The following is a 54,993-nucleotide window of genomic DNA, read 5'->3' on the forward strand; positions in this document are numbered from 1 at the left end:
CTCTGGCTTTCTATCAATATCTTTTTTCATTTCTTCGCGTTTAAATAAAAGCCCGGGTTCTTCTTTCGGTAATTTCGGTGAGGGCTCTTCTGTTTGATCGGAATCAGTCGGCTTGAATGCTACTTCTTCCTTCTTATCAACTACTACTTGTTGTACATCCACCCGTTCCTCATCAATTGCAGCTGGCAATTCTTCTTTTCCCTCTGGCTTTCTATCAATATCTTTTTTCATTTCTTCGCGTTTAAATAAAAGCCCGGGTTCTTCTTTCGGTAATTTCGACGAGGGCTCTTCTGCTTGAACAGAATCAGTCGGCTTGAATGCTATCTCTTCTTTCTTATCAATCACGACCTGTTGTACATCCACCTGTTCCTCGTCAATCGCAGCTGGCAATTCTTCTCTTTCCTCCCGCTTTGTCACTGTTTCATTTTTACTTACAGGCCGTTTATGAAACCCATATACGGGAGAAGGGATTTCTGTTGGTTTGAAAGGACCGGGAGACGGACGGTACGTCGTAGATGCCTTGACAGGCTGCTTGGAAGGAGCGGGCTCTTCTTGATGATAAGTATATTCCTGCTCCCGCCTATTATCTGAGAAATTCTGTTTTTCTAATTGCAATCGCCTCTCTCGTCGCGGCCGCTGTTGTACCTTCTCCTTTCTGGAAGGATACAACTCTCTGGAAGGATAGCGGTAAGCTATTTTGGTTTTCATCTCTTGTGTTTCTTGAGGACGTTCATGAAAAACAGGAGGGACCGGCAGCTCATCGGCTCGTTGTGAAGGCGTCTCCTCATATTTAGGCAGCTCAACCGGCTGTTCAAATTCTTCATCTATTTCTTCACGAAATAATCCCATTATTCTTTTGAAAAAACTCATTAAAATCACCTTTTCTTTTTAGAAAATCACTTCTTATTTTAACAGCTTTTACCGCTATGACGATAGCAAATAACAACATTTGAGACTTTTGCACCGAAAAGCCCAAAAAAGCTTGGAAACAGGTAGATGCTTCCAAGCTTTTTGGGGCTTTATTTATCTTTTTTTTCAACTGTCCGGTTTTTGGCCATAATGAAAATCGGCTCCAATTTTCCCTCTTCATAAATAAAAGAAAGTGCAGTGATTGGTACATGCCCCCCTGTAAAAAAGCTCATGGTCATCTGAGCAAGTACATCGTAACCCGTTTCATTGCGAATGTCTCCTATAATAAGTACATCCCCATGAGGAACAGATACTGTCATTTCTCCTTGTGCCTTTTCAGCCATATCTTTCAAAAACTTATCATTCAAAATTCGGCTGGCATCATAGCCGTCATTTGTATTTAGAAAATAAAATATATTGCCGGCGACCTTATCTTGTTTGGTGTCCGTTCGCAAAGATCGTAAATTAAAGCGTGCCATCTCACGAATGCGTTCTTTCGTCCAGCCTTCTTTTTTCATGAGCTGTTCGTCGATCAAACGATAAGTCTTTCCCAGGTCTAGGGCATAATAAATATTTGTTTCTGCCGTATGTTCATCAATAAAAAACGGGTTGCCTTCTGTTGCTTCCTTCGGAAAAGAAGTAGAGCGGATAACAGGAAAAATATTTTTTTCCTGATCAGACAAAGAATGCTCCGTTCCCATAACTGCCAATGCTTCCTCTGCGTAATATACCACTTCATCGATGGCTTGCTCCTTTTTCTCATGCCATTTGGCTACAATTCCTGGCAGAGAAACGGTAATTCCTTTTCCTGATTCTTTGTTCTCGATTCGCAGCTCATCTTTTTCGCGATCAAATGTAAACGAACGGTTTTCCTTTTGCAGACGTTCTTCAAGAATGCGCCTTAATTTTTTTGAGTCCACACTCTCTCCCCTTTCTCAATAAAGACGTCTGGCTGCCCGGCTGCCAAAAAAATTGGCGTTGGCCGATAAACCAGACGTTTGCTCTTTATAATCCTTCGATAAACTGTTCAATTTCTTCCTTCGTTTTTCGGTCCTTGCTTACGAAACGGCCAAGCTCTTTGCCGCTATCAAAAGCAACGAAGCTCGGTATTCCAAAAATGTCCATATTGATACATAAATCAAGAAAATCATCACGATCTACATATACAAATTGATATTCGCTGTATTTTGCTTCGATTTCCGGCAGCACAGGTTCAATTACCCGGCAATCCGGACACCAATCAGCTGAAAATAAAAAAATACGCTTTCCTGATTCCTTCAACTGTTGAAATTCTTCCATTGATGCTAATTTCTTCACCCTTATTTCCTCCTGTCGAGATAATCATCTAGCTGGCTTAAACCAGTCTTTCGTCACATCTTTTAATATGAGTAAGCTTATCACAAGATGTCCGGCAAAATGAAGCAGAAAGACTTGCATGCGCTCATCACATCGGAACTAGCTACAGTTAGAGCGGATGCCCTATAGTCACTGATACATAAAGAATAAACCTACACTCATTTTTTATTATTTAGCAAAAATTGCCCTAACAATAATTTTGCTACGTGAAAGAACATTTCATCCCTCGTTACCAGACCATTCGTAAAAACACCAATAGCTCCTTCGTGCTGGCGAATCTCTTCACGAGCCGTAAATTGATCCATTACTGGGCCAAGCTCTTCACCACCACGAAGTGACTCCGCTACCTCTTCAGGCAGCAAGATTCTCGCTCCACCGGCTGTAATAATTGGATGCTCCTTAACAGCAAGAGCTCCCCAATTACATAAAAACAGCCCCTCTGCGGTTTCCATGACCCCTCCTTCAAGACCAATACCCATATGAGCTTTCGTTTCCTTAAGAACAGCCATCGCCCGATTAACTGCGCCTTGTCTCGTTTCTTCATCAGAAAACGGCTGTTCCCTAACCCCGGAAGGAACAGACAAAGTAACAACGTCTGCTTCTAAGTTAGCTGCTTCTACCGCCTTTTCTACAGCCAGCTTCTTCGCTTGATTGGATGAGCCAATTGCTATTTTCATTTTATTTCCTTCTTTCTCTGTTAAATTCTTGACCCTTTCATATGGCTTTGTCAAAACAAAAACAGGCGCCTTTTGTAACAAGCGCCTGGCTGTTTATCAGCTTCCTGCCTTCAAAGAATCGACCGTTGCTCTGTCGCTTGCTTTCACGAGGCGAATGAGCAATTCCTTCGCTGCTGCGTAATCATCCACATGGATAATGGAGGCATGTGTATGGATATAGCGCGAACAGATGCCGATAACCGCACTCGGCACTCCCTTATTGGACGTATGAACACGGCCAGCATCTGTGCCCCCTTGCGAGATAAAATATTGATAAGGAATATTATGACTCTCAGCTGTATCAAGAATAAACTCTCTCATCCCTCGGTGAGTAACCATTGTCCGATCGAAAATACGGAGGAGAGCACCTTTTCCTAACTGGCCAAATTCCTTTTTGTCACCGGATGCATCATTTGCCGGACTTGCATCTAGTGCATAGAAGATGTCCGGATTAATCATCTCAGCGGCTGTCTGGGCACCACGCAGACCGACTTCCTCTTGTACAGTCGCACCAGAGTAAAGATGATTCGGTACTGTTTCATCTTGAAGCTCTTTTAACAGCTCAATGGCAAGTCCGCATCCATAGCGATTATCCCAGGCCTTAGCAAGAATTTTTTTCTCATTAGCCATTGGAGTAAAAGAGGAAACTGGCAAAATGGACTGGCCTGGTTTGATACCGATCTTCTTTGCATCCTCTTTATCGTCCGCCCCAATATCAATAAGCATATTTTTTATTTCCATCGGTCTCTTGCGCTGCTCCTCATTAAGTAAATGAGGAGGTACTGAGCCAATAATACCGATAATGGGACCGTTGTTCGTCATAATTTGCACACGCTGGGCGAGCAGCACCTGCCCCCACCAGCCGCCAAGCGGCTGAAACCGGATCATGCCATTATCTGTAATTTGCGTTACCATAAAGCCCACTTCATCCATATGACCGGCAACCATAACGATGGGGTCATTGCTTGCTCCCTTTTTCACCCCAAAAATACTTCCAAGGCCATCTTGCACAATCTCATCGGCATACATTTCCAACTGCGTACGCATGAATCGGCGCACATCATGCTCGTTTCCAGGAGCCCCCGGGAGTTCCGTTAACGTCTTAAAGAGTTCCATTGTTTCTTTATTCATGCTCTACTCTCCTTTTAAAGTCTGAATTGCCTTCATTCTACAGAAAGATGGACTAAACTTCCAGTTTAGACTATGGCAATTTTCTGAACATGGATGACAGAAGTTTCAGCATTTTTTAAATTAAGGTATACTTATATCAGTCTATTAAAAACAGGGGTGAAAAATATGAGTATGAATTGGGGAACTTTTATTTTGGGAGCAGCTGCTGGAGCAGCCAGTGCTGTATTTGTACAGCAAAGCTTAACGAAGACTACATATGTCTCAGCGGAAAAAGCATTGAAAGAAGTCAAGGAAGCATTTAAATCAGAGGGCGCTATTGACGGTTCTTGGATCAAAATGAAACCGGAACCATTGAAGAAAGTGGGCATGGACAAAATGGTTTATAAAGGCGGGATTTCCCGTACCATTGGTCAGGAGAGAGAACAATTCGAGTTTATCGCTGACTCTAGAACAGGCGCCATTATGGATGTATACAGAACCTATTAATGAACAGACTGCTCAATGACCATGAAGGTCATGACTACTGTAGGCGAACGAACAATAATGGCTGGTTTGCAGCTTAAGGGCTGTCCAAGTGGACAGCCCTTTTCATTATTCATTTTTAGTTTCCGATCATAGCTTTTTCTCGCTTCACCGCTGCTATCATTTCTCCAGCTTCATTCCACTTTATCGCTCGGTAGACAGCATCATGATAAAAGAAAAACCAGGCGTTTTTTTTCATTCCTTCTGGCAGCCATTTCTGCTTCGCAGCAATAGAATCCATTGGATAATCGTCATATGCCAATACCCACAGTACATTTTGATGAGCATGCGTTGGCATTAAGTCCGCCATATGAATGAGCCATTCTCCATTGCTTTCAATAATAATAATCGAATGGCCATTGCTGTGACCGCCCGTATGGATCATTTTAATTCCCTTTACCGGCTCAGCCTGTTCTTTATAAGTTCGTACCTGATGCTCAATCGCTTCCCAGTTTTCTTTCCAATACGTATTTTTTGAGCGGATATTCGGGTGCCGCATTTCCTCCCACTCGGTTTCTGACGTATAAATAACAGCGTTTGGAAAAGCTGGCACCAACTTGCCTTGTAACAGCTTGGTTAACCCTAAGGCATGATCAAAATGCATATGAGTCATCAAAACAATATCGATATCAGCAGGTGTAACCCCTAATTCCGCTAGACATTCTTCCACTCTTGATTCCTCATCTACCCCGTAATTGCGTATTTGCTTTTCTGTTAAACGCCCATTTCCAATCCCTGCTTCAATTAAAATATTTTTCCCATCTAACTGAAAAAAAATAGGATCCGTTCGCAACTCAACCTGGTTTTTTTCATTGCTGGCATACTTCCTTGACCACAGTGGCCTTGGTACAACACCAAACATCGCTCCGCCGTCCATATTTGTTACTCCGCCATTTAACCAAGTTAGTGTAAGATCTCCCACCGTTAACGTTTCCAACTGTTTGTCCCCCCTTCATTTGTACAAGTTTATTGTAGCACTTATTGAAAAATTGCGTCATTTATCAATACTTTTTAAAACTTAAGAGGCAAACAGCTGATGAATAATTAATTAGATATTTGTTCAACTTAAACATGTAGATTAAAGAAAGGGGTACACATCATGATCAGATTCAAACACGCTACTATTGCTTTATTACCGTTTGTCTTATTGTTCGGATGTAATAACGATAATGCAGCGGATGAACGCCGGGGCGTAGATATTGAAAACGCTCGATATAACCCGCCGAATAACAGAAGTTTTAATGAAGACCGAAACGAGATGAACGATCCGAACCTTACCCTTGATGATAATACTAACAATCGTAACGATAACAACGTGACAAATAACAACACCAACGACAATAATAACGGAAACGTTAACGGAATGGCAGTATCAGACCGAGCAGAAAATCGATTAGAAAAATTAAAGGAAGTACGTACGGCAAAAGTAATCGTGACAGATCAAAATGCCTATGCTGCCGTTTTGCTCAGCAACGGCAAGCAGGATCAGCTCACTAATCAGCTTGAGGAAAAAGTAGCTAATGAAGTAAGAAAAGCCGATCCTAACGTAAAAAAAGTGTATGTGTCAGCTAACCCTGATTTTGTTCAACGGATGCAAGGATACGGTGACAAAATTGATGAAGGTCGTCCAATAACAGGTTTATTTGATGAATTTACAGACACGGTGCGTAGAGTATTTCCAGACGCCCATTAAACTGTACGTCCGTGCTCATGAATAAAGAAAGAGGCCCTGACAGTTTTTGACTGACAGGGCCTCTTTCTTATCAACAGCAAAAGCTGGTACATATCAGCGATATTTTGCTTCAACCCGATAAATACGCTGGCCTTTTTTGGAGAATTTCTCCTCATATTCCGTCATAATATTGCCTTCGAAATCACTTTTATGAAGATCTAGACTTAAGAATGTCAACAGCATCCCATAGGCGGAAAAACTCTTCAAGGAATATTCGAACAAACTTTGATTATCTGTTTTAAAGTGAATTTCGCCGCCGTCCGGCATGATATCCTCATATAGCTTTAAAAATGTTCGGTACGTCAGTCTTCGTTTTTCATGGCGTTTTTTCGGCCATGGATCAGAAAAATTCAAATATACTCGACTGACATCTCCTTTTGCAAAATATTGGGCGAGATTTCTAGCGTCAGCATTCAATAGCTTTAGGTTCGGGAGTTCTGCTTCGATCAGACGATCCAGCGCCGTTACAATCACGCTTTCATATAGTTCGATACCAATGAAGTTTACATCTGGATGAGCTTTTGCCATTTCTGTAACAAACTGGCCCTTGCCCGTCCCTACTTCAATATATATAGGCTGATCGTTATTAAATACGCTTTTCCAATTGCCTCGATGATTCTCTGGAGTTGGAACAATGTATTGTGGATAGGCCTCGATTTTTTCTCTGGCCCATGGTTTATGTCTTAATCGCATTCTGGCACCTCATTAAAAAAGTTTCGTTCAAACCATATCATGCTTGTCTTCCACATTCAAGAGAGAATATGAGACAAGTCCCGAAAGCCTTCCTTCATCTCCCGAAGGCGGCCCGTTTCTTTGTTCCATTGAATGGATAAAAGCGTCTGAGCTAGAAAATACCACTTCATTCGCAAAGCAAGATGAGCAGTATAAACAAGACCGTATTGAGCAAGCCACTCTTCCCAGTAGGTTTCTTCAATATAGGTATACAACATCATCCCCAAATCTACAGCAGGATCAGCAATCAACGCTCCATCCCAATCAATTAAATACAATTGATCTTCATCTGACAACAGCCAATTATTATGATTAATATCTCCGTGGCAAACAACATATTCTCCATGACCAATTTCAGAAAGGCGGCTATGAAGAAATCGAAGGGCCTTTTGGACATGCTCATCACTCTTTGTTTCCTTATCAAGCTGTCGCTCAATCTCGGTTAAGATCATGTTCGGCTTCATTGGCTCTTTACCAAGCTTTTCGAGCATGGACAACAACGGCTGGGAAGAATGAATTTTGCTCATTAGCCTGGCTACCCTGCTGTCTCCCATTTCAATTGGAGCAAGCTCGCGTCCTTTCAGCCAATGCTGGGCCGTAATGACGTCTCCATTCTCCAGTCGCTTTGTCCAGATCAGCTTCGGAACGATCCCTTCAACCGACAAAACTGCCAAAAAAGGAGAAGAATTTCTTTTTAAGAATAATTGCTGCCCTCCATGCTTGGCCGCGTAAGCCTTTCCTGTTGCTCCGCCGGCTGGAGTGATTTCCCAATCTTGTCCAAGTAAGTGTTCCACCGTTAGTCACCTTCATTTTTGTTTGGCTCATTTCATGCCCGAATAAAAAAGACAGCTATCGCTTGATCATACAATAGCTATCTTCGTATTATGACAGGATTCACTTTTTATCTGTCATTTACGCGCTCATTTTAAAAGTTATCTAATATTTTAACATGAAATACTGTCTTCGGCTAGGTATTTCGCGCATGCCAACAAATGGTCATCTCATAAGGAAAACACTTTCATCAGTCGTCCTGCTCCTCCGTGTCGCTTATGAATAAAAACTCTTCCTCTTCATCCCACTCCGGACGGCGGACACTCGTTGTCTGTCCAAATTCTAACACGCTTTTTGCCGCTTTTAATTGAATGGTTTTTAACGGGGAAGGCATCTTCCTCATTCGGTCGATCCAGGACAGAAATGATCGGTTGTCTACTACCTCCAATCCAAACGGCGGATCAGGGTAATCAACAAAACCATTACGCGAAATAATGGCTTTTCTTATAGGAAAGTCAAGCTCTTGTCGCTGAAATACATTCTTCAGCACTGCTTCCATCCGGCTCAGCGCAAGTGTAGGATTCAATACCCTGCCTTCCTCTTCTCCCTTTCTTTTCAGCCAAAAACGTTCTCCCGATCCGATATATACCGACTGCTCTTCCCCTTCTAAAAATGTTAGACACCATACTTCAGTCGGTGTCAATAAAAGGATATCAAGCTCCATTGGCGCCTTTTTTAATTGGAGAACAGGCTCATACATAACGAGAAAGCTATCCGGCAGGCTTTGCAGCAAAAATTTTAGCCGCTCATCATGAAAATAGCGCGGATCAATATATGATTTTTCCCTCACTGTTGAACTTGCCCATTTCAGTTGAAAGTTGAACAGCTGATTGAGAAACTTATGTCTTAACTCATCGAGGTTCGCTACCGAGTTCACTTCAATAGTATCAAACAACGACCTATCCTCTTCCTCTATTGAGGCTGATTCTTCCGCTTTTTCACGCAGAAAAAAAGACTTAAGTTTCTGCACCATCCCCCTTCCTTCCGTCTCTTCCTCAGGTTCTTCGTCAGAAAGAAGGCTTGCCTCGTCTTCCCAACGATTTCTCTCCCAAAACTGCCTCATGCTTTCCCATTGCTGTTTCTTCAGACGGGCAAACTGGGCAGGATAATGAAAAATATCTGTTTCATATCTAGAAATATAATCCTGTAGCTTAATCAACTGCGCCATGTTTCTTTAGTCCTTTCCCTCACCTGTATGTAATTGGATTATTTGCTTCTCTTTATATTTCGGACTCCTGTCCAAATAAGTTTCGTATAAAACGACCGTTTCCGCTAAAAATTTTTTATTTAGCTGTAATTGTGGCAATTGGAATGGAGATTCTCCTTTCCATTTTCTAGCGACGGTAATATGTGGGCTGAACGGCCGGCTGTCTAATTTAAACCCAGCTTCACGGCATGCAGCGGTAACAGCGGACTGCAATTCATTTAGACGACTTTCCTGTTTAACTCCCGCCCAGAAAATGCGCGGATCTGTCTTTTTACCGAAAAAGCCTAGTGAATCAATGATGAGCGGAAAAGCTTCAATATCCTGCACAGAGGAAGTAACGAGCGAAAGAGCTGTTTCAAGCTGCTTTTCTTCTGCTGCTCCTAGAAAAGCCAATGTAAGATGCAAATCTTGCTCGTGAACGAAGCGGGAGAATGGAAGCTGCTTTTCTTGAATTTGTTTGTGAAGCGTTTCTTTTAGCTCAGTCGGCAAAGGAAGGGCGAAAAAATAATGATTATGGCTCATGTCAGCTACCCCTTTATCATTGGTTTTCCTCCTATTTTACCAAATATCCGGAGTGTTTCACAAATCGAAGAAAACAACAATTCCTGTCTGCATTGATTGGATTAATCCGAATTAATATGATAATAATAGAAGTAAGAAAAATGGATGGAAGGATGAGCAGCATTGAAAACAGTTAACAACATCGCCGAATTAATCGGGGATACTCCTCTTGTAAAATTAAATCGCCTGGCTCCTGAACAGGGAGCAGATATATATTTAAAACTGGAGTTTTTCAATCCAAGCAAGAGCGTAAAAGATCGCGCAGCTTTCAATATGATTATTGAAGCAGAAAAAGCAGGCCTCTTAAAGCCTGGCTCTACTATTATCGAGCCAACAAGCGGCAACACGGGGATTGGTCTCGCTATGAATGCAGCAGCGAGAGGCTATAAAGCCATTTTAGTCATGCCTGATACGATGACCAAAGAGCGGATTAACTTATTAAAAGCATATGGTGCAGAAGTAGTGCTCACACCTGGTAATGAAAAGATGCCTGGCTCCATTCGAAAAGCGGAAGAGCTTGCAAAAGACATTCCTAACAGTTTTATCCCCATGCAATTTGATAACCCGGCTAACCCAGATGCTCATCGAAAAACAACAGCTGTAGAGATTTTGGAAGCTGTAAAGCAAATTGGCAAAAATCTCGGCGCTTTTGTCGCTACAGCTGGCACAGGCGGCACCATTACTGGCACAGGTGAAGCATTGAAAGAACAAGTTCCCGGATTAAAAGTTCATGTAGTCGAGCCAGCTGGTTCTCCTGTCTTATCTGGCGGTAAACCAGGGAAGCATAAGCTCGTTGGCACAAGCCCTGGCTTTATTCCAAATACACTTAATGAAGACGTATATGATTATATTTACAAAATTGAAGACGAGGATGCCTATGAAACCGTGCACCAGCTTGCTCGTAAAGAAGGAATCCTTGTAGGCCCTTCTTCAGGCGCCGCTTGCTATGCAGCGATCCAAACGGCGAAAACTCTAACAAAAGACGATATTGTTGTATGCATCGCCTGTGACACGGGTGAACGTTATCTATCAAGCGACTTGTTCCAATTATAATAAAAACGCCCTTCCATTAGTCGAAGGGCGTTTTTGCTAAAAAGGATGCCGAGCCTGAAATCAGTCCACTGGTCTTCTAGCCAGTCGGGCAAGATCATTTATTGTCGAGCCAGCTCCCAAATGGCCTGTGCGTAAATAGCTGTGGCTTTCAGCAAATCCTCAATAAACATATATTCGTCTTTTTGATGGGCGACATCTTCCCGACCAGGAAATAGAGCGCCGAATGCCACACCTGTTTCCAGACTGCGAGCATAAGTGCCTCCGCCAATCGAAAGTAGCTTTGCTTGTTCTCCGGTTTGTTCCTCATACACTTTACAAAGGGTCTGAATGAACGGATGATCTTTATCGACATGATGAGGAGAGCTGTCAGAGAAGTGTTGAATTTTAAATTGTTCTTCTGCTAGTCGTTCGATTAAAAATGATTTTTTCTCCTTTAGAGGAAATGTGACCGGATAGCGCATATTTAATCCAAGCTTTCCGCCAGTACCCTCATTGAATGATAATTTTCCTACATTGATGGTCAAGTCTCCGGTTATTTCATCTTTATAGTCAATTCCTAGCTTTCTTCCGCGTGATTCTTCGAAGAACAATCGGCTTGTCAGCTTAAAGAAATGGGCAGCTTTCTCATCCAGCTCTCTGCTGGCTAAAAATTCAGCCAAATAAAGACCTGCATTTTTTCCGAGGTCCGGCTCCATTCCATGAGCAGAGATTCCTTTTAATTCCAAAATCAATTTACCGTTATCAATATGGAAACGACCATCCAGCCCATGCTCGTCAACGAATGCCCCGTAGCTTTGAATGATCTCCGTCTGTCCGCGATTCACCGTAACAGCCGCTTTTGCATAGTCCGGCACCATATTATATCTTCTGCCTGATTCAAAAGAGTGGACAATGATATCACCGGAACGGCTTTGCATCGTCTCTTCTGCTTGCTGGACAAGATCAAAATCAGCAATCCCTTTTTCTGCATAAATAATTGGAAAGTCAGCGTCCGGTGCAAAGCCAACAGATGGCATTTCTTCTGTTTCAAAATAACGTTCGACACAGCGCCATTCACTTTCCTCATCCGTGCCAATAATCATCCGCACTCGCTTATGTAAAGGCAAACCAAGCTCCTTAATTATTTTCATGGCGTAGTAAGCGGCCATCGTTGGGCCTTTATCATCAATGGCTCCACGGCCGAATATTTTTCCATCTTTTATTTCACCGCCAAATGGGTCCGTCGACCACCCGTCCCCTTCCGGCACCACGTCTACGTGACATAAGATGCCTATGAGCTCTTCTCCTGATCCAAACTCTAAATGACCAGCCAGGTTATCTACATTTTTCCCTATAAATCCATCCTTTTCACCAAGATTTAGCATAAAATCAAGCGCCTCTTTTACCTGCTCACCAAGCGGAGCTGAAGATGTCGCTGCTTCTTCATTCAGTACACTTTTAATGGCAATTAAGGATCGTAAATCCTGCAGGAGCTCCTCCTGCCTTTTCTCTACTTCAGCCTGCCAATTAATTTTTTCCACTAACTTTTCCTCCCATCCATCATTTTCTTTATTTTACCTTTATCTCCTCTAAAAAAGTATTATTAACCCTTACTAGCACGATTGCAATAAAAAAAGCGGTCTGTTTTGTTAGTTTTATGAAAAAAAAGGGTAAATACTATATGAAGTTTCATGAATTTAAGTATTTTTTCTAGAAAAATAAATATAAATGAGGTAAAATACAATTGTCAGACATCTTACACATTTAAGTAAAGGAGCTGTCTGCGTCTCATTAACTACATATAATGAGAAGCATTGAACTTCTCAATAACCGTCGTCTGTTGTATGCCTCTGTGAAAAAAGATGAGGGAGTGGTTTTTTGAAACCTTCAACAAATCGGATGCTAAATCGAATCAAATCAGTCTATATGTTTATTAAGGAAAACGGGACTGTTTCGACTCAAGAAATTGTGGATGAATTTGGTATCACTCCTCGCACCATTCAAAGAGATTTGAATGTGTTAGCTTACAACGACTTGGTCATCAGTCCAAGCCGTGGCAAGTGGACAACGACACAAAAGAAAGTTCGAATGACTTCATGAACAAGCCCCTGCCTGAATTGGCAAGGGCTTTTTTTGTTATACATAAAATTCTTTCGAAAATCCGACAATATTTATCTTATGATTCTTTCTCTCCACTTTTCAAAAGTTCTACTTCTTCTTCCGTCAGCTCCCGGTACTCACCAAGCTCCAATTCCTCATCCAGTTGAAGCGGCCCCATCGAGATTCTCTGCAAGTAAACCACTTTTTTCCCAACTGCTTCAAACATTCTCTTTACTTGATGAAACTTTCCTTCTGTAATCGTTAATTCAATATCTGAGCGAAGTCCACTTTTTAAAATATTCAGTTCTCCTGGTTTGGTCACATAGCCATCATCCAGGGAAACCCCCTTTTGAAAAGCCTCTACATCTTCTTCGGTTACTTCGCCGTCAATCACCGCAAAGTATGTTTTAGGCACATGCTTTTTAGGAGAAAGCAGTTGATGGGCAAGTACGCCGTCGTTTGTTAGCAACAGCAGACCCTCTGTGTCTTTATCAAGACGGCCGACTGGAAACGGCTTGAATACCGCATGTTCCGGCCCTAGCAAATCGATCACCGTCTCTTCCCTTGCATCTTCTGTTGCTGAAATCACACCTGGTGGCTTATTCATCATTAAGTAAATAAACTCACGATAATTTACTTCTTCCTCATGCAGCATAACCTGATCCTTTTCGGGGTCAACATGTTGCTTAGCATCTTTTACCACTTCTCCATTGATCGTGACTGCTCCAGTCTTTAATAATTGTTTGACTTCCTTGCGGCTTCCATAACCAACATTTGCTAACAATTTATCAATTCTCATTGTTCTCCTCCTCTGTTTATTATTTAGTACGTGATAACATTAATACAGTTGTGATAATAAAAAAGGTGCCGAGCCATTCTCCGAATCCAAATGGTACGGATAGTAAAAAGACAGATAAAAAAACGGCAGATAATGGCTCAACACAGGCGAGAAGGCTCGTTTCCGACGCACGCAGATAATTAAGACTCTCTAAATAGAAATAAAAAGCAAGCAGCGTACCAAAGATAATAACAAAACTAACCGCCGCTACTGTGGCAAAGGAGAACATTCCCTCCAGCTTCCAAGGAGGATGAACAAAGCTGAAAACAACACCGGCTACTGTCATTGCCCAGCCGACTACTAAAATGGAGCCCCATCTTTTTAATAATTCAAGCGAATGCAAAGTGTAGAAAGCGAGCGCTACGGCTGAACTGAGCCCCCAGAATAAAGCCGTTCCAGAAATCGTCAGTTCGTTTGGGTTTCCACCAGTTACAAGAAAGAAAGTTCCGAACACAGATAAAAGAACAGCAACTACTTCCTTTGAAGATGGGCGTGCCTTTGAGCGAATGGCAAGATACAAAACAATCAACACGGGAGCCAAATATTGCAAAATGGTTGCTGTTGCTGCATTTCCGCTTCTAATGGCCGCAAAAAATGTATATTGAACACCAAGCATGCCAAACAAGCTGAAGAGAATGAGAGACGGCCAGCTAAACCGGTCTCTCCACATACCAAAGATGGATCTTTTTTCTTTTATTGCCGCGAAGAGAAGCAAAAGCAAGCCCGCCAGCAACAATCTCACTGTTACAAGCCATTCTACTCCAATTCCTTGCTTCTGGAAAAGAAATTGGGCGATTACACCGGATGCCCCCCAAAATAAGGAACTGGCAAGAACCATAATAATCCCCTTTGTTCTTGATGAATAAGCGAGTTCTTTTTCCACATTCCCCCTCCTTTCTTTCTCATTAGAAAAGCAGTCTCCTTCAAAAAAGAAGCCTGCTTTTCTAATCATTCATTAAGCTCTTACTCTTTTAAACTTATTTTTTATCCGGTCAAGTCTCGTTCCAAACAGTGCCGTTGCCAGTCCGGATCGGAAACTCAAGAAGAAATAAATCGCTGCACCAATCACCGCGCAGACGGCGATCAAAAGCGTGCTTTGTATTTTGCTGTCTGCATTGAACAGCGGGTGAAGAATAAAATAGACGATGTACACTGCAGCTGCCATAATTAAATTAAACACTGTGATTTGGCCAATCTTTCTTCCGATCGAACGAAGAGAGTAACCAGAATAATATCTAATAACGAGCAAGTTAATTATAATTGAAGCCCCATACCCAATCGCTGTCGCATAGATGGCGCCTTCTCCCTGGAACAGCTTAATTAGCGGCATGTTGAGCACCAGTTTCAACAAAATGCCAAACAGCAAGCTGAATACTGTAAACCGCTGCTCATTGATTCCTTGCAGAATAGCTGCTGTCACAGTGAATAAAGCAAACAAAATGGCAACCGGTGCATATACCCGTAAAATATCTGTGCCTAGGCTGCTATGTTCATAAAACGCTGTATAAAAAGGCTCCGCAAGCAGCATAATTCCAACAACAGCTGGAACAGTTAAATATAAAAGAACTTGGAATGTCTGATCGAGCTGCTTTTTAACTCTGTCAGGTTCCCCTGACACGAAAGAGCTTGTCACAAGCGGGACAAGTGTCATGGCAAAAGCGGTTGCCAATGAAACGGGGATAATAACGATTTTCTGTGTGCTAAAGTTGACAATTCCGAACACAGTATCTGCGATTTTTGCCTGTCCGATTTCTGCCATTGCTCGGTTAAAGGTAATGGTATCCACAAGTTGGTAAAGCGGGATCGCAATGCCGACAAAAATAAACGGAATGGCATATACGACGATCTCACTATAAATATCAAAGAGCTTTACGTCTGCATGGCTTTTATCTTTTTCAAGCAGTTCATTTAAGTGGTTTTTCCGCTTCTTCCAATACCAAAACAGAACAAGCAAACCGAATAAAGCCCCGACAAATGCTGCGAATGTGGCCACACCAATTGCCTTTACAACCGTTCCATCTAACACATTTAAAACAATATAAGCACCGACAAGCAGAAAAATAATACGAGCAATTTGTTCAACTACCTGAGATACAGCTGACGGTCCCATTGATTGATGGCCTTGGAAAAATCCGCGCATTAGGCTCATGAACGGAACGATAATGAGGGCAAAACTGACGGCGCGAATGACATAAGCCACTTCTTCCGCCGTATAAATCTGTTCTTTATCAACGATCATAATACTAGCGAACCAAGGGGCACAAACATACATGATAAGAAACGCAAGGAATCCTGTTATAGACATAATCATAAGACCTGACTTAAACAACCGGCGCCCGATGGCATACTCACCAAGTGCATTATATTTAGCTATAAACTTAGATACGGCGAGCGGGACACCTGCAGTGGCTATACTGATAAAGATTGTATACGGCACGTAGCCATATTGATAAAGTGACGTCGCTTCTTTTCCAACAATTGAGTAAAATGGAATAACGTAGAACAATCCAAGGAACTTGGAAATAAATGTTCCCAATGTTAAAATGAATGTTCCTCTGATAAGCTTCGAAGACATAAAAATTCCCTTTCTATTCCGTTAAGATAAATACAAATGCTAAAAATCAGTTTACCTCTTTCCTAACGTTCAGGCAATTTATTAAACAAAAATTTCTTATTACTTCATAAAATAAATAGTTGACTTTGTTAAGTATTTTCTCTTAAAATAGTTGAGTGCAAAAGAGAGCCCTAAGGAGGATGATCATGGAGAACAATCGGCACACGAAAGAGAAAATGAATGAATTGGCTGCTGTCTTACGGACATCTTTCCGATCATTCAAACGTGAAATGTCGGTTTTTATTGGTGATAAGCTTACAAATAATGAGTACTCTGTTTTAAAATTACTCTCCTCTCCGGATGTAAAAACGGTCACCGAAATTTCAAGAGAGCTTGGTGTGTCTGTCAGCCATATTACTAATTTAACGGATTCACTCGTTAAAAAGGAACTGATTATGCGCCAGCGTTCTGCAACAGATAGAAGGATTGTACAAATTTCCTTAACTGAAAAGGGCGCAAAACTCACTAATGAACTGAAAAAAAAGAATGCTCAGTTCTTATATGAAAAGTTCGGACAACTGACACCGGAAGAGCTTAACACATTCATTGAATTATTTAAGAAGATTCAATGATTTTTTTGGGTAATAGTTAATAAAGTTAACTATTAATATTATGAATATTTAAAGGAGTTGTATGTAAATGAATGTAAGAAGAATCGTTCTCTTAAACGTTTTAACGATTGTTATTTTAATCGGCGGCGGTTTTCTCGGTTATTACTTTTTTACTCAGACGAACAATTATATAAAGACAGATAATGCAAAAATTGATGGCCAACAAATGGCGGTTGCTGCTCCAGCGGCTGGAAAGCTTGTCAGCTGGAATGGCGAGTTCGGAGAAAAATATAAAGCGGGTGAGAAGCTTGGTGAAGTTGAAACTCAATCTCCATCTGGAACTGGAACAATCAAAGTACCAGTGACTCTTCCACAAGATGGAACAATCGTTGAAGAAAAAGCTGTAAAGAACAGCATGACTGCTGCTGGAACACCACTTGCTTACGCTTATGATTTAAATAATCTGTGGATAACAGCGAATGTAGATGAAACAAAACTTGAAGATCTTTCTGTTGGTGAAAAAGTAGATATTTACGTAGATGCCTATCCAGACACTACTTTAACAGGAAAAGTGAAAAAAATTGGTCTTGCGACAGCCAATGTCTTCTCAATGCTGCCGTCAAGCAACTCTACAGCTAACTATACGAAAGTTACACAAGTCGTGCCGGTAACTATTTCCATTAATGATCAGAAGTCATTGGATATTGTACCTGGCATGAATGTTTCCGTTCGCATTCACAAATAAGGAGGAGGGATACATGGCATCAGCTTTTCTAATTGGTTACTTTATTTTAGCCGTTATTGTGGTAGCTTTTGTGAACAAGCGTCTGGCCGCAAAACGCAAGAAGACAGAACCTGATTTGCCTGTCGCAGGAAAAGAAATGCCGCAGCAATCAGCTATAGCTGTCCAGCAGGAAGATGCATCTCAGCAAACAGCAGTACCAGAGGACATTCAGCAAGAGGCCCAAGAAGAAACAAAAGCTGAAGTAGCTGAAGAAATCCATTCCTCTTCAGAAGATGCACCACCAAAACGGGTTGGTCCCGTTCTTGCTGTGCTACTGTTTGGAATGTTTGTGGCCATTTTGAACCAGACGTTGATCAATGTCGCTCTGCCGGTTATGATGAGTGACTTTAACGTATCAACAAGTACGGCTCAATGGCTGATGACCGGCTTTATGCTTGTCAATGGCATTATGATTCCAATTAGTGCCTTTTTGATCTTAAAGTACGGTTTTCGAAAATTATTTATTTTGTCGATGATTTCTTTTACAGTTGGGTCTATCATTTGCGCCGTCTCCGGCACATTCACTATTATGATGGTCGGACGTGTAATCCAAGCGATCGGTGCAGGTGTGCTCATGCCACTCGGAACAAATGTCTTCATGACACTCTTTCCACCTGAGAAACGTGGAGCTGCCATGGGAACAATGGGAATTGCAATGATTCTTGCTCCTGCAATTGGCCCGACACTTACTGGCTGGGTCATCCAGCATTACGAATGGAACGTGATGTTTTATGGCATGTTCATTCTTGGTGTAATTGATATTTTACTGGCCATTCGCCTGTTCCATCTTAAGAGTGAAACGGTTGATTTGAAGCTCGATGTGTTCAGCCTCATTACTTCTTCTATCGGATTTGGCGGGTTGCTATATGGCTTTAGTGAAGCTGGCAACAATGGATGGGACAGTGCAGAAGTTATCCTATCCCTTGTCATTGGAATTATCTCTCTCGCCGTTTTCGTTTGGAAGCAACTTGTTTCGGAAACACCGATGCTTAACATGAATGTATTTAAATTCAATATGTTTACCTTTACGCTTATCATCAACTCAATTATTACGATGGCACTATTCGGCGGTATGCTTTTGTTGCCTATTTACCTACAAAACATCCGTGGCTTTACTCCGATGGAATCCGGGCTTCTCTTGCTTCCTGGAGCATTGATCATGGGTCTAATGGGGCCGATCGCAGGAAAGTTGTTCGATAAATACGGCGTTCGTTGGCTCGCTGTTATTGGTCTGGCCATTACAACCTACGGGACGTTCGAATTTACGCACCTAACATCTGATACCCCGTATCGCAGCATCCTGATGATTTATATTTTGCGCTCCTTCGGGATGTCGCTCATTATGATGCCGATTATGACGGCTGGTATGAATGTGTTGCCGATGAAACTGATCGCTCATGGTACAGCCATGTCCAATACAATCCGTCAGGTGGCTGGCTCGATTGGCACAGCCTTCCTCGTTACCATTATGACGAGACAAAGCACCTTTCACATGGCGGATTACGAAAACCAAGTAACAACAACAAATTCTTTTATTCAGGATAAAATCAATTCGTTAAGTCAAGCATTTGGCGGCGGAGAATCCGGACATATGATGTCAATCATGTCGCTCTACAGCGAAGGAATGAAATTGTCCACCATTAAAGGTATTAATGATGCGTTTGTTGTGGCGACAATTTTAGCCGCTATCGCATTCATACTCTCTTTCTTCCTTCCTTCGAAGAAGAAAGCAGCCTAAGAGAACCCTTTAGGGTTCTCTTTTTTTCTATTCATTGACAACCGATGAATAAATCAACTACTATGAAAAGAATTGCTTAAGAAAGAAGGGATTCCATATGGACTATGATGTAATTATTATCGGTGGCGGTCCTTCCGGTTTAATGGCAGCCATTGCAGCCGGTGAGCAAAAAGCGCGTGTATTGCTTGTTGATAAAGGCAGCAAGCTCGGCCAAAAGCTTGCTATATCAGGTGGCGGCCGCTGTAATGTAACCAACCGCCTACCGGTTGATGAAATCATTAAGCATATCCCGGGAAATGGTCGTTTTCTATATAGCGCTTTCTCTGTTTTTAACAATGAAGATATCATTCGTTTTTTTGAAGACCTCGGTATTGCCCTAAAAGAGGAAGATCACGGGCGCATGTTTCCAGTAAGCAATAAAGCGCAGTCAGTCGTTGACGCACTTCTTAATAGGATGAAAGAGCTCAACGTTGAAACACGTGTGAACACGGCCGTGGCCGATCTGTTATTTGAAAATGGCCGTACAGCCGGAGTCATTTTCCGCGACGGCCAAACCATCCGCAGCCACTCTGTCGTTATTGCTGCAGGCGGCAGTTCTGTTCCACAAACTGGTTCAACAGGCGATGCTTATCCGTGGGCTGAAAAAGCGGGCCACACAGTAACAGAGCTCTATCCGACAGAGGTGCCGGTCACTTCGGAGGAACCATTTATTAAAGAGAAAAAACTACAAGGACTTTCTCTTCGCGATGTAGCTATAAGCGTTCTGAACCCTAAGGGCAAGCCAATCATTACTCACCGCATGGATATGATTTTTACCCACTTCGGCATATCTGGTCCCGCAGTGCTGCGCTGCAGCCAATTTGTCGTTAAAGCGCTCAAGAAAAGCAAAACAGGTGAAGTATTCATGGCGATCGACAGCCTGCCTGACAAAAATGAAGAAAAGCTTTTCCAAGAGGTGCGCCAACAGCTCGCTGATCATCCAAAAAAAGCGGTGAAAAATAGTTTAAAAGGGTTGCTTCCTGAGCGCTACTTGCTGTTTTTACTGGAAGAGGCGGAGATCCATGAGGAAACACCAGGAAACGGTATTAGCACCGAGAAAATCCGCCAGTTTGCGCACTTGTGCAAGCAGTTTCGTTTTGCTGTCAACGGTACCCTGCCACTGGAGAAAGCCTTTGTCACCGGCGGTGGTGTTTCTATTAAAGAAGTGGACCCAAAAACAATGGCTTCTAAAAAAATGCCCGGCTTATTTTTTTGCGGTGAAGTACTCGACATCCATGGTTATACAGGCGGCTACAATATTACCTCCGCACTTATTACTGGTCGGCTGGCTGGCTCAAATGCTGCCCAGTGAAAAAAGCAGAGGACATTTTCCTCTGCTTTTTTCTTTACATCAACAAAACCGATTTTCGTTTGAGACGCTTTGGTTAATGCGTGTCCGCCGGGATACTTCCGTATGACCATTCACCTGCGAGTTTGTACGCTTCGGTCTCGTCCAATTGTGGTGAAACTTTTGAGAAGTCGGATCAAGCCAATCTTTTCTGCTCATCATTTTCACCTCACCGTAAATTTGTGAAAGGATATTCAACTGCTGAATATCCTTTTTAGCTTGTGTTAAAAGCAGGGAAGTATGTTTTTCTTGTTTACTTTTTTAATGGCAGCCTAATTGTTGATATTCCGTGCATAAGTGATGATACCAGCTCTGCATGCCCGATATCCCTGCCTGATTCAGGATATGTTCACTTTGATTCCAGTTAGGCCTTTCTCCTTCTCAATTTCTCCAATAAAAAAGCTGCTCCCCTTCTGATGAAGGGGAACAGCTAAGCACATTATTTTGTTTCGCCGGTCCATTCAAGCATGCCGCCTGCCATATTACGGACTTTAAAACCTTGATCGCGCATATAATAGCAGACATTTTCACTGCGTCGGCCCGAGCGGCAGACAAAAATATATTCCTTCTCTTTATCAAATTGATCTAAGTGATTCGGGATGGTTCCCATTACAATGTGTTTAGCCTGCGGAATTTTACCGCCTGCCACTTCCTCATCTTCCCGTACATCCACAATTTCCAACTTTTCACCGTTGGCTAATTTTTGTTTAAGTTCTTCAGGTGTAATTTCTGGAATTGGCTCCATCTGTACCATCCTCTCTTTAGTTTGCTACGATGTTAACAAGTTTGCCCGGCACTGCGATGACTTTACGTACTGTTTTTCCGGCAACCTGCTCTTGCACCTTTTCATCGTTCATTGCAATTTGTTCCATCTCTTCTCTCGTTGCTTCCTTGGAAATCATTAATTTTGCTTTCATTTTGCCGTTTACCTGAACGACAATTTCCACTTCGTCGTCAACAAGCTTAGACTCGTCATATGTTGGCCATTGCTCATAACTGATTGTACCTTCATGGCCAAGCTTTTCCCACATTTCTTCTGCCAGATGCGGCGCAACCGGAGCAAGCAATTTAACAAAGCCTTCTACGTATTCTTTTGGAATAGCTGTTGCTTTATAACCCTCGTTAATGAATACCATCATTTGGGAAATAGCCGTATTAAAGCGTAAATGCTCATAATCCTCTGTCACTTTCTTCACTGTTTGATGATACACTTTTTCAAGCTCATTGCCTGAGTCTGTAATTTTCTCACTCAATTCGCCAGTCTCCTGAATGAACAAGCGCCAAATGCGGTCAAGGAAGCGGCGGGCACCGTCAAGTCCCGTTGTAGACCAGGCAATGGAAGCATCAAGCGGCCCCATAAACATTTCATACAGGCGAAGTGTGTCGGCCCCGTGGCTTTCCACGATCTCATCCGGATTTACGACATTTCCTTTCGATTTACTCATTTTCTCATTGTTTTCTCCAAGAATCATTCCTTGGTTAAACAGCTTTTGGAATGGCTCTTTCGTATGAACCACACCGAGATCATATAAAACTTTATGCCAGAAGCGGGCGTATAATAAGTGAAGCACAGCATGCTCTGCTCCTCCAATATAAATATCGACCGGAAGCCATTCTTTTAACTTCTCTTCAGAAGCGAGCGCCTCGCTGTTACGAGGGTCGATAAAGCGCAAATAATACCAGCAGCTTCCCGCCCATTGCGGCATTGTATTTGTTTCACGCCGGCCTTTTTTGCCCGTCTCTGGATCAATGACATTAACCCAATCATCAATATTAGCAAGCGGAGATTCACCTGTTCCACTCGGCTTAATTTCTGTTGTTACAGGAAGCATAAGCGGCAATTCTTCTTCCGGAACAGTGCTCATGGTACCGTCTTCCCAATGGATAATTGGGATTGGTTCTCCCCAATAACGCTGGCGGCTAAACAGCCAGTCACGAAGACGGTATGTTACTTTCTTCGTACCAATGCCTTTCTCTTCAAGCCATTCAATCATTTTCTGAATCGCTTCTTCTTTATTGAATCCGTTTAAAAAGTCGGAGTTTACATGTTTGCCATCGCCAGTATAAGCTTCTTTTTCAACGTCTCCGCCGGCTACTACTTCCTTAATCGGCAAATCGAATGCTTGAGCGAACTCATAATCACGCTCATCGTGTGCTGGCACGGCCATAATGGCTCCAGTTCCGTAGCTCATTAATACGTAATCAGCAATCCAGATCGGCATCTTTTCTCCATTTGCCGGATTGATTGCATAAGCACCAGTGAAAACACCAGTTTTCTCTTTGGCAAGATCCGTGCGCTCCAGGTCACTTTTCGCTTTAATTTTATCTAAATAGCCAGCCACTGCCTCTTTTTGTTCATCTGTAGTAATTTTAGCCACAAATGGATGCTCCGGCGCTAAAACCGCATATGTTGCTCCAAAAAGTGTATCTGGTCGCGTTGTGAACACAGTAAATGTTTCATCATGACCATCAATAGCAAATGTCACTTCTGCTCCCTCGGAACGGCCGATCCAATTGCGCTGCATGTCTTTAATGCTTTCCGGCCAGTCAAGCTCCTCTAAATCTTCGAGCAAACGATCAGCATAGGCTGTAATTTTCAACATCCATTGCTTCATCGGACGACGTTCAACAGGATGGCCTCCCCGTTCACTCTTGCCATCAATGACTTCTTCATTGGCAAGCACAGTACCGAGAGCCGGACACCAGTTCACCGCTACTTCATCAATATAAGCGAGGCCTTTTTTATAAAGCTGCAGGAAAATCCATTGCGTCCATCTATAATATTCCGGGTCTGTCGTATTAATTTCCCGGTCCCAATCATAAGAGAAGCCAAGCGATTTAATTTGGCGGCGGAAGTTATTAATGTTCTGTTCAGTAAATTCTGCCGGGTCATTTCCTGTATCCAATGCATACTGTTCCGCTGGCAGTCCAAACGCATCCCATCCCATTGGATGAAGAACGTTATACCCTTGCATCCGCTTCATGCGTGATAGGATATCTGTTGCTGTGTAGCCTTCCGGGTGGCCGACATGAAGGCCAGCCCCTGATGGATAAGGAAACATATCAAGCGCGTAAAATTTTGACTGTCCTCTTTGTTCCTGTGTTTTGAATGTTTTATTTTCTTCCCAATATTGCTGCCATTTCTTTTCAACCTTTTGATGATCGAAACTCATCTGTAACACCCTTCCATGTTGAATATTAAAAAACTCCCGTCCCATAATTGGGACGAGAGTATATTTCCCGCGGTACCACCCAGATTAGTGCCTTCATTTGGCACTCTGCTTGACGTCTTTAACGCAGATCGGCGGCAGGCACTACTGTTTATGGTTCGCACCTGCGATTCCAAGGCGAGTTCATGGTATTCCGGACTGGCTTGCACCTCCCGCCAGCTCTCTAATTCCGAAAATCGTCACTACTATTCCTCATCATCATCTTTTACTTATTCAATCTACGACTATTTTAGACAAAATTGCCCACAGTTGCAAGCTTAAAGAGAAGATATGGAAGGAGATGGTACTTCTTTTTTCTTTTTTAATGGCCGATCGTAAATCATTGTTAATCCCATGCTAATAAGCAAGAAAGCCATCAGAGTGATAAATAGTATCGGCATGCCGTATAGATCCACGAGAATCCCGCCGAGCACCGGTCCAAACATCCGTCCGGCTGTTGCGGTGCTATTTACGATTCCCTGGTAAAACCCTTCTCTGCCTTTTGGTGATAATTGGCTGGCTACGGTCGGCACCGCCGGCCAGACAAACATTTCACCGATAGTTAAGATAAGCATAGCGGCGAGAAACCCTCTAAAGTCGCTTGCAAAAGCGGTAATAGCAAATGATCCCATGAAAATAAGAATTCCAATCATAATTTGCTTTTTTAAATTATCCTGAAAAGCCCGAACAAAAAAGTTAACGAGCGGCTGGCCAAACACGATTAACAAGCCATTAACTGTCCATAGAAAACTGTATTCTTTCAGGCTGATATTTATTTCTTGTGTATAGTTTGCGATAGTCGACTGCCATTGAACATAGCCAACCCAGCAAAGCATATAAGCTGTACATAGTATGAAAAGTGCCGTCATCTTGCTGCGGTTCTTCACTTTGCCATTTTCCGCAATGACATTTGTTTGTACTCCGGTCACATTGGCCATTTGGCGATAACCAAAAGCGGCTATGAGAAAGAAAACAACAAACATAGCCAAGTTGGCCGCAAAGATATAATTAAAGGAGAAAGAAGCAACAAAACCACCCATTGCAGAACCTAGCGCCACCCCGGCGTTTTGCGAAATATACACAGCATTAAATGCCCGGCGTCCTCCTTTTGGCCAAACCGCACCAACAAGCGCGTAGACAGCCGGAAAGATCGCTCCTGATCCGAAGCCGACAATCGTTAAAAAGATAACATAATGGGGCCAGTCATGCCACATTGTCATGCCAGCCATCGCAATCAAATTTAAGCCTGCCCCAAGTAAAATCGTTCTGTAACCACCAAGACGGTCAAATAACGCCCCACCGAGCAAATTGCCTACAACGGTAGCCCCAGCATTTAACATTAAAACAATCCCTGCTATCGACAAGGATTTTCCTAATTCACCATGTATGTAAATGGTATTGAGAGGCCATAAGAACGAAGCACCTGTCACATTAATCACCATGCCGATCACTAACAACCAAACTGCTTTTGGCATACTGTATCCCCTCCTGTTTTATTTAATTATTTCGAGTTCCAAAATAGTATTGTAGATCGCCAAGCCAAATTTTTCAAGCCGTTTTCTGAACTTAAAATTCTGACTAATCTTCCACGGATGAAGCTCGCTTTCTATTGCTTATTCATGATAAAATTTCCTTTATGCTGCAGCATTTGCCCAGCTTGAAAGAGAGGGTGAGTTTAATAAAGATGAATCCATTTCCTTACGCAAGTGACAATAAGCGCTATCATACATGGAATTATCATTTACGCAATCATTTTGGACATAAAGTATTCAAGGTTGCGCTGGACGGAGGGTTTGACTGCCCAAATCGCGACGGAACAGTCGCATTCGGCGGCTGCACCTTTTGCAGTGCCGCCGGGTCGGGTGATTTTGCCGGCAGCCGGTCTGACAGTCTAGAGAAACAGTTTCACGATATTAAAGGAAAAATGCATCAAAAATGGAAGAACGGCAAATACATGGCCTATTTTCAGGCATATACAAACACTCATGCTCCCGTAGAAGTGCTTCGCGAGAAATATGAAACTGTTCTTAGCCAGGAGGGTGTCGTCGGTTTATCGATCGCTACACGCCCGGATTGTCTTCCGGATGAAGTAGTCGAATATTTAGCTGAACTAAATAAGCGCACTTACTTATGGGTGGAACTCGGTTTGCAAACTGTTCATGAAAAGACGGCACAACTTATTAACCGGGCACACGACTTTTCTACTTATGTAGAGGGGGTAGAGAAATTGCGCAAGCATGATATCCGCATCTGTTCCCATATTATTAACGGCCTCCCTCTTGAGACACCCGAGATGATGATGGAAACAGCGGAGACAGTTGCCCGCCTTGATGTTCAAGGAATTAAAATTCATTTGCTCCATTTGTTAAAAGGCACACCAATGGTGAAGCAATATGAGAAAGGGCTGCTTGAGTTTTTATCTCTTGAAGACTATGTGAATCTCGTATGTGATCAGCTCGAAATCTTGCCGCCGGAAATGATTATTCATCGCATTACTGGCGATGGACCTATCAACTTAATGGTTGGCCCAATGTGGAGTGTCGATAAATGGACCGTGCTCAATGCCATTGATGCTGAATTAAAACGGCGTAACAGCTTTCAGGGCGCACGACACCTCGAACTTTGCAAAAAAGGTGAGAAACGGATTAATTATTAAAACTGGTGGACTTAAAATAAATGCTGGCTGTCGACTTTGTCGACAGCCATGTTTTTTATCAGCTTAAATAGCTTTTTTAACGGCATTTAAAATATTGTACATTTGTACAAGAAAATTTTTTTATCTAGCATTTATAGTAATAGGGAGCTTATCCAGATGTTAACGAAGTACATGCCTAACAAACGCCAGCCTGCAAAACCTTTGAAATGTATGCACTCTCCTTAGATTTATCAAAAGAAGGAGGTCCAAAATGAGCTTTGATAAAAATCTTGATGATTATAACGACGAAATGGAACGGGAGAAGAACGACGTCCAAAAGGTAGACGTTTTCATTGAAAGAGATGGAGAACGAATTGTTGCTAAGTCCTCTGTTCCTGAAACAACCAAAATTGTTATCGTTATTAATAATCAATTCACCAGCGCACCAAATACTACGCAAATTGCGAGCGGGGCTGGAAGAAATAGCACAGCAGGAAATAATGCCGCGATTGATTCGTCAAACACCGAACAACAGCAAAGTGTGGGAGCGGAAGGAGAAGCCAAAAACTTCGGCCTAAACGGCGATCAGCAAGAGCCGCATGAAAAACATGGAAGCTGGAAAGATGATGAGGAAGGAATTGTCATTGTTATCAACAATCAGATCAATCGATCCGAAGAAACAGCAGGAGCGACTCAGGTGGCAAGCGGCAGTGGAACAGACAGCGCCGCTGGAACAAATGCAGCCGTCGCGAGCTCTAATACGAAACAGCAGCACGCTGTCGGCGGAGACGGCATTGCAGTCAACGATGGCGAGAATGGCGACCAAGAGGAAGTCTAATGCCAAGCTTTAGTAAGAAAGAAAACCCGCTCTTTGTAGCCAAGAGCGGGTTTTCTTTCTTACTCCTTCTCCTCAGTTAAATCTTGAATGGCGACTCGTGTTCTTTCTTCCAATGGGCCTCTTAAATGAACAGTTGCCATTTTCTCCTCTTCATGCAGTTCGTCAATCCAAACGGAAACACCTTGGAATGTTACATCAATATCTGCAGATGAAGATACGATTTGTTTTGCTCGTTTTATGTCCACATTACTTACCTCCTAAATGATTTCATGCGCTTATTTTTTGGAAGTAAGTAAATTTTATACCTCGAGCTATAAGGAGAATCCCTAATGATTCATTCTCCCTTATCCAATCAATAATGACCCTATATTTTGACTCTCACCCAGCAGCATCCGTCGATTAGTCGAATTCTACGCGTATCCCGCCTTCGGGTATAGATGTTCCATTCTTTACAAGGAACATCCACTATACTTTGTGTCGTCTAATAGCTGGCCTCAATCAGGCAAGCTGTCTCAATCTCAAAATAAAAAACCGGCGCATTAGCAGCCGGTCTTTCTCTTCTATTTACTTATCAGTACTTTTAATGCCGGGTGCTCATCCGCCAACTCCCTAAGCTGGTCCATCACACGTTCCCGCATTTGTTCTGGTATTTGCTTTAGGCTCTTTTCTGCTTCCTCTTCCTGGTCAAGGTCAAGGCACGCAAGTATCCTTCCGACATAGCCTTCTATTTTGAAAGGGGCTTTTTTAATAAGTGCTTTATATTCTTTTAGGGCTGCCTTTGGTTCACCGAGGAAAAGAAACGAATCTGCGAGCATTTCCCGGACATCTGCATCAGCAGGATGCTTCTCCTTTAGCATAAGCAGATATTCCTGGGCCTCCTTAATATATTTGTCTTTTCCATTTTCTGTCCCATGTGCCAAAGCTGAAGCAGCTGCTTTAAAACAAAAATTGTCATCCTCATGCCGTTTTAAATATAATTTTAATACCTTTAATGCCTCGTCTGCTACCTCTCGCTCTAAGTAAAAAGAAGCCAGCTGGCTATAGTTCTCAGAGTTATCAGGATCTAACTCAATTGCCTTTTCATATAAAGCGATAATCACACTAATTAATCCAACCGTCTTCAAACCGCCAGCAATCTTCTTCCATATGCCGCTTTTCTCTTCCTCGAGCTTTTCTATATAAGGGACAAGTGCACTGCCGCTGTTTCTATATATAGCTGCTGCATCTTCTGAAGGTAGCTTCATGCTTTTGATCAACTTTTCAATTTTCAATAATTTTCTCGAACTGTACAGAGCTTTCATCCATGGGGCATACAAATGTTCATTGGTCGGTTCTTTTTGAATCAATGTTTTTATTAAGGCCAAGGCCTCTTTCTCCTGCCCGTTATCGGTATAAAACTCCGCCAATTTCGCTCTCAAGTTTACAGCTTCTTCTTTCTCAAGTAAATGGATCGCTTCTCTCGTCTCCAATACTTCACTAAGGGCAGCCAAGCGCCATTCTTCATCGATTGTTCCTTGCAGATTGATCAAATGATTCTTTAATTTCTGCCGCTCGGCTGGAGAGGCCATCCACTCTGCAAGCTGCTTTATCTCGCATGCTTGCGGAATGGCTTCAAATACGCGAAATCGATACTTTTTCGCCTTCTCTATATCGTCCGCTTCTTCATATAAACCCGCCAACTCTTCATGGGCAGCAGTAAAATCAGGATCGATTTTGATGCACTCCAGCAAATGACGCTCGGCAAGCTTATGTTTCTCCAACGCTCGATACAGTTTTCCGAGGCGATAATGAGGAAAGGTGTTCTTTTTGTCAAGCTCTACCGCTTCCAGCAAAAGCGATTCAGCTATAGAAAAGTTTTCCAGATCCTCCTGAAAAATCGCCTCATAACAATACAAATCACTTAACGGATACTGGGTTCGAAGCTTTTGCAAAAAAGTGAGCGCGCGGTGAATAAAAGGCGTATCTTCTACATATTCAACGTATAAAGAAACCTGTTCTCCTAATCCGCTGCCTTGTATTAATCCTGTTTCCATAAAATCAAGGCCAAGCTCCTTTTCCTTGTCTTTTTCAGCTTCTTCCATCATCATGGCGCCAGCTCTTACGTATATATCGGGGTTATCCGCAGGCTCAGCATAACAGCGAATAACATTTTCAGCCCGCTGCCAGTCCCCTTGCTTAATAATTGACTGTGCTTCGTATACTGCCGCAAGCAGTTCTCCATCGCTGTCAAGCTGCACAGCCTGTTTATAAGCTTCCTCCGCATGACTATACATCTCACGGCCCATGCGCGTATGACCGATATATAACCAAAGAATTCCTGTTTCTTCCGGCACCACTTCCTCTGTCCCTATTTGCAAATATGCTTCTGCCCGCTCCCACTTTTCTTCATTCATTCGAATTTCGGCAATGCGCAAATAAGGATAGGGTACTGCAGGATTCATCTCCATTGCACGCTTTAGCCACTTAATCGCTCGGCTATCCCCCATCTCCATATAGCAACGGCCAATTTCATATATATAATAATGATCCTGTGGATAATCCTCAGACAGCTTTTTAAACTCAGCCATCGCCTCTTGAACTGCTTCCGACTCCAATAACATAAGTGCGTATGTTGAGCGAATAAATTCATCTGTTTGCGCTTGCTCAAGCGCTATAAGCGCCCATTGCTGTGCCAACTGAAACTGCGAGAACTCTGCATAACATCGCGCTAAGTAGGCATAAGCAGAAGGCTGAAAAGGATCTTTCTCAAGTGAACGCTTTAAATGAAAAATAGCTCTCTCTGTTTGATCGTTCTGATAATCTACGATTCCGAGAAGAAAATGGGCGTAAGCATTTTTTTGCTTGATATGATGCATGGCACGTTCGAATTCCTCGCCAGTTTGGTCATGCATATAATAAGAATGAGCAATGAGCAGCTGGATCTCCTCATCATCCTCACCAAATCGCTGTTTTACGTTTTTAATCCACTTATTCAGAAATGGCTTAGCTTTTGGGTGCTGAATCATCGTCAAACCGATAATAGAAGAAAAAATTTCCTCGTCATTTTCTGTCAGATAAGCGAGAAAATCAGCAACGACTGCTTCCGCATTCTCTTCCATTTGTTCTAAATAGACAAATATTTTTTGAAAAAACTTATGAGTGCGCAGATCTAGCTGTTCAAGCATCTCTTTTTGTTCTCCCTGAACAAACACGAGCGAGAGCCGATCTTTTAATCGATAAGTGTGCGCAGCTTCTTCATAAGGAACAAGCAGTGTTTCCAGCTCGTTAGGATCTTGAACAAACAACACTCCAAGTCTGTCATCATACCCGGTAACAAGCTGAACATGTGACTGGTTTTCAATCAGCATATCGAGTACGACCGGACATCCGTTATCAATGAAATGCTTGTATAACTCGACCGTCCCTTTAAAAAATGCAGAGGAGAAGCCTAAAGAAGCCATATAATCAATAGCTGTCATTAACTTGGAGCCAGTCACATCAAAAACGTGCTCGGCAACTTCATCCTGCGACACATTTTTTCCAGCTGTTTGCATCATCATTGAAAGGGTAGCCGGTACACAATAATTCAACTTTTGCCGAATTGGCTGAATCATGATTTGTTGATAAGCTTTATTCGGATCTATTGTCCGTTCACTAAATATTGTCTTTTCTAGCACTGTTTTGTGTGCGGCAATCCATTGTTTTAATTCATCCCACTTTTCCAGCTTGTAAAGCGCTTCGGCTTTTAAATAAATGAAATAATCCTTGTTTTCATGAAAGGGATTTTTGTTATTTAAATAATCAGCATGATCAAGAATCGCTTGGAAGTCACCAGCCAGACGAAAGCTACGCATTTGTTCCAACTGAAATACAGGGCATTCTGGGAAGACCTCGGTTCCTTTTTGCAGCATGTGAAGTGCTGCTTCGTGATTTCCTTGCCTTGACAACAAATCTACATATACGAGCAAGCTGACGTCACCACGTTCGTGAAATGGCAGATCAAGCCCTTTTTTCACTATCTGTTCAGCTTGTTCCCAATTATTCGTTTCTAAATAGAAATCCGCTAGCTGATCGGGCGACAACAAATTGCCTGACTCTTCAATGAGACGTATATAATCGGCCGCTTCCCGGTAGCGGTGCAATTGGCAAAGTGCTTTGACAAGCAAAAGCCAAGCCGCTTTTTTTTCTTCGAGCGTCAAGGAATCGACGCCTTCATCAAACAAGCGCTGTTTCATCTTTGCCTCCGCCTCTAGACTCTTTCCTTGTTCAAGCAGGCTATAACAATACCAAGAAAATGTGCGGACAGAGCGAAAGCGCTTGTTGGCAGCCGTTGCTAAAAAATTGCTGTATCGATACATTGCTCCGGCATCGGCCAGCCGGAGCAAACGGTAATATTCATCTTCAGTTTCCACTTGTGCAAGCCACTCCTGCAAAGCATTATATGATTTAAGTGCCCAGAGCTGCTGAATTGTCTCTATCAAGTCCGAAACAGTTTTGACGTAAGGCGGCTTTGTGACTACTGTGTTCAAAAGGCAACGCCCTTTCTTTTTTTTATTTTTCCACCACTATTATTCTAGTAATTATATGCATTATATCAGCAACCGTTTATTTTATGTATAATCATCAGAGACTATCTTAATTATTTAAGCTGTGAAAGAGGGATATGCAATGAATGTAGATGGAATTCTTCCGTTCGCACGCATACTTTTAGAGAAAGCTATAACTAAAGGCAGCGCAGCGATTGATGCAACCGTTGGCAATGGCCATGATACGGTATTTTTAGCCAAGCTTGTTGGCGAAGAGGGGCATGTATTTGGTTTTGATATTCAGGAGCAGGCACTGACTAATACAACTGTCCGTCTCGAAGAACACCAGCTAAGTGAGCGGGTCACTCTATTTGGTTGCGGCCATGAACAGGCAGCGGCACTTATTCCTGCTGAATGGCAAAGCCAGTTAAAGGGAGCCGTATTTAACCTTGGCTATTTGCCAAAAGGAGACAAATCTATCGTTACAAAGCCAGACACTACCATTGCCGCTGTAGAGCAAATTTTCTCCATGCTTATTTCCGGAGGCATTATTGTGCTCGTTATTTATCATGGTCATGAAGAGGGAGCAGTGGAAAAAGAGAAGCTGCTTAGCTTCGTAGAAAACATCGATCAACAAAAAGCTCACGTCCTCCGTTACGAATTTATCAATCAGGCAAATCATCCGCCGTTTATTATAGCCATTGAAAAAAGGTAATTTTCTGCGCTCTGATTATCTAACAACCATTTGAATCCTTTGTCTGACCATCAAAAAAGCAGGCTATAGCCTGCTTTTTTATAATTCAGCTGCTTTTGCCAGCAGCTCCATTGATTTTAATTTGTCCTCGAAATGATACATAATGGACACAGCCATGATATTCTCCGTTTGATATTCCTCACTAATCTGCTTATATTGTTCACGCACACGTTCAGGACTCCCAATCACCATTCGCTTCCTGTTTTCGCAGATAAATTTACGTTCATATTCACTGTAACGGTAGGGTGCTGCTTTTTCAGGGCTCGGTGTGCCGTTCGACTTCATGCCTTGGGCCGTCATCAACAAGGATAGATCCAGGCTGGAAGCCAGCCACTCTGCCTTTTCATCCGTTTCAGCACAAATAGTGAACACAGCCACCATGCTCTTTGGCTTTGAAAGCCAGGGCGACGGCTGAAAGGAGTTCAGATAAGCAGCCAGACTCTCTTGCCCATCCTCTCCGTTGATAAATTGGGCAAATGTGTATGGCAATCCTTTTTTTGCCGCAAGGAGGGCGCTTGCCGGACTGGAGCCAAGCAGCCAGACATCCGGCCTTGTTTGAATGAGCGGTGTGGCTTTCAGTCCTGGGTAAGGTATATTCTCTTCATCTCCCGCAAGATAGGCTAGTAATTCATCAATCTGCTCAGGAAAACGGTCCACTTGGCGATATTCGCCTCTATTAAGCGCCAAAGAAGACATTGGCATGCCACCCGGTGCCCGACCTATCCCCGCATCAATTCGGCCAGGAGCCAACCCTTCGAGCACTCGGAAATTCTCCGCTATCTTGTAGGGGCTGTAGTGGGGAAGCATGACTCCTCCGGAACCAATGCGAATGGCCTTAGTCTTAGCTGCCAAATAAGCCATCAATACCTCTGGCGAAGATCCAGCAAGACTTGAAGCGTCATGATGTTCTGAAACCCAGAAACGTTCATATCCTAGCGCTTCAGCATGACGAGCAAGCTGAACGGTTTGCGCTAGGGCTTCCTCTGCTCCCATCCCTTCTGAAATTGGCGATTGATCCAATATGCTTAATTGTAAACTCACTGCGCCATCTCCTTTTATTTCTGTCCATCTTTCTTCAACGAAATGTTGTTTTATGGAACAATCGCGGGAATACTTGCTGCACGTATCTGTACATTCGGCCATTAAAATAGAAAAAGCGGGAAACTGCTCCGCCTCTGCGAATGACTTTTTTGGAGAGCTTGTAAATGCCTGTTTGTTCATAAACTTTGCTATCCGATAAATACACACCTAGCAGTCCACGATTGATCAGTTTATGAAAGCGAGAATCTTTTATCCCTTCTATCTGCTCGTCCGCCTTCTCCATAAAATAAACGAGCCGCTCAAACAATTGTTTTTCATCCTGATAATAAAAACAGAAATTTAAATCTCCACCTTCCCGGTCTTCCTTCTGATCAATCAGATAATCAAGCAGAATGTGAAGCCCCTGTATATAGGGAAAATAACTGTTTTTTATTTGCTGTGCCTGCGCATGGCTTAATGGCTCATTTAAGCCGTATGATACTAAACAAAAAATAGCAAGCGTCGAACCGGTACAAGCAGAGAATTCGTACCATTCCATTTGCGGCCACTCATCTTGGTACTCTTCGAACCATTTAATCAGGCGGTGCTCTCGTTCTTCTTTTTTAACATGCTTATGTATTTGTAAATCACAATAATAACGGCATAGCTCTTTAAGGTGAGGGGCAATCACCTCATACCCCTTCATTCCAGCGAGCACAGACTGACATGTGGTCACTAACTCAGATAAGTAACCGCCATCGTTTTGATCCATCCGGCCACGGTAGTAATCACGAAGCGGGACGCCCGGCGTCAGAGAATCTTCCATCGATTCATGAAGCGCAGCAAAATCAGCTGGATCAAGGGACGTACTGCGGTCACAAAGATTGTCGAGATAATCACTGATGGTCTGGTAGGTAACAATAAAGCGGACAGCCTGAACGAGCCGGTCTCTCGACAATAATGCCAGCACAGCTCCTCCTTCGCAATGAAACGTCTTATGTTCAATGCTGGAGAGAGCCTGGCGGCGCAGTTCTTTATTTGGAATCATCCCTGCTTTCTCTTTCCAATATTGCAGCTGTTCATGCACGACAGGAAACACTTTTTTATAAATATTGTGCATTAGATGAAGCGGCGTTACTGGTACAGGCATTGTGTCACCTCACTCCTCAATCACATATCCTAGTAAACGCAACCGATTTTCCACGAACCCTTTCGCATAATGGAAAACTTCCTCTCTCTCTGGCTCGTTAAATATTTCATGATAGAGTCCCGGCCACTCTTTATAATGCATCTCTGACAAATCGAGCCGGTGAAACCATTTTCTGACGCTTTTTTTATCGACAATCAAGTCATCCCCCGCCTGCATGACAAGAAGCGGAACATCAGGCACTGCCCCTGTCTTTAAATCAGCCGTCTTGATGGCTTGAAGCAGTTCGCGGTACCAGCGAACTGACACTTTATTTACATAAAGCAAATCTTCTTTATCTGCTTGTCTTACCTCTTCATTTCTTGTCGCCATTTCAACTGTCAGTCCGGAAGAAAACTTCACTGAGGGCGAGAGTGAATTCAAACCGTGCGATAGAATATCCATTACTTTAGGTGGCGTATGATTCATACCGAGACAAGGCGATGACAAAATCACGCCTGCTGTCTCCACTTCCATCTCCTGCAGCAGACGAATAGCAATTAGCCCTCCCATGCTATGTCCTAATATAAATAAAGGCAAATCAAATTGATACGCTGCCTGCACCCAGTCTTTTACTTCCTCTATATACTCATTAAATGATGAAATATGTCCTCTTTTAGCTCTCGATGTCATGCCTTGGCCGGGCAGGTCGCCCATCACTACATGAAAGCCGTTTCTGCGCCACATTTCAATCAGCCAACCATAACGGCCATGATGCTCCATCGCCCCATGAATCATAACGATGACACCTTTCGGCTGTTGTTCTGTTTCCCATTTCCACATCAAGCATCTTCCTCCGGCTTTTTGTAATCCTATACGTTTGTCTTCTATTATACAAATCAAATCGTTTTAGATAAAATAATAAGCAAGTCCATCCTGCTTTCTGTTGCAGGAAACATAAAAGGAGGAGAGAAAAAATGATCTATCCTTATAACAATAAAACTCCTATTGTTGCTGATTCTGCTTATATCGCCGATTATGTAACAATTACGGGAGATGTAACTATTGGCGAAGAAACAAATATTTGGTTTAATACTTCTATTCGCGGGGATGTAGCCCCGACTGTAATCGGCAAAAAAGTGAGCATTCAGGATAATTCTGTATTGCATCAAAGCCCGAACAACCCGCTTGTTATTGAAGATGAAGTCACAGTCGGCCATCAAGTTATTTTGCACAGCTGTAAAATTAGAAAAAAAGCTTTAATCGGTATGGGTTCCATCATTCTTGATAATGCAGAAATTGGTGAAGGAGCATTTATCGGGGCCGGTAGTCTTGTTCCCCAGGGAAAAGTCATTCCTCCTCACTCCGTGGCATTTGGCCGGCCGGCAAAAGTGATTCGCCCAGTGAATGAGGAAGACAGAAAAGATATGGAGCGCATTGTCAGAGAGTACGTAGAAAAAGGACAGTACTATAAAAGCATACAAAAAAAGCCTGAAGACCGTTAAAGAGTCTCCAGGCTTTTTGCTGCTTATTAATTTGATGCCTGATCTTTTAAGATTTCAGCTTTGTCTGTTCTTTCCCAAGGAAGATCCACATCTGTACGACCAAAATGTCCATAAGCGGCTGTTTGTTTATAAATTGGACGACGCAGTCCAAGCATATTAATAATGCCCGCTGGACGCAGATCAAAATTATTGCGAACAAGTTCAACAAGCACATCTTCAGAAACCGTTCCTGTGCCGAACGTATCGACAGCAATTGAAACAGGCTGAGCTACACCAATCGCATAGGCGAGCTGGACTTCACATTTATCAGCAAGGCCGGCCGCAACAATATTTTTTGCTACGTAACGAGCTGCATAAGCTGCTGAACGGTCTACCTTTGTTGGATCTTTACCGGAGAATGCTCCGCCTCCATGGCGTGCATAACCACCGTATGTATCCACGATAATTTTCCGGCCTGTTAAGCCCGCATCTCCTTGAGGTCCGCCGATAACAAAACGGCCTGTTGGATTGATAAAGAACTTTGTATGTTCATCGATTAATTCTGCAGGGACCATCGGGTCAATGACATGCTCGCGCAAGTCGCTTTGAATTTGTTCAAGCGCAACTTCCGGATGATGCTGTGTCGAAATAACAATTGTATCGATTCTTACTGGCTTGTCGTTTTCATCATATTCAACTGTTACCTGAGTTTTACCATCTGGACGTAAATACGATAACGTTTCTTCTTTTCTAACTCTCGTTAATTGACGGGATAATTTATGAGCCAATGAAATCGGGAGCGGCATTAATTCTGCTGTTTCATTACAAGCAAAACCGAACATTAAGCCTTGGTCACCCGCACCAATCGCTTCAATTTCTTCATCGCTCATTTGGCCTTCACGTGCTTCAAGAGCCACGTTCACACCCGCTGCAATATCAGGTGACTGCTCATCAATGGATGTCAACACACCGCATGTATCGGCATCAAAACCGTATTTTGCACGAGTGTAGCCAATTTCCTTAACTGTCTCCCGAACAATTTTATTAATATCCACGTACGAAGAGGTTGTAATCTCCCCTGCTACGAGTACGAGTCCAGTTGTAACAGATGTTTCCGCTGCGACACGCGCATTTGGATCTTTTGATAAGATTTCATCTAGGATAGCATCGGAAATCTGATCGCAAATTTTGTCCGGATGCCCTTCAGTGACTGACTCTGAAGTAAAGAGACGACGATTTTTAGTCATGAAACTTCCTCCTTAAAATGATCAACTTACTGCCGATCGATAATGGTACGGTACTCATTTCCCCTAAGTTTACCCTTTTAAAATAAAAAAACCCCTCCTGAAATAAAGAGAGGAAAGGTTGGTCTTATCAACATAGGCCTTTCACTCTTATCGTTCAAGGTTTGCCCTTGCTGCAGGTTAGCACCTTTGTCTTGAGTACAAACTTATATTGTATAAGTGCCGGCAGTCGATATAACTACCAATCACAATCAAGCAGGTTGCCGGGCTTCATCGGGCCTGTCCCTCCGCCAGCTCAGGATAAGAGTATCCGTTCAAGGTTACATCATACGAAATCCGTTCGACAATGTCAACTGGTTTCGTATAAAATCTCTTCATTTTTTCGGTTTCTTTTATAGGAAATCGGACAATCTGTAAATAAAAAAAGTCGCAAAAAAATAAGTGAATAGTATAGACTATTAAATGTAATGTGTTATACTATTTTTGAACAAATAATGCGATAACAATTATTTAATTTCAGATAAAGGATGGTTATTAATTTATGAAGACTGTAAGTGTTTCAAGTGAAATTTTGGAACTTTTAAAAGGTGATAACGTAACAATGCAGCCATCTGTGCCGCAGCTCGTAGAAAAAGTACTTAATCGTAAAGAGGGCGTGTTAACTGCTTCTGGAGCAGTATGTGCTGAAACGGGAAAATATACTGGCCGTTCTCCTAAAGATAAATTTATCGTTGAAGAGCCTTCAGTAAAGGACAAAATTGATTGGGGACCGGTTAACGAACCAATTTCCCCTGAAGTCTTCGATCAATTATACACTAAAGTGATCAATTATTTAAAGGAACAAGAAGAATTGTTTATTTTCAAAGGATTTGCAGGGGCAGATCCAACCCATCGTTTACCAATTCAGGTGATCAATGAATATGCATGGCATAATCTGTTTGCTCATCAACTTTTCATTCGTCCAACTGAGGAAGAATTAAAAGATCATCAAGCAGGCTTCACAATCGTATCTGCTCCGAACTTTAAAGCAGACCCTACAGTAGACGGAACAAAATCAGAAGCATTTATTATCATTTCTTTTGAGCGCCGTATCGTTTTGATCGGTGGAACGGAATATGCAGGAGAAATGAAAAAATCGATCTTCTCTGTAATGAACTACTTGCTTCCTGAAAATGATATTCTGTCTATGCACTGCTCAGCCAACGTTGGCTATGAAGGTGATGTGGCCCTATTCTTCGGTCTTTCTGGTACAGGGAAAACAACTTTGAGTGCAGACCCGAACCGCCGCTTAATCGGCGATGATGAACATGGCTGGTCTTCTAATGGTGTATTTAACATTGAGGGCGGCTGCTATGCAAAAACAATCGGCCTTTCCCGTGAGAAGGAACCACAAATCTTTGATGCCATCCGTTTCGGCTCGGTTCTTGAAAATGTAGTGCTTGATGAACAGTCTCGCATTCCAAATTACGATGATAACACCCTGACAGAAAACACGCGTGCCGCTTATCCGCTACAAGCAATGGATAACATTGTTGATCCAAGCGTAGCTGGCCATCCAAATACAATTATTTTCTTAACAGCTGATGCATTCGGCGTACTGCCTCCAATCAGCAAGCTAACTAAAGAGCAAGCGATGTACCACTTCTTAAGCGGCTATACATCTAAACTTGCCGGTACAGAGCGCGGTGTCACTTCTCCGCAAGCAACATTCTCTACTTGCTTCGGTTCACCATTCCTTCCGCTTGAAGCTACACGCTATGCGGAAATGCTTGGTGAGAAAATTGATGAGCACAACGTTCAAGTGTTCCTTGTAAACACTGGCTGGACTGGTGGCGAGTATGGCGTTGGTTCCCGCGTAAAGCTTGCGTATACACGTGCTATGGTCCAAGCAGCTCTCGAAGGCGAATTAAATAACGTAGAAACGTATACGACAAAAACATTCGGCTTGCAAATTCCTCTTCATGTACCTGGTGTGCCGGATGATGTTCTCATTCCGCGCAAGGCATGGGCTGATGAAGATGCTTTCATGACAAAAGCAGCAGAGCTTGCTGGCAAGTTCCGTGAAAACTTCAAGAAGTTCTCCAACGTCTCAAAGGAAATTATTGAACTTGGCGGACCACAAATCTAATATACAAAAAGAGGCCTCTGCTAAATAGCAGAGGCCTCTTTTTGTATATGACTTTAACTGTCCGCTTTTCGAACAGGTTCCTTTTCTGAATGCGTGTCTGCCCGATCTTTTTCAAAGATCATAAGTAAAGCCGGCAGCAGCAAACCGCGCACGATAAATGTATCAATTAATATTCCGACGGCGACAATAAAACCAAAGACAAATAAAATTTCTATTGGCTGTGTCATTAATACGGCAAAGGTCGCAGCTAAAATAATGCCGGCAGACGAAATAACCCCCCCTGTTTTAGCAACAGCAGTGTTGACTGCTTTTTTTAAAGAATGGCTGCTTCGCTCTTCCATATAGCGTGATACTAAAATAATATTATAATCGATGCCCAGTGCGACAAGAAAGATAAATGAGTAAAGCGGCACCCTTGTGCTGATGGCATCAATGCCAAATAGCATATTTGTTAAAAACATCCCAATACCAAGGGCAGCTAAAAATGAAAGCAGAATGGTACCGACCATGTACAGGGGCATTTTAACGGAACGGGTCAATATCACCAGCATGACAAAAATCAATAGTGTTTCCAGCAGAACAATTACTTTAAGATCACGGCTGTTTAACGTACGGTCATCCAGCTTCTCTGCTGTCTCTCCAGCGAAATAAAGGGTTCCCTTTGCTCCGGAATCAGCAATGACCTTCTCTGACTTCTTTCGCAGACTGGCAAGCGCATCCATAGCCGGCCGTTCATAGGGGCTTCCGTTGAATGATAACGACAATTCATGCGCTTTATTATTCTCTGTTGAAGCTTGGAGCCGTACCTTAGCCACATTCTCCTGCTTCTCAAGCTCGGCCGTAAGCTTTGTCATATCTCCTGTTCCTTCAAATAAGACTATTGTGGGAGCAAGATCTCCTGCCGCAAATTTTTGTTCAATGATTTCATATCCCTCAAGTGACGGCATATTGTCCGGAAAGGATTTTAACGTGTTAAATTCATATTTAACATTTAATACATTAAGTGAAGCTAGCAGTAACAGCGCGATAACGATACTGCCAATAGCAATCGGCTTTGTTGACACTATCCGGGCGATCCGGTTCCAGAACCCGCTATCTCTTTCAGTTTTGTCCCCTGCTTTCGGTACCTTCGGCCAGAATGCTTTTCTGCCAAACAACACAAATAATGCAGGAACCAGCGTGACGGAAGCAAGCATAATAACAGCCATGACGGTAGCGAAAATTGGGGCAAAGTTTTGATAATCCCCAATGACAGCGAAGAAGAGTACGAGCATAGCTGCAAGCACAGTTCCTCCTGAGAAAAAGACCGGTTCTCCCGTCTCGCGCATAGCATGTTTCATCGCTTCAAACTTGCTTTCATGCCGCTTTAATTCTTCTCGATAACGGGCTAGCACAAACAATGAATAGTCCGTTACCGCTGCAAACAGCAAAATCGTCATAATAGACAGTGACTGGCTGCTCATTTCTAAGCCAGCTTTTCCATATAACCCTAAAATACGGTCGGTTACCGCATAAACGACCACTGAGGCAAGCAATGGGATAAAAGCTAGCAATGGGGAACGATAAATAACAATAAGCAATACTAAGATGAGTCCAACAGTGGACAACAAGAGTACAATATCTGCTTGAGAAAAAAGCGCAGTTGTATCTACTGCAATACCTGCTGGCCCGGTTACACGCACTTGAAGATCGCTTGCTTCCTTTTCAGCTGTTGAAGTTATTGATTGAATTCCCTTTTTTAACTGATCATTTTCCAGGCCTTCTTTAAAATTTAATGGAATAGCTGCAGCTGAGCGGTCCTTTGATAAAAATTGGTTCTGTGCGGGTGGAGGAAGCTGGTCGAAGGGCACTATTTCCTTTAAATGGTTTATTTGTTTTTGCTTAATCGCCTTGACCACCTTAGCGAGCTCGGCAGTTTCAATTTTTTTGTTGCCAGCACTAAAGACAAGAATAGCTGGCACGCCCTCATCGTTCGGAAAGTACTGGTTTACTTTTTCTGCGGCTTCTATTGCTGGCGAATCGCTTGGGAGTGACTCAATGGAGGAAACACTGTAATCACGTGAGCTTGGGGCGATGCTACTTAACAGCCCTGCAATCAACAGCCAAATGATTAAGACTGTCCACATGCCTTTTCTTGTTGATATCCAATCAGTTAACGCTCCAAGTATTTTTTTCATTTTTCCTCCCCCTTTTGTTAAATTTTATTCCTTCTTTTTATTTAAAATTAAAACCGACATATGTGTCAAATATAATTGTTTAAAAAGGAGCTTCAATTTAATCCGCTCCCTCTATACCAAACTTCAAATAAATAATCAGCCCATTCCTCTATCGGCAATGCCAATACATTTGGGGTATTAATCAGCTGAAAAAATAAACTCGCCAGTATGGCAAACGGTACATCTTCACGAATGTCCCCTTCCTGCTGCGCTTGCTTAAATAGCCGCTCCAGTTGTAAGCTCAATGCCTGATGCATCTCCATCACTTCTCCCACCAGCTCTTCTGCTTTCTTCGATTGCGACACATCGATTTTACGTATGTCACCGAGAATAAAGTGAAGATCGGCTTCATCCATATAAATACGTAGTAATTGGCGAAGGGCTGGTATGGGTTCTTTTTCGTCTACCCTGGATGCTCTGCTGACTGTTCGGTCCATCGCTCGTTTCATACAGGCAGCCGCCACCTCCTCACGATTGGAGAAGTATTGATATATTGTACTGCGTGCACCCGAAACAAGATGTTCGGCGAGTCTTTTTAAGTGAAAACCATTATAGCCGTGCTCAATGATGAGCTTCTCTGCTGCGTCTAGTAGTTCTTCCTCCGTGAATGCTCGTTTTCTTGCCATCTGACCTCATCTCCTTTCTAGTTGTACAGTCTATAATAAAAAAGCGGCTGAAATCGCTTCCGCCGCTCTGTTTATTAGTTTGTTGAATTTAAGGAAATCAGCCTGTATGTAATCTCTGTATGATCTTTTTGCCATTCAATTTTTTCAATAATAGCTGTGCCCGTAATATCTCCGTCTCTTGTTTTATAAACATGAATAGGAATATCTATAGGGTACAAGCGGTATCCTTCTTTTTTCAAGGAAAATAAATTTTCTTCTTTTCTATGCTCCTTCCCCTTTGTCACAATCATTGTATTTAGTTCCATTGGCATCCCCATGCCAGTCCCCTCCTTGTTATTCTTTTTTATCTTGTTTTTTCATCCATTCACATAAATCAGCTACAATCTTTCGGTTAATTGCCGGTGGGAAATAGTGATCATATTGATCAAAATACCATGTTTCAGCCGGATGTTCTACTTCTTTCAGCCTCTCCTCTAAACGAAATGCGTGCTCAGGTGAAACATTTTTGTCTTTTAATCCGTGGATAATCAGGACAGGCGCTTTTAGCCTCTCAAGTTGATAAAGTGGGGTACGCCAATTATATAGCTCTTCCTGTTTATAAGGGCTCGCTCCAATTACCCTTTTCATCATCCGGCGTAAATCTTTTCTTTCCTGGTAGGTTAATACCATATCAGCTACTCCTCCCCATGTTACCACCGAAGCAGCCTGTTCCTTTTCAAGAGCAGTGAGCAATGCCATGACCCCACCTCTAGAAAATCCAAAAATATGGACCCGATTCGTTACACGCGGATGGGATTCCAACAGGTCGAAACCAGCAAAGGCGTCTTCTCTATCTTCTCCAGCAAAATCTTCATTCCCTTCTCCACCGCGATTGCCACGATAAAAAGGAGCGAAAACGATAAAACCTTCAGAAGCAAACTGAGCAATGCGGGCAGGGCGAACCATCCCCACATTTTTTATTCCGCCCCGCAAATAAAGAAAACCGTCATATGTACCTTCTGTTGCTGGTTCTGCCAGAAGCCCCTTGACTTTTAATCCGTCCGACCAGTAAGTAACCATCGATAGGATAACATGCGGATTTGGGGAAGGGAAACGAAAGCTTTCAATTATTCTTTCCATTTCATCACCCCATTCCTTCTCATTTCAGCCATTGTTTATCGAGCAAAAAATCCAATGTCCTCTCAACCACTTCATCTTGCATTAAAAAGCTGAAACACTCAGCCATTCTTTCTACACGCAAGTTTTGGCCAAACAAAACTGGACCAGCTGTCTCCAAATAGTCGTCTTTTTTTTCTATTTCCCTTATTTTCGCAAAAAAAATCGCCTTTACAAAGGGATTTTTTGGCCTTCTCACAAAATACTCGCCCACAAACCGCAATTCTTCGATGAATGCTCCTGTCTCTTCAAACACTTCTCTATTGGCTGCCTCTTCAATCGTTTCCCCTTCTTCTACCTTGCCTCCGGGAAATTCGAACCCTCTCTTCGAATGGAGTGTCAGTAGCCATTTTTGCTTGAAACGACAAAAAACAATGACATGCCGGGCAGGCAATGAAAAGGCCTCGCGCTCGAAAGCGAGCGTCACCCGGCAGCCATTTTTATCTATAAATTCAACCATGCCCTCCCCCTGTCTCCATTCCACATTCACAAACAGAGCCGCTTGCAAAGTTTCTCAAGTTTGAATTTATTATACCTTATTTTTCTCTTCCAGGGCGAACAAAGTCCTACTTATTACATTTCCCACACCTCTTTTACATACTGCTTTGCTTCTTCATCTCCAAGTTTATAAATGATTTTATAAATCTTTTCCATATGTTCATCATATTGGTCGTTTTCCTTGTCTTTGTGGTATTCCCGGTAAGGAATATGGGCTCGGAAAAAATTCGCCCATTCCGTTGTATAGTTAGCATCAAATAGCTCTCTCAATTCTGTAATTTCAACATCTGTTGCATAAATTTTAAAATTCCAGGGAGATACTGTTGGCTGCCTCATAATCTCCCCGTTAGCAAGCGAAATATAATATTCATTTTTCTCTTCTTCCATGTTAGACACCTCCTCTGCTTATCGTTCCCTGTCTATTTATAAAAATGAATGAAATGAATCATTTTCTCTTCGTACTTATTCATTGGTTTATTCGGCTGAATTAGGGTATAAATGTTAATAAAGGGACAGGAGAGAGAACGCATCTACACTAAAACAAAGGAGATGGTCAAATTGAAACTGGTAGATGAACTGTTTGAAATTTACCGCGGAAAACTTCAGGGAACAGAAGAAGACTTAGACATGATTACCTTAGCTGTACTTGAACAGCTCTCTCAAAAAGAAATTTTAAATATAATTAAAGAATTAAACGAGGAGGAGCTAGCTTATTTTTTCCGCCTCTATCTATTTGAAGCGTTAAAGCAAAAGTTTGATATGTACGATATAGAAGACAATCTTGGCGATAAGCGCATGTACCATTAAATACATAAAAAATTTCTCCAATGGCAAGAACCTTTGGAGGACAAATAAATTGATTTCTCTATACATGAACTGGTATCGTTTGTTGAAGAAAAAGCGGCGCCTCTATAAGATGGCAGTCGAGCGAATACTTATTAGTAAACCAAGTGCTCCCAGTGGTGGGGGCATTCTTTTATTGCCATTTAGTTGATGCTGCTTATGATGATCATTAAAAAGGATGCTCCCCACGGAAGCATCCTTTTTACAATTATTTTCCTAAGAAAGACTTCAACATCCAGACATGCTTTTCAAGTGATTGGTGAATGGAAAGCAACATATCGCCTGTTGTTTCATCGTTCACCTCTTCAGCAAGGTCCATAGCTTCTTTCAACTCATTAATCATTGTTGTAAAGTCGTTCACTGTAGATTGAACCATTTGCTCTGCTGATTCTCCACCTTCTGCTTCATTTACAGAAGCCATTTGTAATGACTCTTTAAGCGTAGCCACTGGCTTTCCTTCAAGCGCAAGCAAACGCTCAGCCAATTCATCAATATGAACTCCTGCTTCTGTGTAAAATTCCTCGAACTTTTCATGAAGAGCAAAGAATTGCTGGCCTTTTACAAACCAGTGATAATTATGTAATTTCGTATACATCACTGTCCAGTTGGCAATTTGCTTGTTGACACTTTCAATTAATTGGTTAGACATCACTATATTCCTCCTGTCATTTATCCTACTCTTTAGTTATTACCACTATTTTTGCCTTTTAAAACCCCTATTCTTTTCTGCAGACAAAGAAGAAAAATGATATGATAGTCCTGGGAGGGAAGTTAATTGGTTATTATTATGATTGTTTCTGTTATTATAATTGGAATCGTTATTGCGCTGTCTGTATTTACAGTGAATAAGGGTTATTCGTATAAACATACAGTCGATCCCTTGGAAAACAACCCGCATTTGCCTCCGGAGGACGAAAAAAAAGAATCAGATTCGAAATGAAGGCGGATGTCTCATGCTGAAACAACTTCTTGTCTTTATCATCCGATTTTATCAGAAAGTGATTTCCCCACTAAAACCACCAACCTGTCGTTTCTATCCGACATGCTCTCATTATGGAATGGAGGCTGTCAAACGGTTTGGTGCATGGAAGGGCGGATACTTAACAATTATTCGGATTTTAAAGTGTCATCCCTTTCATCCTGGCGGATTTGATCTTGTTCCAGAAACATGGGCGGACCGCAAGAAAAAGAAAGAAAGCTTTAAAGAAGAGACGAACAAATGAAAATGATGGAATAGCCTCGTTTTGAAAGTAAAAAGATGATGCGAAAAGCAGAGACACGCCTGACTTTTCGCATTATCTTTTTTATAAGAAGAATCATTTTTCGGCATCAGCTCTTATGTTCAAACTGAGCTTTTAATTGTCGGCGCAGCAATTTCCTAGAAGCATTTCTCGGTAATGTGTTCACTTTAATAAAATAAGCCGGACATTTATATTTCGCTAAACGTGCTTCACAAAACTGTCTTAGCTCCTCTTCAGTTACCGATTCTCTTTCGACGATAAAAGCCGCAGGAACCTCTCCCCATCTCTTATCAGCCACACCGGTAACACCTACTTCTCTAATTGCCGGATGATGAAGCAGGACAGATTCTATTTCTGCAGGATAAACATTTTCTCCACCAGAGATGATTAAATCAGACCGGCGATCCAGCACGAATAAAAAGCCATCTTCATCTATATAACCAATGTCTCCAGTATGAAACCATCCATTCATAAAAGCCGCTTGGTTGGCCTCTTCCCTGTTCAAATAGCCCTTCGTCACATTGGGACCTTTAACGAGGATTTCTCCCTCAGCGCAAGGAGGGGCATCAATTTTTAATTGGCATGGGAACAACGGTTTTCCTGCTGAGCCTAGCTTTGTCAAGCTATACTCAGGAGGAAGCGTGACAATTTGCGACGAAGTTTCCGTCATTCCATACGTTTGAAAGACTGGTATCCGCTTTTCCGCACAAGCTTCGAGAAGCGGCTTTGGAGCCGGTCCACCACCAAGAAGCATACAACGAAAATTTTGATGATAGCTTCCTTCCAGTGTTTCTACAAGACGAGTCAACATAGCTGAAACCACGGAAATAATAGTTCCTTCGCCGCGCTTAAGCGCCTCATTAATTACTTTCTCATCAAAATGCGTATATAGACGCACAGGCATTCCGTAAAGGACACTGCGCATTAAGATGGAATAGCCGCTTATATGAAAAATCGGCACCGCACAAAGCCAGCAGTCATTCTCATGCAGTCCTAAATTAAAAGCTGAGCCGGTTGCACTCCACCAGTGATTTCCATATGTTTGCCGAACCCCTTTCGGCTTCCCTGTTGTACCAGATGTATACATAATGGAACAGGTCTCTTCAAGAGAAAATTCTTCCTTGCTCGTAAATGGATGAGCAACGAAAGTGTCAGACAATCTTTTTCTAACAAAGGTGCCCTTCAAATTTTCGACTTTTTTTTCATATATAGAATCATAAATAATAGCTGCTATTTCTGCATCTTCCAGTTGCCACATCAATTCAGCTGCTGTTAACCGATGATTTAAAAGAACAGCTTCAGCGCCGAACTGCTGGAGGGCATGGATGACACATACGGCATCTGGCGTGTTTTGTATGAGCAATCCAACCCGTACGCCTGCTTTTAACCCTTCTCTTTCTAACTCAGCTGCCCAGCATAGTGACTTTTCATATAGCTGAGCAAATGTCCAGGTGCTTTCTTCAAAAAACAGAGCTGGACGATCAGGCGTCAAAAAGGCCCGCTGTTTTAACCAATTGGGTACTCTGTCGGCCATTCTTCAGTCCTCCTGCTCCGCTCTGACTGACAAAAAAGCTTGATGGCTGCCCATCAAGCTTTTTACATATACCCGCCAGCCGGAGGGTTTTAAATAATTATTCGCTTTTAATATACCTAGTTGTTGCCTCTTGTCTCCCAAGAATAAGGAACCTTGCCTCAATGAAATCAGAAAGCAATTGTTTTAAGGAACGAACAAATGGCTTTTATTTTCATTATGGAAATCTAGGGAATTGACCAAAGTCTGGCTTGCGTTTTTCTTTAAAAGCGTCTCTGCCTTCTTTTGCTTCCTCAGTCGTATAGTAGAGAAGTGTCGCATCTCCAGCAAGCTGCTGAAGGCCAGCTAGACCGTCTGTGTCTGCGTTCATAGCTGCTTTAAGGAAACGTAGAGCTGTTGGGCTCTTTTCAAGCATTTCTTCACACCATTTCACCGTTTCTGCTTCAAGCTGGTCAAGTGGAACAACCGTGTTTACAAGACCCATGTCAAGAGCTTCCTGGGCATTGTATTGACGGCACAAATACCAAATTTCACGTGCTTTTTTATGGCCGACAATACGAGCTAAATAACCAGAGCCATATCCTGCATCAAAGCTGCCGACTTTTGGTCCTGTTTGACCGAATACTGCGTTTTCTGCTGCAATTGTCAAATCACAAACAACGTGAAGAACATGTCCGCCACCAATTGCATAACCTGCTACCATAGCAACGACCGGCTTTGGAATCACACGGATGAGACGCTGTAAATCCAACACATTCAAGCGAGGAATTTGGTCTTCTCCTACGTAGCCGCCATGTCCGCGCACTTTTTGATCGCCGCCTGAACAAAATGCTTTATCGCCGGCTCCTGTTAAAACAATGACGCCAATTTTCTCATCATCTCGAGCATAAGCAAAAGCATCAATCATTTCCATTACCGTTTTAGGACGAAAAGCGTTATGCACTTCAGGACGATTAATCGTTACCTTCGCAATACCATTGTATGTTTCGTATAAAATATCTTCGTATTCGCGTTCACTGACCCAATTAATAGCCATATATCATTTCCTCCTTATTATGTATGGGATAAAAACTCCTTTATTATTGTACCAAACTTCTCGGAATCTTCCACATGAATCGCATGTCCCGCTCCCTTTATTTCTTTCCAGATGGCCGAAGGAAGCAGTTGTGCCATTTCAGAGGCAATCTTTGTAAACTTTACGTCCTCTGTTCCTGTAACAAGCAACACCGGCATAGGAAGCATCGGAAGAACCTCCCACCAGGAAGGCTGTGAACCGGTTCCCATTCCTCTTAATGACCTGCTAAGACCAATGACAGAGTTTCTCAGGCGCTGTTGATAAATAGCCTGTTGTTTCCACTGTGGCAAATTATTCTGTGTCGCGAACAAAGGGAGCCTTTGCCAATAATCAACGAAGGACTCTATTCCCTCCCGTTCAATTCTCTCTGCCAGCGCTTCATCTGATCTTTCCCGTGCCTGGCGCTCCTCCGGCGTTTTTAATCCAGGGGAAGCACTCTCCAATAGTAAAGACTGTACAGACTTCGGGAAAAGAACAGCAAGCGTTAGAGCCAGCCTCCCTCCCATAGAATAACCCATAACATGGAATCGGGGATGGCCAAGCTCCTTCATTAGCGCTTTCATATCCTCGGCTGCCAGTTCAATGCTGTACGCTTCCTTCTCCAATGGGCAGCTGCTTTTTCCATGACCAATAATATCGACAGCGATGCACGTATAATCCCTTTTTAAATGAGTTATCGTTTCCTTCCATGTTTCTGAACTTCCAGTAAATCCGTGAAGGAGCAGCAAAGGAGCTCCTTCGCCGCTTACTTCAACATAATAACGGCGTTTTTGAATGATTATTTCCAAAAATCATCACCCGCCGTCAATTTGTTCATTTCCTGGGAAACCTTTTCCCATAATCCGCGGTGAGCGACTACATTTTTTGCACGATCGGTTATTGCCTCGATAATGAACAGCCCTTCTTCTGCTGCAGCTTTTTTCATACTTTCGTGAAGAGAAGCTAAGTCTGTCACCTTTTCGTAACCAGCTCCATACAGGTTGGCTGCATGGACAAAGTCAAGATCAGCCGGTGTTCCAAATAATTGCTCAAAATGCTTTTCTTCAGCAGCTTGCGGCAAGTAAGAAAAGATGCCGCCTCCATTATTATTAATAACAATGACTGTCATTTTTATGCCATTTAGCTTTGCAGCCAATAAACCGGTTAAATCATGAAAGAGAGACAGGTCTCCTAAAATTAAATAAAGTGGAGAAGCAACAGCTGCCACACCAAGCGCGCTAGATACTAAACCATCGATGCCGTTTGCTCCCCGGTTGGCCAATAAACGAATTCTCCGCTCATCTGTAAAGAAGAAAGAATCAAGATCACGAATTGGCATGCTATTGCCTACAAATAAAGCCGATTCATTTGGAAGCTTCTTTAGTATTTCATAAAATAGCTTCCCTTCATCGAGTTCCTCGTGTTCCTCTACACTTCTCATTATTGCCCTTGCTGCTTGATTCATGTGAACCCAACTTTGCAGCCAAGAATCTGATTTTACCGGTTCATTTAAGCAGGCGGAGAGGGCGGAACAAAAAGCGCTCTCATCTGCAGCCAGCATGTGGGTAGCCGCGCCAATTGGATCTCTCCAGCCACCACCGCTGTCCACTACACAATGCATTTTGACAGAATGTCTGTTGATAAACTGGGTAAGAGCTTTTGAGACAGGCATTGCTCCGAAACGGATAACAACATCAAAGGACGCCTGTTGCTTGACTATCTCATTTCTTAGAAAAGCGTCATAACTGTCTATAATGACCCGCGAGTGAGCCGTGCCGCTTCGCAAACCAGACAGCGGATCTGCCAGTATGGGATAGTTCAGCTTTTCAGCCAGCTCAATTACCGCTTTTTCAAAGTCTTCTGACTGCTGTTCTCCACAAACAATGATCCCTTTTTCAGTTTCCTTCAAAATAGCAGCGATCGCTTCTATATCTTGCTGCGGGAGGATACGTTTTCCTTCGCTAAGATGAACAGCCGGTAAGGCTTTTGTTTCCAATCGTTCAAATAAACCATCATACTCTGGAAGAAGTGGTTCACGAAAAGGAAAGTTTAGATGTACAGGGCCTGCTGGCGACTGCTTAGCCATATGTACCGCTTTTGCAGCAGTCATACGTACATAGCGAAGCATACTCTCTTCTGCATCTGGAAGGGCCATCTCAGCAAACCACTTTGCATGGGTTCCATATAAACGATTTTGATCAATTGATTGTGGTGCTCCTACCTCTCTTAACTCATGTGGCCGGTCTGATGTAAGCACAATAAGAGGGATACGTGCATTTTTAGCTTCTGCTACTGCGGGCAAGTAATTAGCTGCTGCTGTGCCAGAAGTGCATAATAAAGCAGTTGGCTTTCCAGAGGCTTTTGCTAATCCAAGAGCAAAAAAAGCAGCAGAGCGTTCATCAATCTGAATGTAAACCTTTATTTGAGGATGCTCCGCTAACAAAAGCGCCATAGGAGTAGACCGCGAACCCGGACTAATCACGGCGCTTTCTACTCCTGCTTTTACAAGCCCATCAATAAAGTGGGCATTATATAATGTTAAATTTCTTCGATTACTACTCATCAGCCATTTCTCCTAACGCTCGCAACATAGGCCGAAATTTGATATGCGTTTCCGCCAATTCGCTTTCTGGCTCTGAATCTGCTACAATCCCACAGCCAGCATATAAAAAGGCCTGTTGCTTGCTTAATAAACCTGATCGGATGGCAACAGCAAATTCACCGTTTTTTCGGTAATCCATCCAGCCAATAGGTCCTGCATAAAAACCTCTATCCATTTTCTCAAGCTGGCGGATAACAGGGAGCGCCTTGTCATTCGGAAGCCCGCCAAGCGCAGGCGTAGGGTGAAGCTTTTCGACGAATTGCAAAATAGAACGACTTTCTTCCGTAAAACCGGTAACAGGTGTATATAAGTGCTGAATATCCCGGACTTTCATCAGCCCAGGGGTTGATGGAATATTTACTGTATAACACAAGCTTTCCATTTCTTTCTTAATCATTTGCACAACATAATCATGTTCTATACGATTTTTCTCATCGTTCAGCAATTCATTTCCTAAGTTTTGGTCCTCCTCCTCTGTTTGCCCTCTTTTAATAGAGCCGGCAAGACATGTAGACAAGGCTCTCTCATCTCGCTTGCGAACTAACCTTTCAGGGGAGGCTCCAAGAAAGCATGATTCCATCGCTTCCAAGGAAAAAATAAAGCTGTCTGGCTGCTCCTCAATTAACCGCTCCAATACTCGATCTTGAGCAATCTCCTCATCAAAGACAGCCATAATCTTTCTTGCAAGCACGACTTTTTTTAATTCATCATCCGAGCGAATCTGCTTGACTGCTTTATGAACCGCCCGTTTCCATTGCTCGGTGTCCTTCTCTTCTACATGAGTGAAGGGCCTATTAGACTCTTCCACTTGTTCTATACAAGCCTGCTCCAGCAGCCAGTCCTTCTTAGACTTCAGCTTATCAATGAGCTCGTCTAGTTCATCGGAAGGACAAATGACATTCGTTGTTAAGTAACATTCCCCTTCATATACGGTTAGCATGTATTCTGGCAAATAAAAAAAAGCAGATGAAAATTTAGACCATTCCTGTTCTTGTTTCTGCTTGGGATCAAAAGAAAAGCCACCAAATAAAACCGGACCGACCCCATATGCATCAAAAGAGTTGTGAATAAATGCACATTTAATCATATCGTTCCATTTTTCTTCTGTCTCAGCATAACGTGATTGATCCGTTTTTTCGTTGCGTATAGTATAGATATTGCCTAAGCCGACAATCTCAACGTCCCCATCGCGGTCTTTCCAAAAAAAGCGTTCTCCTGCATAAAGTGCTCGTCCGCTTTTATAAAATTGTAAAGAATCCATCCAATTCATCTTTTCTACATAACTAAATAGAGCAGTTTGTTTATTATGCTGCTTTTCATGAATCGACTGTATAAAAGCTTCTTTAATCGGCTGGCTTTTTATAGTAGACAATGAACTCTCCTCCATTGCACTTAAATCAATTATTTCATTCTAGTCAAACCTATTTAAAGATACACCTCTAGAACTCTTCCTGTCAATGATTCCCCCTTTATTTGCTGTTCATCCAATAAAGAGCTGTTGTTTCTTCCTTATTTTCCCTTACTTGCATTGTATGTTTCAACTAAGAGAAGAAAGGAAATAAGAAATAGAAGAAATATTTCTTCGGAATGTACTTATTAGAAGATAGAAGGATGTGAAGGCAATGATATCAAATGAACAGATACAAACATTAAAAAATGAGTTGCTTACACAAAAAGAACAGCTTACTCACCATAAAGACAGAGAAGGAACAGATCCTGAAGCGGGTAGTGAACGGGATACAACAGGTGAACTATCTATGTATGATAACCACCCTGCAGACATAGGAACAGAATTATATGAGCGTGGAAAAAACCAGGCACTGAGTGATCATCATGAAAGTGAATTAGAAAAAGTGAAAAACGCATTAGCAGCAATTGACAATAATAAATACGGAAAATGTATGAAATGCGGAAAGGATATTCCTTTCGAACGTTTACAAGCTGTGCCAACTACACTCTATTGCGTAGAGCATACACCAGAAAAAACAACGGCAGACGACCGGCCTGTAGAAGAAGAAATTCTTCAACCGGGCATATATGGACGCTTCCAGCATAGAGATGAGGAAATAAAAGATTATGAAGATAGCTTCCAGGAGGCAGCAAATTACGGAACCTCAGAAACCCCGGCTGACTTTACTAGAGGACACACGGACTATAACACCTTATATGAAGATATCGAAGAGGTTACCGAAGGATTTACAGAAGAGTACGAGAACTTTACGGCCACGGATGCGGAAGGAGAAAATGAAGGATTTTATCGTTCTTCAAAAGAACAGCACTATGTGGAAGAGTTGGATGAGGAGGAAATAGAATCTCCTCTAGGAAACATTCCTTATAAAGAAAAAGACAGTTATATTGAGGACAAAAAATAAAAGAAAGCCATTTGACTAGGTAGTCAAATGGCTTTCTTTTCATGATCGTTACAATAAAAAAACTGTTTTCAAGCGAATGAAAACAGTTTTTATGACCCGTACGGGATTCGAACCCGTGTTACCGCCGTGAAAGGGCGGTGTCTTAACCGCTTGACCAACGGGCCTTATGGCGGAGAAGGAGGGATTTGAACCCTCGCGCCGCTTACGCGACCTACACCCTTAGCAGGGGCGCCTCTTCAGCCTCTTGAGTACTTCCCCATAAAAAATATGGCTCCGCAGGCAAGATTCGAACTTGCGACCGATCGGTTAACAGCCGATTGCTCTACCACTGAGCTACTGCGGAACGAAGTGGGCCTGAATGGACTTGAACCATCGACCTCACGCTTATCAGGCGTGCGCTCTAACCAGCTGAGCTACAGGCCCATTTAAAATGAAATGGAGCGGGTGATGGGAATCGAACCCACGACATCAGCTTGGAAGGCTGAGGTTTTACCATTAAACTACACCCGCAAAAACAAAAGGTGGCTCAGGACGGAATCGAACCGCCGACACATGGATTTTCAGTCCATTGCTCTACCGACTGAGCTACTGAGCCATCACATGTTTGATCAACTGTTATGTATAAATGGCGGTCCGGACGGGACTCGAACCCGCGACCTCCTGCGTGACAGGCAGGCATTCTAACCAACTGAACTACCGGACCAGATTGCGGGGACAGGATTTGAACCTGCGACCTTCGGGTTATGAGCCCGACGAGCTACCGGACTGCTCCACCCCGCGACGATATACATATGAAGATAATATGGCGGAGGAAGAGGGATTCGAACCCCCGCGCGGTTTAACCCGCCTGTCGGTTTTCAAGACCGATCCCTTCAGCCAGACTTGGGTATTCCTCCGTGGTAACTATTTTAAATGGTGGACCTTGCAGGACTCGAACCTGCGACCGGACGGTTATGAGCCGTCTGCTCTAACCAACTGAGCTAAAGGTCCAATTAAGTAGCGGCGGAGGGGATCGAACCCCCGACCTCACGGGTATGAACCGTACGCTCTAGCCAGCTGAGCTACACCGCCAAAATAGATAATATAGATATTGGTGGAGCCTAGCGGGATCGAACCGCTGACCTCCTGCGTGCAAAGCAGGCGCTCTCCCAGCTGAGCTAAGGCCCCATAA

Annotated in this window: 53 protein-coding genes, 12 tRNA genes, 1 riboswitch and 1 other annotated feature; of the genes, 17 read left to right on the forward strand and 48 right to left on the reverse strand. The window is 42.7% G+C overall.

What is annotated here, in order from left to right; genetic code table 11:
* From ACH0BF_RS10410 to ACH0BF_RS10430, 5 genes are all read right to left on the reverse strand, one after another.
* A partial coding sequence (locus tag ACH0BF_RS10410) for a hypothetical protein (RefSeq protein WP_406909350.1) occupies positions 1 to 870 on the reverse strand: 870 nt, incomplete at its 3' end.
* 149 nt (positions 871 to 1,019) lie between these two features.
* Entirely contained in the window at positions 1,020 to 1,829 is an 810-nt protein-coding gene (locus ACH0BF_RS10415; RefSeq protein ID WP_120033876.1) for a DUF1444 domain-containing protein, read from the reverse strand.
* A gap of 85 nt (positions 1,830 to 1,914) precedes the next feature.
* The gene (locus ACH0BF_RS10420; RefSeq protein ID WP_340852833.1) at positions 1,915 to 2,226 is read right to left on the reverse strand and encodes a thioredoxin family protein; all 312 of its coding nucleotides are present in this window, start codon (positions 2,224 to 2,226) and stop codon (positions 1,915 to 1,917) included.
* 197 nt (positions 2,227 to 2,423) lie between these two features.
* Positions 2,424 to 2,942 carry a DUF84 family protein gene (locus ACH0BF_RS10425; protein WP_340852831.1) on the reverse strand — a complete coding sequence of 173 codons (519 nt, stop codon included), beginning with the start codon at positions 2,940 to 2,942 and terminating at the stop codon, positions 2,424 to 2,426.
* Positions 2,943 to 3,038: 96 nt separating this feature from the next.
* Complete coding sequence (locus tag ACH0BF_RS10430) at positions 3,039 to 4,112, reverse strand: M42 family metallopeptidase (protein WP_406909351.1); 1,074 nt, start codon at positions 4,110 to 4,112, stop codon at positions 3,039 to 3,041.
* 165 nt (positions 4,113 to 4,277) lie between these two features.
* Here ACH0BF_RS10430 and ACH0BF_RS10435 point away from each other — a divergent pair, with 165 nt between their 5' ends.
* The gene (locus ACH0BF_RS10435; RefSeq protein ID WP_340852829.1) at positions 4,278 to 4,598 is read left to right on the forward strand and encodes a PepSY domain-containing protein; all 321 of its coding nucleotides are present in this window, start codon (positions 4,278 to 4,280) and stop codon (positions 4,596 to 4,598) included.
* A gap of 115 nt (positions 4,599 to 4,713) precedes the next feature.
* On the opposite strand, the gene ACH0BF_RS10440 is transcribed toward ACH0BF_RS10435, so the two are convergent.
* Positions 4,714 to 5,571 (reverse strand): YtnP family quorum-quenching lactonase, encoded by an 858-nt coding sequence (locus ACH0BF_RS10440; RefSeq protein ID WP_120033882.1) that lies wholly within the window; start codon positions 5,569 to 5,571, stop codon positions 4,714 to 4,716.
* Between the two features lie 162 nt (positions 5,572 to 5,733).
* On the opposite strand from ACH0BF_RS10440, the gene ACH0BF_RS10445 reads away from it, so the two are divergent.
* A complete protein-coding gene (locus tag ACH0BF_RS10445; RefSeq protein WP_406909352.1) occupies positions 5,734 to 6,327 on the forward strand; it encodes a YhcN/YlaJ family sporulation lipoprotein in 594 nt (197 codons plus the stop codon).
* A gap of 93 nt (positions 6,328 to 6,420) precedes the next feature.
* On the opposite strand, the gene trmB is transcribed toward ACH0BF_RS10445, so the two are convergent.
* The 4 genes from trmB to thpR form a co-directional block, all read right to left on the reverse strand.
* Positions 6,421 to 7,059: a tRNA (guanosine(46)-N7)-methyltransferase TrmB gene (gene trmB, locus ACH0BF_RS10450; RefSeq protein ID WP_340852823.1), complete on the reverse strand. Its 639-nt coding sequence runs from the start codon at positions 7,057 to 7,059 to the stop codon at positions 6,421 to 6,423.
* A gap of 56 nt (positions 7,060 to 7,115) precedes the next feature.
* On the reverse strand, positions 7,116 to 7,892 hold the full coding sequence (locus ACH0BF_RS10455; protein WP_120033889.1) for a phosphotransferase family protein: 777 nt from the start codon (positions 7,890 to 7,892) through the stop codon (positions 7,116 to 7,118).
* A 227-nt stretch (positions 7,893 to 8,119) separates the two neighbouring features.
* Positions 8,120 to 9,097, reverse strand: a complete 978-nt coding sequence (locus ACH0BF_RS10460) for a nuclease-related domain-containing protein (RefSeq protein ID WP_120033891.1) — start codon at positions 9,095 to 9,097, stop codon at positions 8,120 to 8,122.
* Between the two features lie 6 nt (positions 9,098 to 9,103).
* Complete coding sequence (gene thpR, locus ACH0BF_RS10465) at positions 9,104 to 9,658, reverse strand: RNA 2',3'-cyclic phosphodiesterase (RefSeq protein ID WP_120033893.1); 555 nt, start codon at positions 9,656 to 9,658, stop codon at positions 9,104 to 9,106.
* A gap of 162 nt (positions 9,659 to 9,820) precedes the next feature.
* Here thpR and cysK point away from each other — a divergent pair, with 162 nt between their 5' ends.
* Positions 9,821 to 10,750 (forward strand): cysteine synthase A, encoded by a 930-nt coding sequence (gene cysK / locus ACH0BF_RS10470; RefSeq protein ID WP_120033896.1) that lies wholly within the window; start codon positions 9,821 to 9,823, stop codon positions 10,748 to 10,750.
* Positions 10,751 to 10,848: 98 nt separating this feature from the next.
* On the opposite strand, the gene pepV is transcribed toward cysK, so the two are convergent.
* Positions 10,849 to 12,270, reverse strand: coding sequence for a dipeptidase PepV (gene pepV, locus ACH0BF_RS10475; protein WP_120033898.1), 1,422 nt, complete (start codon positions 12,268 to 12,270; stop codon positions 10,849 to 10,851).
* 337 nt (positions 12,271 to 12,607) lie between these two features.
* On the opposite strand from pepV, the gene ACH0BF_RS10480 reads away from it, so the two are divergent.
* A complete protein-coding gene (locus ACH0BF_RS10480; protein WP_041097857.1) occupies positions 12,608 to 12,829 on the forward strand; it encodes a DeoR family transcriptional regulator in 222 nt (73 codons plus the stop codon).
* 76 nt (positions 12,830 to 12,905) lie between these two features.
* On the opposite strand, the gene ACH0BF_RS10485 is transcribed toward ACH0BF_RS10480, so the two are convergent.
* The 3 genes from ACH0BF_RS10485 to ACH0BF_RS10495 form a co-directional block, all read right to left on the reverse strand.
* Complete coding sequence (locus tag ACH0BF_RS10485; protein WP_120033900.1) at positions 12,906 to 13,628, reverse strand: pseudouridine synthase; 723 nt, start codon at positions 13,626 to 13,628, stop codon at positions 12,906 to 12,908.
* A gap of 19 nt (positions 13,629 to 13,647) precedes the next feature.
* Entirely contained in the window at positions 13,648 to 14,550 is a 903-nt protein-coding gene (locus ACH0BF_RS10490) for a DMT family transporter (protein WP_406909353.1), read from the reverse strand.
* A gap of 72 nt (positions 14,551 to 14,622) precedes the next feature.
* On the reverse strand, positions 14,623 to 16,242 hold the full coding sequence (locus ACH0BF_RS10495; protein ID WP_120033905.1) for a putative polysaccharide biosynthesis protein: 1,620 nt from the start codon (positions 16,240 to 16,242) through the stop codon (positions 14,623 to 14,625).
* A 185-nt stretch (positions 16,243 to 16,427) separates the two neighbouring features.
* Between ACH0BF_RS10495 and ACH0BF_RS10500 the strand changes: the two genes are divergently transcribed.
* From ACH0BF_RS10500 to ACH0BF_RS10515, 4 genes are all read left to right on the forward strand, one after another.
* Entirely contained in the window at positions 16,428 to 16,853 is a 426-nt protein-coding gene (locus ACH0BF_RS10500; protein WP_182916997.1) for a MarR family winged helix-turn-helix transcriptional regulator, read from the forward strand.
* 67 nt (positions 16,854 to 16,920) lie between these two features.
* Positions 16,921 to 17,577 carry an efflux RND transporter periplasmic adaptor subunit gene (locus tag ACH0BF_RS10505; protein ID WP_120033909.1) on the forward strand — a complete coding sequence of 219 codons (657 nt, stop codon included), beginning with the start codon at positions 16,921 to 16,923 and terminating at the stop codon, positions 17,575 to 17,577.
* A gap of 13 nt (positions 17,578 to 17,590) precedes the next feature.
* Positions 17,591 to 19,354 carry a DHA2 family efflux MFS transporter permease subunit gene (locus tag ACH0BF_RS10510; RefSeq protein WP_340852806.1) on the forward strand — a complete coding sequence of 588 codons (1,764 nt, stop codon included), beginning with the start codon at positions 17,591 to 17,593 and terminating at the stop codon, positions 19,352 to 19,354.
* Between the two features lie 97 nt (positions 19,355 to 19,451).
* Positions 19,452 to 20,705 (forward strand): BaiN/RdsA family NAD(P)/FAD-dependent oxidoreductase, encoded by a 1,254-nt coding sequence (locus tag ACH0BF_RS10515; protein WP_406909354.1) that lies wholly within the window; start codon positions 19,452 to 19,454, stop codon positions 20,703 to 20,705.
* Between the two features lie 39 nt (positions 20,706 to 20,744).
* Here ACH0BF_RS10515 and ACH0BF_RS10520 read toward each other — a convergent pair whose 3' ends face one another.
* From ACH0BF_RS10520 to ACH0BF_RS10535, 4 genes are all read right to left on the reverse strand, one after another.
* The gene (locus tag ACH0BF_RS10520) at positions 20,745 to 20,900 is read right to left on the reverse strand and encodes a YpzG family protein (RefSeq protein WP_120037870.1); all 156 of its coding nucleotides are present in this window, start codon (positions 20,898 to 20,900) and stop codon (positions 20,745 to 20,747) included.
* A 280-nt stretch (positions 20,901 to 21,180) separates the two neighbouring features.
* On the reverse strand, positions 21,181 to 21,486 hold the full coding sequence (locus ACH0BF_RS10525; RefSeq protein WP_120033915.1) for a rhodanese-like domain-containing protein: 306 nt from the start codon (positions 21,484 to 21,486) through the stop codon (positions 21,181 to 21,183).
* 16 nt (positions 21,487 to 21,502) lie between these two features.
* Positions 21,503 to 23,914 carry a leucine--tRNA ligase gene (gene leuS, locus ACH0BF_RS10530; protein WP_406909355.1) on the reverse strand — a complete coding sequence of 804 codons (2,412 nt, stop codon included), beginning with the start codon at positions 23,912 to 23,914 and terminating at the stop codon, positions 21,503 to 21,505.
* A 45-nt stretch (positions 23,915 to 23,959) separates the two neighbouring features.
* Positions 23,960 to 24,179: a binding site (T-box leader), on the reverse strand.
* A gap of 49 nt (positions 24,180 to 24,228) precedes the next feature.
* Positions 24,229 to 25,425 carry an MDR family MFS transporter gene (locus tag ACH0BF_RS10535; protein ID WP_406909356.1) on the reverse strand — a complete coding sequence of 399 codons (1,197 nt, stop codon included), beginning with the start codon at positions 25,423 to 25,425 and terminating at the stop codon, positions 24,229 to 24,231.
* Between the two features lie 209 nt (positions 25,426 to 25,634).
* Between ACH0BF_RS10535 and mnmL the strand changes: the two genes are divergently transcribed.
* Positions 25,635 to 26,606 (forward strand): tRNA modification radical SAM protein MnmL/YtqA, encoded by a 972-nt coding sequence (gene mnmL / locus ACH0BF_RS10540; RefSeq protein ID WP_406909357.1) that lies wholly within the window; start codon positions 25,635 to 25,637, stop codon positions 26,604 to 26,606.
* Positions 26,607 to 26,895: 289 nt separating this feature from the next.
* On the forward strand, positions 26,896 to 27,423 hold the full coding sequence (locus ACH0BF_RS10545; protein ID WP_340856353.1) for a hypothetical protein: 528 nt from the start codon (positions 26,896 to 26,898) through the stop codon (positions 27,421 to 27,423).
* A 59-nt stretch (positions 27,424 to 27,482) separates the two neighbouring features.
* On the opposite strand, the gene ACH0BF_RS10550 is transcribed toward ACH0BF_RS10545, so the two are convergent.
* Both ACH0BF_RS10550 and ACH0BF_RS10555 read right to left on the reverse strand, forming a co-directional pair.
* Positions 27,483 to 27,668, reverse strand: coding sequence for an H-type small acid-soluble spore protein (locus ACH0BF_RS10550; protein ID WP_120033921.1), 186 nt, complete (start codon positions 27,666 to 27,668; stop codon positions 27,483 to 27,485).
* Between the two features lie 315 nt (positions 27,669 to 27,983).
* Positions 27,984 to 31,931: a tetratricopeptide repeat protein gene (locus ACH0BF_RS10555; protein WP_406909358.1), complete on the reverse strand. Its 3,948-nt coding sequence runs from the start codon at positions 31,929 to 31,931 to the stop codon at positions 27,984 to 27,986.
* 139 nt (positions 31,932 to 32,070) lie between these two features.
* On the opposite strand from ACH0BF_RS10555, the gene mnmM reads away from it, so the two are divergent.
* Entirely contained in the window at positions 32,071 to 32,643 is a 573-nt protein-coding gene (gene mnmM, locus ACH0BF_RS10560; RefSeq protein WP_340852796.1) for a tRNA 5-(aminomethyl)-2-thiouridylate-methyltransferase MnmM, read from the forward strand.
* A 78-nt stretch (positions 32,644 to 32,721) separates the two neighbouring features.
* On the opposite strand, the gene ACH0BF_RS10565 is transcribed toward mnmM, so the two are convergent.
* From ACH0BF_RS10565 to ACH0BF_RS10575, 3 genes are read right to left on the reverse strand one after another with little or no spacing between them, the layout of a single operon-like run.
* Positions 32,722 to 33,723, reverse strand: a complete 1,002-nt coding sequence (locus ACH0BF_RS10565) for an LLM class flavin-dependent oxidoreductase (protein ID WP_340852795.1) — start codon at positions 33,721 to 33,723, stop codon at positions 32,722 to 32,724.
* Positions 33,724 to 33,757: 34 nt separating this feature from the next.
* Entirely contained in the window at positions 33,758 to 34,852 is a 1,095-nt protein-coding gene (locus ACH0BF_RS10570; RefSeq protein WP_340852794.1) for a tetraprenyl-beta-curcumene synthase family protein, read from the reverse strand.
* Between the two features lie 9 nt (positions 34,853 to 34,861).
* Entirely contained in the window at positions 34,862 to 35,671 is an 810-nt protein-coding gene (locus tag ACH0BF_RS10575; RefSeq protein ID WP_120033931.1) for an alpha/beta hydrolase, read from the reverse strand.
* A gap of 134 nt (positions 35,672 to 35,805) precedes the next feature.
* Between ACH0BF_RS10575 and ACH0BF_RS10580 the strand changes: the two genes are divergently transcribed.
* On the forward strand, positions 35,806 to 36,333 hold the full coding sequence (locus ACH0BF_RS10580) for a gamma carbonic anhydrase (protein ID WP_120033934.1): 528 nt from the start codon (positions 35,806 to 35,808) through the stop codon (positions 36,331 to 36,333).
* A gap of 26 nt (positions 36,334 to 36,359) precedes the next feature.
* Here ACH0BF_RS10580 and metK read toward each other — a convergent pair whose 3' ends face one another.
* The gene (gene metK / locus ACH0BF_RS10585; protein ID WP_120033936.1) at positions 36,360 to 37,559 is read right to left on the reverse strand and encodes a methionine adenosyltransferase; all 1,200 of its coding nucleotides are present in this window, start codon (positions 37,557 to 37,559) and stop codon (positions 36,360 to 36,362) included.
* 144 nt (positions 37,560 to 37,703) lie between these two features.
* A riboswitch (SAM riboswitch) is annotated at positions 37,704 to 37,863 on the reverse strand.
* Between the two features lie 234 nt (positions 37,864 to 38,097).
* Here metK and pckA point away from each other — a divergent pair.
* Complete coding sequence (gene pckA / locus ACH0BF_RS10590) at positions 38,098 to 39,684, forward strand: phosphoenolpyruvate carboxykinase (ATP) (RefSeq protein ID WP_340852793.1); 1,587 nt, start codon at positions 38,098 to 38,100, stop codon at positions 39,682 to 39,684.
* A 53-nt stretch (positions 39,685 to 39,737) separates the two neighbouring features.
* On the opposite strand, the gene ACH0BF_RS10595 is transcribed toward pckA, so the two are convergent.
* The 6 genes from ACH0BF_RS10595 to ACH0BF_RS10620 form a co-directional block, all read right to left on the reverse strand.
* Positions 39,738 to 41,861, reverse strand: coding sequence for an MMPL family transporter (locus tag ACH0BF_RS10595; protein ID WP_340852790.1), 2,124 nt, complete (start codon positions 41,859 to 41,861; stop codon positions 39,738 to 39,740).
* A 92-nt stretch (positions 41,862 to 41,953) separates the two neighbouring features.
* Positions 41,954 to 42,526: a TetR/AcrR family transcriptional regulator gene (locus tag ACH0BF_RS10600; RefSeq protein WP_340852787.1), complete on the reverse strand. Its 573-nt coding sequence runs from the start codon at positions 42,524 to 42,526 to the stop codon at positions 41,954 to 41,956.
* A 74-nt stretch (positions 42,527 to 42,600) separates the two neighbouring features.
* Positions 42,601 to 42,843: a DUF2584 domain-containing protein gene (locus tag ACH0BF_RS10605; protein ID WP_406909359.1), complete on the reverse strand. Its 243-nt coding sequence runs from the start codon at positions 42,841 to 42,843 to the stop codon at positions 42,601 to 42,603.
* Positions 42,844 to 42,859: 16 nt separating this feature from the next.
* The gene (locus ACH0BF_RS10610) at positions 42,860 to 43,645 is read right to left on the reverse strand and encodes an alpha/beta hydrolase family protein (protein ID WP_340852782.1); all 786 of its coding nucleotides are present in this window, start codon (positions 43,643 to 43,645) and stop codon (positions 42,860 to 42,862) included.
* 19 nt (positions 43,646 to 43,664) lie between these two features.
* Positions 43,665 to 44,141 carry an RNA deprotection pyrophosphohydrolase gene (gene ytkD, locus ACH0BF_RS10615; RefSeq protein ID WP_120033942.1) on the reverse strand — a complete coding sequence of 159 codons (477 nt, stop codon included), beginning with the start codon at positions 44,139 to 44,141 and terminating at the stop codon, positions 43,665 to 43,667.
* Positions 44,142 to 44,254: 113 nt separating this feature from the next.
* The gene (locus ACH0BF_RS10620; RefSeq protein ID WP_120033944.1) at positions 44,255 to 44,566 is read right to left on the reverse strand and encodes a hydrolase; all 312 of its coding nucleotides are present in this window, start codon (positions 44,564 to 44,566) and stop codon (positions 44,255 to 44,257) included.
* A gap of 171 nt (positions 44,567 to 44,737) precedes the next feature.
* Here ACH0BF_RS10620 and ACH0BF_RS10625 point away from each other — a divergent pair, with 171 nt between their 5' ends.
* A complete protein-coding gene (locus ACH0BF_RS10625; RefSeq protein ID WP_120033946.1) occupies positions 44,738 to 44,986 on the forward strand; it encodes a DUF6154 family protein in 249 nt (82 codons plus the stop codon).
* Between the two features lie 244 nt (positions 44,987 to 45,230).
* On the opposite strand, the gene ACH0BF_RS10630 is transcribed toward ACH0BF_RS10625, so the two are convergent.
* Positions 45,231 to 45,671 carry a Dps family protein gene (locus ACH0BF_RS10630; RefSeq protein ID WP_120033948.1) on the reverse strand — a complete coding sequence of 147 codons (441 nt, stop codon included), beginning with the start codon at positions 45,669 to 45,671 and terminating at the stop codon, positions 45,231 to 45,233.
* Between the two features lie 126 nt (positions 45,672 to 45,797).
* Between ACH0BF_RS10630 and ytzI the strand changes: the two genes are divergently transcribed.
* Both ytzI and yidD read left to right on the forward strand, forming a co-directional pair.
* Positions 45,798 to 45,962, forward strand: a complete 165-nt coding sequence (gene ytzI, locus ACH0BF_RS10635; RefSeq protein ID WP_120033950.1) for a YtzI protein — start codon at positions 45,798 to 45,800, stop codon at positions 45,960 to 45,962.
* A 13-nt stretch (positions 45,963 to 45,975) separates the two neighbouring features.
* The gene (gene yidD / locus ACH0BF_RS10640) at positions 45,976 to 46,245 is read left to right on the forward strand and encodes a membrane protein insertion efficiency factor YidD (RefSeq protein WP_120033952.1); all 270 of its coding nucleotides are present in this window, start codon (positions 45,976 to 45,978) and stop codon (positions 46,243 to 46,245) included.
* A 106-nt stretch (positions 46,246 to 46,351) separates the two neighbouring features.
* Here yidD and ACH0BF_RS10645 read toward each other — a convergent pair whose 3' ends face one another.
* The 5 genes from ACH0BF_RS10645 to ACH0BF_RS10665 form a co-directional block, all read right to left on the reverse strand.
* Positions 46,352 to 47,797 (reverse strand): o-succinylbenzoate--CoA ligase, encoded by a 1,446-nt coding sequence (locus ACH0BF_RS10645; protein ID WP_120033954.1) that lies wholly within the window; start codon positions 47,795 to 47,797, stop codon positions 46,352 to 46,354.
* A gap of 214 nt (positions 47,798 to 48,011) precedes the next feature.
* Positions 48,012 to 48,830, reverse strand: coding sequence for a 1,4-dihydroxy-2-naphthoyl-CoA synthase (menB, locus tag ACH0BF_RS10650; RefSeq protein WP_120033956.1), 819 nt, complete (start codon positions 48,828 to 48,830; stop codon positions 48,012 to 48,014).
* A gap of 17 nt (positions 48,831 to 48,847) precedes the next feature.
* Positions 48,848 to 49,657, reverse strand: a complete 810-nt coding sequence (menH, locus tag ACH0BF_RS10655) for a 2-succinyl-6-hydroxy-2,4-cyclohexadiene-1-carboxylate synthase (RefSeq protein WP_406909360.1) — start codon at positions 49,655 to 49,657, stop codon at positions 48,848 to 48,850.
* On the reverse strand, positions 49,648 to 51,411 hold the full coding sequence (gene menD, locus ACH0BF_RS10660; RefSeq protein WP_406909361.1) for a 2-succinyl-5-enolpyruvyl-6-hydroxy-3-cyclohexene-1-carboxylic-acid synthase: 1,764 nt from the start codon (positions 51,409 to 51,411) through the stop codon (positions 49,648 to 49,650). The genes menH and menD overlap by 10 nt, the downstream gene beginning before the upstream one ends.
* A complete protein-coding gene (locus tag ACH0BF_RS10665; RefSeq protein ID WP_406909362.1) occupies positions 51,404 to 52,822 on the reverse strand; it encodes an isochorismate synthase in 1,419 nt (472 codons plus the stop codon). The genes menD and ACH0BF_RS10665 overlap by 8 nt, the downstream gene beginning before the upstream one ends.
* 250 nt (positions 52,823 to 53,072) lie before the next feature.
* Between ACH0BF_RS10665 and ACH0BF_RS10670 the strand changes: the two genes are divergently transcribed.
* Positions 53,073 to 53,822 (forward strand): TraR/DksA C4-type zinc finger protein, encoded by a 750-nt coding sequence (locus ACH0BF_RS10670; protein ID WP_406909363.1) that lies wholly within the window; start codon positions 53,073 to 53,075, stop codon positions 53,820 to 53,822.
* 92 nt (positions 53,823 to 53,914) lie between these two features.
* On the opposite strand, the gene ACH0BF_RS10675 is transcribed toward ACH0BF_RS10670, so the two are convergent.
* The 12 genes from ACH0BF_RS10675 to ACH0BF_RS10730 all read right to left on the reverse strand — a co-directional run bounded on the left by ACH0BF_RS10675 (position 53,915) and on the right by ACH0BF_RS10730 (position 54,989).
* A tRNA-Glu gene (locus ACH0BF_RS10675) sits at positions 53,915 to 53,986 on the reverse strand.
* A gap of 3 nt (positions 53,987 to 53,989) precedes the next feature.
* Positions 53,990 to 54,080 (reverse strand) — tRNA-Ser (locus tag ACH0BF_RS10680).
* 10 nt (positions 54,081 to 54,090) lie between these two features.
* Positions 54,091 to 54,165 (reverse strand) — tRNA-Asn (locus ACH0BF_RS10685).
* 6 nt (positions 54,166 to 54,171) lie between these two features.
* Positions 54,172 to 54,245, reverse strand: a tRNA-Ile gene (locus tag ACH0BF_RS10690).
* A gap of 13 nt (positions 54,246 to 54,258) precedes the next feature.
* A tRNA-Gly gene (locus ACH0BF_RS10695) sits at positions 54,259 to 54,332 on the reverse strand.
* A gap of 12 nt (positions 54,333 to 54,344) precedes the next feature.
* Positions 54,345 to 54,417: transfer RNA gene (locus ACH0BF_RS10700), tRNA-Phe, on the reverse strand.
* A gap of 31 nt (positions 54,418 to 54,448) precedes the next feature.
* Positions 54,449 to 54,525: transfer RNA gene (locus ACH0BF_RS10705), tRNA-Asp, on the reverse strand.
* A gap of 3 nt (positions 54,526 to 54,528) precedes the next feature.
* Positions 54,529 to 54,602 (reverse strand) — tRNA-Met (locus tag ACH0BF_RS10710).
* Between the two features lie 23 nt (positions 54,603 to 54,625).
* Positions 54,626 to 54,718, reverse strand: a tRNA-Ser gene (locus ACH0BF_RS10715).
* Positions 54,719 to 54,735: 17 nt separating this feature from the next.
* Positions 54,736 to 54,812: transfer RNA gene (locus ACH0BF_RS10720), tRNA-Ile, on the reverse strand.
* Positions 54,813 to 54,819: 7 nt separating this feature from the next.
* Positions 54,820 to 54,893: transfer RNA gene (locus ACH0BF_RS10725), tRNA-Met, on the reverse strand.
* 20 nt (positions 54,894 to 54,913) lie between these two features.
* Positions 54,914 to 54,989 (reverse strand) — tRNA-Ala (locus ACH0BF_RS10730).
* Positions 54,990 to 54,993: the final 4 nt, after the last annotated feature.

The organism is Pseudobacillus sp. 179-B 2D1 NHS (genome assembly GCF_045370945.1).
Lineage (GTDB): Bacteria > Bacillota > Bacilli > Bacillales > Domibacillaceae > Pseudobacillus.

Coding starts and splice junctions, on each gene's coding strand:
- ACH0BF_RS10425 (WP_340852831.1), bottom strand. CDS start 2,942: ATGAAAATAGCAATTGGCTCATCCAATCAAGCGAAGAAGCTGGCTGTA.
- ACH0BF_RS10430 (WP_406909351.1), bottom strand. CDS start 4,112: ATGAATAAAGAAACAATGGAACTCTTTAAGACGTTAACGGAACTCCCG.
- ACH0BF_RS10435 (WP_340852829.1), top strand. CDS start 4,278: ATGAGTATGAATTGGGGAACTTTTATTTTGGGAGCAGCTGCTGGAGCA.
- ACH0BF_RS10445 (WP_406909352.1), top strand. CDS start 5,734: ATGATCAGATTCAAACACGCTACTATTGCTTTATTACCGTTTGTCTTA.
- trmB (WP_340852823.1), bottom strand. CDS start 7,059: ATGCGATTAAGACATAAACCATGGGCCAGAGAAAAAATCGAGGCCTAT.
- ACH0BF_RS10460 (WP_120033891.1), bottom strand. CDS start 9,097: ATGGCGCAGTTGATTAAGCTACAGGATTATATTTCTAGATATGAAACA.
- thpR (WP_120033893.1), bottom strand. CDS start 9,658: ATGAGCCATAATCATTATTTTTTCGCCCTTCCTTTGCCGACTGAGCTA.
- ACH0BF_RS10485 (WP_120033900.1), bottom strand. CDS start 13,628: ATGAGAATTGATAAATTGTTAGCAAATGTTGGTTATGGAAGCCGCAAG.
- ACH0BF_RS10495 (WP_120033905.1), bottom strand. CDS start 16,242: ATGTCTTCGAAGCTTATCAGAGGAACATTCATTTTAACATTGGGAACA.
- ACH0BF_RS10500 (WP_182916997.1), top strand. CDS start 16,428: ATGGAGAACAATCGGCACACGAAAGAGAAAATGAATGAATTGGCTGCT.
- ACH0BF_RS10505 (WP_120033909.1), top strand. CDS start 16,921: ATGAATGTAAGAAGAATCGTTCTCTTAAACGTTTTAACGATTGTTATT.
- ACH0BF_RS10510 (WP_340852806.1), top strand. CDS start 17,591: ATGGCATCAGCTTTTCTAATTGGTTACTTTATTTTAGCCGTTATTGTG.
- ACH0BF_RS10515 (WP_406909354.1), top strand. CDS start 19,452: ATGGACTATGATGTAATTATTATCGGTGGCGGTCCTTCCGGTTTAATG.
- ACH0BF_RS10520 (WP_120037870.1), bottom strand. CDS start 20,900: ATGAGCAGAAAAGATTGGCTTGATCCGACTTCTCAAAAGTTTCACCAC.
- ACH0BF_RS10525 (WP_120033915.1), bottom strand. CDS start 21,486: ATGGAGCCAATTCCAGAAATTACACCTGAAGAACTTAAACAAAAATTA.
- leuS (WP_406909355.1), bottom strand. CDS start 23,914: ATGAGTTTCGATCATCAAAAGGTTGAAAAGAAATGGCAGCAATATTGG.
- ACH0BF_RS10535 (WP_406909356.1), bottom strand. CDS start 25,425: ATGCCAAAAGCAGTTTGGTTGTTAGTGATCGGCATGGTGATTAATGTG.
- mnmL (WP_406909357.1), top strand. CDS start 25,635: ATGAATCCATTTCCTTACGCAAGTGACAATAAGCGCTATCATACATGG.
- ACH0BF_RS10545 (WP_340856353.1), top strand. CDS start 26,896: ATGGAACGGGAGAAGAACGACGTCCAAAAGGTAGACGTTTTCATTGAA.
- mnmM (WP_340852796.1), top strand. CDS start 32,071: ATGAATGTAGATGGAATTCTTCCGTTCGCACGCATACTTTTAGAGAAA.
- ACH0BF_RS10570 (WP_340852794.1), bottom strand. CDS start 34,852: ATGCCTGTACCAGTAACGCCGCTTCATCTAATGCACAATATTTATAAA.
- ACH0BF_RS10575 (WP_120033931.1), bottom strand. CDS start 35,671: ATGTGGAAATGGGAAACAGAACAACAGCCGAAAGGTGTCATCGTTATG.
- ACH0BF_RS10580 (WP_120033934.1), top strand. CDS start 35,806: ATGATCTATCCTTATAACAATAAAACTCCTATTGTTGCTGATTCTGCT.
- metK (WP_120033936.1), bottom strand. CDS start 37,559: ATGACTAAAAATCGTCGTCTCTTTACTTCAGAGTCAGTCACTGAAGGG.
- pckA (WP_340852793.1), top strand. CDS start 38,098: ATGAAGACTGTAAGTGTTTCAAGTGAAATTTTGGAACTTTTAAAAGGT.
- ACH0BF_RS10595 (WP_340852790.1), bottom strand. CDS start 41,861: ATGAAAAAAATACTTGGAGCGTTAACTGATTGGATATCAACAAGAAAA.
- ACH0BF_RS10600 (WP_340852787.1), bottom strand. CDS start 42,526: ATGGCAAGAAAACGAGCATTCACGGAGGAAGAACTACTAGACGCAGCA.
- ACH0BF_RS10605 (WP_406909359.1), bottom strand. CDS start 42,843: ATGGGGATGCCAATGGAACTAAATACAATGATTGTGACAAAGGGGAAG.
- ACH0BF_RS10610 (WP_340852782.1), bottom strand. CDS start 43,645: ATGGAAAGAATAATTGAAAGCTTTCGTTTCCCTTCCCCAAATCCGCAT.
- ytkD (WP_120033942.1), bottom strand. CDS start 44,141: ATGGTTGAATTTATAGATAAAAATGGCTGCCGGGTGACGCTCGCTTTC.
- ACH0BF_RS10620 (WP_120033944.1), bottom strand. CDS start 44,566: ATGGAAGAAGAGAAAAATGAATATTATATTTCGCTTGCTAACGGGGAG.
- ACH0BF_RS10630 (WP_120033948.1), bottom strand. CDS start 45,671: ATGTCTAACCAATTAATTGAAAGTGTCAACAAGCAAATTGCCAACTGG.
- yidD (WP_120033952.1), top strand. CDS start 45,976: ATGCTGAAACAACTTCTTGTCTTTATCATCCGATTTTATCAGAAAGTG.
- ACH0BF_RS10645 (WP_120033954.1), bottom strand. CDS start 47,797: ATGGCCGACAGAGTACCCAATTGGTTAAAACAGCGGGCCTTTTTGACG.
- menB (WP_120033956.1), bottom strand. CDS start 48,830: ATGGCTATTAATTGGGTCAGTGAACGCGAATACGAAGATATTTTATAC.
- menD (WP_406909361.1), bottom strand. CDS start 51,411: ATGAGTAGTAATCGAAGAAATTTAACATTATATAATGCCCACTTTATT.
- ACH0BF_RS10670 (WP_406909363.1), top strand. CDS start 53,073: ATGATATCAAATGAACAGATACAAACATTAAAAAATGAGTTGCTTACA.